We start from the raw sequence: 57,671 nt of genomic DNA on the forward strand, positions 1-57,671 counted from the left end.
CGTGCGTCTTCCACCACATTCCCGAAGACCTGCAGATCGGATTGCTCGCGGAGATCGGCAGGGTGCTGGCCGATGGCGGCAGCTTCTTTCTTTTCGAACACAATCCGTGGAACCCGCTGACCACCCACGCTGTGAGAAATTGCGCTTTCGACGAGAACGCGGTCTTGATCAACTCCCGCGAGATGCGCAAGCGGATGGCCGCGGCGGGTCTTTCCAACACCCGGATCATCTACCGGATCTTCTTTCCCCGGCTGCTTGCCAGGCTGAGGCCGTTCGAGCGCTTCCTCACCAAGATTCCTGTCGGAGCCCAGTATTTTGCGCATGCGGTCAAGCCTGCCGTTTGACGATCCGAGGATGCTGCGATTTGGCGCCGTCGGTTTGTTGAACACGGCGCTGGGATACGTGGTCATCCTGGCCGGGCTCGCGCTGGGCCTTGGCGACATCGTTTCCAATGCCACGAGCCATGCCGCTGGCCTTGTCCTCGGCTTCTTCCCCAACCGCCAATGGACCCTCAGCCTTTCGGCGCGTTTCGTGTTCGTCGGCGGTGGGAGCGCTCCCTATTCCTCGATCGGAGTGAACGCGAAGTGGCCTGGAGCCGCTATATGAGCCAGGCGGCAGCAATCGCGCCGGCAAGGCCCGCGCTCGAGGACGCACAGCGGGCCAGGTTGGTATTCTGCCTGTTGGTTGCCTGCGTCATAGCGGCGGTACTGGCTGCCTTTGCCAGCGCCCTCCTGCAGGATCCCGACAATTGGTGGCAAGTGAAGGTCGGACTGGATTTCCTGGCAAACCGGACATTTCCGACGGCCGACCCCTACTCCCACACCTTTGCCGGCCAGCCATGGATCGCCAAGGAATGGCTTGGGCAAGTCCTGCTGGCGCTTGCCTACCAGGCGGGAGGCTGGAACGGGGTGGTCACGCTGATCATCGCCACGGTCGGCCTGACGGTCTTCCTGATGGGATGGTTTCTCAGCGCCTGGCTGAAGCCTATATTGGCGATAGCGCTGGCGTTCGTCGTGGCCTTCCTGATCGACCCGATCTATACGGCGCGCCCCCACGTCTTCACCTTGCCGATCATCGTCATCTGGACGGCGACGCTGTTTCGTGCGGCGCAAGAAGAGCAAACCCCGCCCTGGTGGCTGCTTGTGCTTGTCGTGCTGTGGGCCAACCTGCACGCCACCTTCACCCTGGGCTTCGTCATCGCCGCCTTTGCCGGTCTGGATCTGCTGGTGCGCGTCGGCCTGTCGAAACCCTTCCTCCTGGCGAAATGGGTCGCGTTCGGCCTGCTCTGCCCACTGGTCAGTCTGATCCATCCCTATGGCGTGAAATCCATCCTGGCCACGCTCACCGTCGCCTATGGCAATGAGGCCGTGCCACTCATCCTCGAGTGGCGGCCATTCAATGCTCAGGAACAGCCTTTCCAGGAAGTCGCGATGCTGGCGGCGCTTTTCGGGCTTTTGGTATCGCGGTTGCGAATTGGCTGGCCCAAGGCCCTGTTCATCATCTTCACCCTGCATATGTTCCTCGGCCACATGCGCTTCGTGTATCTGTTCTTCCTACTGATTCCCTTGGTGATCGCGGTCGAGGTCGCGCGGCAATACCCCTCGCTTTCAGCTCCCGCATGGCTGGCTGAAAAGCGCGACGGGTTGGAAAAATTCTTCGCCAGGCGGTTCTACCCGATCTGCGTCGCGGCAACCGTTCTGGTGGTCGGTGCGGCCTTGGTGCTTGGCAGCTCGTATCAGGTCGCGCCGAGCCAGAAGACGTCGGCCAGCGGCGCGCTGGCATTCGCCGAAAGCCATCATCTGTCCGGCAACGTGCTGAATTCCTACAATTTCGGCGGCACGCTGATCTTCCACGGGATCAAGACCTATATCGACGGACGGACGGACCAGCTGTTCCTGGGCGGCTTCACGAAGACCGACGACGAGATGGGGCACAGCAACGGCAGGCCGCTGCTGGAAGCCCAGCTGAAGAAATACGCCATAGGCTGGGCGCTGTTGTCGGCCGGCGACAGCCGCATTCCCTTCTTCGACGAACTGGGCTGGAAGCGCGCCTATTCGGACGATTATGCGATGATCTACCTGCCGGACGCCTGATCTGGCCGCGCCGGCACGAGGCCCGCTTTGGCGATTGCCCCAAGGCATGCCGTCATGATAACGAGGGCTCACGCGGGTATGATGTAATGGTAGCCTGTCAGCTTCCCAAGCTGAACGCGCGGGTTCGATTCCCGCTACCCGCTCCAGGCATCCACACTCCGGAAGGTTCGAACAGGCTGTCTAAGCCTGGCTGATTCGCATCTGCTTTTTGAGCAGGAACCGAGCGAGATTGTCGATGTTGCGCGGCGCCACGTTTTCGGGGAGATGGGCCAATGGGCTCTTGGATTTGGCGTCATTTTGGAACCGCTCTACCCAGTCTTCGGTGTGTGTGTCCCGCTGCAACCGTAAATTCGTCTTGAACTCGCCTTGCGGCATTTCAACCGACAACTGCCGGGCCATCGATTCGACAAAAGGACGAGGGTCGTCCAACAGGTCTTCGTAGAAGAAATGGTCGTAAGGGAGATTGCCTATGCGCAAGTAGGCCTCCCAGAAGGCATAGCTCTGCTCGATCAGGAAGTAGGCCTGGCAGATGCCCGCGAAGTCGTATTGCGGAACCAAATCAGCGCCGTTCATCGTGCTTTTCCAATGGCCGGTTGCCTTCGCCCGGCAATGGGAAATTGCTTGACGAAGTCGGTCTCTCCGCTCCAGCAGGACCAATCCCATATCATGGCGCCTGACGCATTCGGCGAGGAAGTCGGCTCCATATTTCGCCTGCGACCAGTGAAGATGCCGTGGGAACAACTTTACCGCGAACCTGCCATTCGCGGTCCCGCCGCGGTCGATCACAGCGGAAAGAAGTTCATCGAATGATTTCGGCTTGAACCCCAGATTGATCGTATCGAGCCATTCAGCCGACTTGCCAAAAGTGCCGGTGCTGTTGGTGAGACTGCCGAGCCATTCGGAGCCACTACGAGCCTCGGTTAATATCGCCACGCCTTTCATGTGTCCCCATTGCTGGTTGTCCGGAGAGATTCATTAGCTAAGGAAAATATGGCGCTCTGAAGGAATGTGTAGTCCCTCGCTTTAGGGTGTAGAGGTCGGAACCGACTGGCTCAAGGGCGAAGCCACTGCCGGCAATGGCATTCGCCGTTGGCGATCGGACCTGGAGCCGCCGCGTCAGATCTGTCGCCCATGGACCGCCGCATCCGTGGGGATCATCCGGTCACCCGTTCGATGCTGAGGTTCGCTGGTGATCAACGTCGTGCGTCGGGCGGGATAACCTTGCCCGAACTTGCCGCTATCCCACCTCTCGCAGAATGAAGTCGTGCAGCATCTTGGCGGCCGGCGACAGCACGCGGTTTTTCACGGTGATCAGGCTGTAGGGCCTGACTTCGATGTCGAATTCGGTGTGGACGACGTCGATGGCGCCGGCCAGCCCTTCGGGATTCTGGATGAATTTCGCCACCTGGACCGAGACCGGCGCAATGGCGTCGGACTGCGCGACCATGACCAGGGTCAGGAGGAGCGAGCTGGTGTTGAGGATCCGGTCCGGCAGGGCGATGTTGCGGTTGAGGAAATTGCTCTCCATTGCCTGGCGCAAGGGCGAACCGCCCGACTGGAAGACCCAGTCATAGCTGGCGGTCTCCTCCAGCCGCACCACCTTGCCCCTGGTGAGCGGATGGCCCCGGCGCACGATCAGGCACGCCTTCTCGACGCCGATGACGCGCGACTCGAACAGGCGCGGATTGAGATCGTCGGGGATGCGCGCGATGATGAAGTCATGGCGCATGGCGATCAGTTCGCGCGCCAGCACGTTGGAGGTCTCGACCTGCATGGTGATCTCGATGCGCGGATAGAGGCGGCGGATCTCGCGAATCGCCGGCACTGCCAGCTCGATCGCCGGCGCCGTCACGGCACCCAGAAACACCGAACCGCCCTTGCCCGCCTTGAGCTCGGAAATCTCGCGGTCGACCTCGCGCATCTCCAGCAGGATCGAGCGCGCGCGCCTGGCCAGTGCCTTGCCGTACGGGGTCAACGTGATACCGCGCGGCAGCCTTTCGCACAGCTTGACCTCGAGCACAGCCTCCATCTCGCCGATCATGCGCGAGGCCGCCGGCTGCGAGATGTTCATGACCTGGGCCGCCGCGCTCACCCGGCCATGATCGTCGAGCGCGACGATCATGCGCATGTGACGCAGGCTGAGACCACTGCGCAGCAGGGTTTCGCCGTCGCCCGGCATTTCGCTGTAACCATTTGAAACCGCTGTCGGATTCCGTAGCGCCACCATGGCTTTTTCGCCGCTTCCGCTCGCCGCCGGCCGGTATTGTCGGCGGTCCCGTGACGTTCATAACACATACCAATAGTGATATAGCAACCATCAAAGATCGCATTTGACAGTTATGGCAAAGGGCCACACCCTTCGCGCGTTCCGAGACGCGACGGTCGCTGACGAGAAAAATCGTATCGATTGAAATCAGCGCCTCGGAGCCATGGGAGGATACCGGAGATCGATATGACGGCAGCAGTGCCTTGGCGCTTCTGCACGATTGCGCGGCCCGCGACCCCCGGGGTGCCGCGTCCATCAACCAGGGAGAGTTAAGTGAAAATCATCAAGACATTAGTCGCCGCCTTGGCGGTCAGCATCGCAGCCATGTCGGCCACCGCCTACGCGGCCGACAAAGGTCTGGTAGGCGTGCTGATGCCCACCAAGACCTCGCAGCGCTGGATCAACGACGGCGACGCCGTCAAGTCCCAGCTCGAGGCTCTCGGCTACACCGTCGACCTGCAATACGCGCAGGATGACATCCCCAACCAGCTCAGCCAGCTGGAAAACGAAATCACCAAGGGTCCGAAGGCACTGATCATCGCCTCCATCGACGGCACCACGCTGTCGGATGCGCTGCAGAAGGCCGCTGACGCCGGTGTCGTCGTCGTCGCCTATGACCGCCTGATCAAGAAGACCGCCAATGTCGACTACTACACCACCTTCGACAATTTCGGCGTTGGCGTGATCCAGGCCAATTCGCTGCTCAAGGGCCTTGGCTACCCGGACAAGAAGGGTCCGTTCAACATTGAACTGTTCGGCGGTTCGCCCGACGACAACAACGCCTTCTTCTTCTACAACGGCGCCATGTCCGTTCTTCAGCCGCTGATCGACAGCAAGGTGCTGGTCGTGAAGTCCGGCCAGATGGGCATGGACAAGGTCGGCACGCTGCGCTGGCTGGCGGCAACCGCCCAGGCGCGCATGGACAACCTGCTCTCCGCCAACTACTCGGACGGCAGCCGCGTCGATGGCGTTCTGTCGCCCTATGACGGCCTGTCGCGCGGTATCACCGCCTCGCTGCGCGCCGTGGGCTACGGTACGGCCGCTCAGCCCTGGCCTGTTGTGACCGGCCAGGACGCCGAGACCGCTTCGGTCAAGCTGATCATCTCGGGCGAGCAGTACTCGACCGTGTTCAAGGACACCCGCGAACTGGCCAAGGCCACTGTCGGTCTGGTCGACAAGGTGCTCTCGGGCGGCAAGCCGGAAGGCCTCGACACCAAGACCTACAACAACGACGTCAAGGTCGTTCCCTCGATCCTGCTGACGCCGCATGAGGTCGACAAGTCGAACTACCAGGCACTGGTGGTCGACTCCGGCTACATCAAGGCCGAAGACCTGAAGTAATCGCTTTTGCAAAGCCTGGGGTCCCGCGCGCAGCGGGGCCCCTTTTGCTAGCGCGGCGAATCCAAAATTCGCATACTAGCCCCCCGGCATTGTTCCGGACCTCGGAGGAGCGGTATTCCTGATGGCCTCGACGATTTTGGAGATGCGCGACATCACCAAGACGTTCCCCGGCGTGAAGGCGCTGTCGAATGTCAACCTCAGCGTCGAGGAAGGCGAGATCCATGCCGTGGTCGGCGAGAACGGCGCCGGCAAATCGACGCTGATGAAGGTGCTGTCAGGCGTTTATGCGTCCGGCACCTATGATGGCGCGATCATCTACCGTGGCGAGGAATGCCATTTCAAAGGCATTCACGACAGTGAACACAAGGGCATCGTCATCATCCACCAGGAGCTTGCGCTGGTGCCGATGCTGTCGATCGCCGAAAACATTTTCCTTGGCAACGAGCACGCCAGATTTGGCATCATCGACTGGAATGCCAACGAGACACGCACCAGCGCCTTGCTGAAGAAGGTGGGCCTCAAGGAGGACCCCAAGACGCTGATCACCAACATCGGCGTCGGCAAGCAGCAGCTGGTCGAGATCGCCAAGGCGCTTAGCAAGGAAGTGAAGCTGCTGATCCTCGACGAGCCGACGGCGAGCCTGTCGGAAAAAGACAGCCAGGCGCTGCTCGACCTGCTGCTCGAGTTCAAGCGGCAAGGCATCACCTCGATCCTGATCTCGCACAAGCTCAACGAGGTGAACCGGGTCGCCGACAAGGTCACCATCATCCGCGACGGGCGAACCATCGAGACGCTGGCCAAGAAAGACATCTCGGAAGACCGCATCATCACCTCGATGGTCGGCCGCTCGCTTGACGACCGTTATCCGCCGCGCGAGCCGAAGATCGGTGAGATCGTGCTCCAGGTGAAGAACTGGTCGGTCTATCACCCGATCCATGCCGAGCGGCAAGTGATCAAGGGCATCGATATCAATGTCCGCAAGGGCGAGGTGGTGGGTATCGCCGGGCTGATGGGCGCCGGGCGCACCGAATTCGCGATGAGCCTGTTTGGCCGTTCCTATGGCCGCCGCATCACTGGCGAGGTGCTGCTCAAGGGCAAGCCGATCGATGTCTCATCGGTGAGCAAGGCGGTGGAACACGGCATTGCCTACGTCACCGAAGACCGCAAGACCTACGGCCTCAATCTCATCGATCACATCAAGCACAACATCACGCTGGCCAACCTTCCTGGCGTCTCGCGCCACGCCGTGATCGACGACCTGCGCGAACTCGCCGTCGCCAACGACTACAAGGCCAAGACCAACATCCGCTCCTCCAGCGTCTATCAGATGACCGGCAATCTGTCGGGCGGCAACCAACAGAAGGTGGTGCTGTCGAAATGGCTGTTCGCCAATCCGGAAGTGCTGATCCTCGACGAGCCGACGCGCGGCATCGACGTCGGTGCCAAGTACGAAATCTACACCATCATCGCCCGCCTCGCCTCCGAGGGTAAGGCGATCATCGTCATCTCGTCGGAGATGCCGGAACTGCTCGGCATCACCGACCGCATCTACGTCATGAATGAAGGCCGCATGGTCGGCGAAATGGCGGCGAGTGATGCCAGCCAGGAAAAGATCATGCGCGCCATCGTTCGGGGAGAAGGAAAAGCATCATGAGCACCGAAAGCGCTCCCGCGCCGAAAAGCGGCGTCGCCGAAGATGTGCAGCAGGGACCGCGCGTTGCCGTCTCGGCGCTGATCACCAATTTGCGCGAATATGGCCTGATCCTGGCGCTGATCGCCATCATGGTGTTCTTCCAGTTCACGACGTCCGGCACGCTGTTCAAGCCGGTGAACCTGAGCAACCTGGTGCAGCAGAATTCCTTCATCATCGTGATGGCGCTGGGCATGCTTTTGGTGATCGTTTCGGGTCATATCGACCTCAGTGTCGGCTCTGTCGCCGGTTTCATCGGCGCGCTGGCGGCGATGATGATGGTCATCTGGCCGCTAGGCCCATTGAGCAATCCGCTGGTTGTGTCGATCATCTGTCTCGTCATTGGCGGCTGCATCGGCGCGGCCCAAGGCTACTGGATCGCCTATCACCGAATACCGAGCTTCATCGTCACGCTGGCGGGAATGTTGATCTTCCGCGGCATCTGCCAGGCGCTGCTGGGTGGCGGGTCTTCTGTTGGGCCGCTTCCAGACGGCTTCAAGGCACTCAGCTCCGGCTTCATTCCCGACGTTATCGGCCCCTTGATGCTGATCCCGCCGACCGTGAACGCCGCAGGCAAGACCATCATCGGCAGCGGCCTGACGCTGCATATGACGACGATCGTGATCGGCCTCGTCGCCGTGCTCGCCTATGCCTATTTCGGGCTCAGGGCACGACGCACCCGCGAGCAGCATGGCTATGAAGCCGAGCCCTTCACACTGTTCGTCGTGAAGACGCTGGTGACCAGCGCCCTGGCGCTGTTCCTGGTTTACCAATTCGCCACCTACAAGGGCCTGCCGATCGTTCTCATGGTGATGGGCGTGCTGATCGCGCTGTTCGTCTTCGTCACCAAACGCATGACGATCGGCCGCCGCATCTACGCCATGGGCGGCAATGCCAAGGCGGCGCAGCTGTCGGGCATCAAGACCGAGCGGCTGACCCTGATGGTGTTCGTCAACATGGGCGTGCTGTCGGCACTTGGCGGCCTGATCATCGCGGCGCGCCTTGGGCAGGCCGTGCCGGCGGCGGGCCTCGGCAGCGAGCTCGACGTCATCGCCGCCGTGTTCATCGGCGGCGCTTCGGCCATGGGCGGCGTCGGCCAGGTCATCGGCGCGGTGGTCGGCGGCTTCATCATGGGCGTCATGAACAACGGCATGTCGATCATGGGCGTCAACGTGGATTGGCAACAGGTGGTGAAGGGCCTGGTGCTGCTCGGCGCCGTGGTCTTCGACGTCTACAACAAGAACAAGGGCTGAGGAAACAGGAAGGCATACGGGTCACATCGCGGCACTGCCGGACGGCACGAAGAAGTCCCCCGAGGGACCGGGCCCGCGAGCGCAATCCGAACGGAGAATTTCACCCGTGGCATGGACGACGTCCCGGCCGCGCTTGGGAAGGTTTGCCGTGCCGGCAGCCATGCCAAGGCAAATGAGAGAGGATTCATCATGCTGATCTCCCAGATTCTCGATGACGCCGAGACCATCCGCGTCGTTGCCCGCAATGGCGGCAAGACCCGGATCATCAACGGCGCGCGCAGCGTCTATTCGCTGGCCATGGAGGCCGCCCGCACCGGCGTCGGCCTGGTCGCGTTGATCGAACGCAAGGGCTTCGGTGAAACCATCGACCTCGATGCCGCCTACAAGAAGGGGCGGCTGGTGTCGCCGATCAACCATCCAGACCCCGCGCATCTTCACCTCACCGGCACGGGCTTGACGCATCTCGGCTCAGCGGCGACGCGCGATTCCATGCACAAGAATCTCAGCGCCCACGGCGAGGAGCAACTCACCGATTCCATGAAGATGTTCCGCATGGGGCTGGAGGGCGGCAAACCCGCGAAAGGCCAGGTCGGCGTGCAGCCGGAGTGGTTCTACAAGGGCAACGGCACGATGGCGGTGGCGCCGGGTGCTGCCCTGATGTCGCCGGCTTTCGCCATGGATGCCGGCGAGGAGCCCGAGATCGCCGGCATCTATGTGATCGGCGACGATGGTGCGCCATTCCGCGTCGGCTTCACGCTGTCGAACGAGTTTTCCGATCACGTGACCGAGCGCGTGAACTATCTCTTCCTCGCCCATTCCAAGCTGCGCAACGCGTCGTTCGGACCGGAGATCCTGATCGGCGACCTGCCGTCCGACATCCGCGGCACGTCGCGCATCGTGCGTGACGGCAAGACGCTGTGGGAAAAGCCGTTCCTGTCGGGCGAAGCGAACATGTCGCACACCATCGCCAATCTCGAACATCACCATTTCAAATACTCAGCCTTCCGCCAGCCGGGCGACGTGCATGTGCACATGTTCGGTACGGCGACGCTGTCCTTCGCCGACGGCATCAGGACCGAGGCCGGCGACGTGTTCGAGATCGAAGCCAAGGATTTCGGCCTGCCGCTGCGCAATCCGCTCGAGATAGAGCAGCCGGTGAACGTGGCGGTGAAGGCGCTTTGACAGCGTGATCTCCCCCACGAGGGGGAGATTGGCAGCTTCACGCTCAATAGATATCGAAGTCGAAATACTTGGCCTGGATCTTCTTGTAGGTGCCGTCGGCGACGATGGCGTCGATTGCGGCGTTGAGCTTGTCGCGCAGTGCCGTGTCTTCCAGGCGAACGGCGATGCCGGCTTGCGTCTCCGTGCCCTTGACGTCGCCGACCAGCTTGCAGCAGCCGTCGCTTGCCTTCTTCAGCCAATCCACCAGCACGAACTTGTCCGAGATCACGGCATCAAGCCGGCCATTGGTCAGGTCGGTGATCGCCTCTTCCTGGGTGGGATAGAGCTTCGCCTCCGCGCCCGCCTTGCCATAGGTATTCTGGGCATAGTCGGCCTGCGTGGTCGAAGCCTGGGCGCCGACCGTCTTTCCCGCAAGTGCCGCCGGTTCGGTCGAGGTGAGATCGCTGTCCTTCGGCGCCACCAAGGCGAGCGGCGTCGTATAGTATTTGTTGGTGAAGGAGACCTGCTTCTTGCGCTCCTCTGTGATGCTCATCGACGCGATGATGGCATCGAACTTCTTGGCCTGCAGGGCGGGAATGATGCCATCCCAATCCTGGGTGACGATTTCGCACTCGACCTTCATCTGCGCGCACAGCGCATTGGCGATGTCGATATCGAAACCGACAACCTTGCCGTCCGAGGTAATGGTGTTGAACGGCGGATATGCGCCCTCGGTGCCGATTTTCAGTTTCTCCGCGGCCTGCGCCGACAGAGAGCCAGCCGCCATCGCCAGCATGGCAGCGCCCGCTGCCGATACGATCCATTTTGAAATCCGCATTTTCTTGGTTTCCCCTTGAACGCCGGCATCCTGACGGCCAGAAGGCAGCCAAGCATGGTGGGCCAGCACAGGCAAGTATTTTGCCTGACGGCAATGTGGTTCAGCGCGCGGGGCGGAAGTGCTTGGACAGCTTCAGGCCCTGCGCCTGGTAGTTGGAGCCGAGGTCGGTGCCGTAGAGCGCCTGCGGCCGCTTCAGCATATGCTCATAGACCAGCCGGCCGACGATCTGGCCGTGATCGAGGATGAACGGCACTTCGTGGCTGCGCACTTCGAGCACCGCGCGGCTGCCGGTGCCGCCTGACGCCGAGTGGCCGAAACCCGGATCGAAGAAACCGGCATAGTGGACGCGGAACTCGCCGACCAGCGGATCGAACGGCGTCATCTCGGCGGCATAGAGCGGTGGCACATGCACCGCCTCCTGGCTGACGAGGATGTAGAACTCGTCGGGATCGAGCACCAGTTCGCCGGCGCCACTCTTGTGGATCGGCTCCCAGAAATCGACGACCTCCTGCGCGGCGCGCTTGTCGACATCGACAAGACCGGTGTGATGCTTGCCGCGATAGCCGACCAGACCATTTTCATCGCCATTGAGGTCGATCGACAGTGCGATGCCGCCACCGGAAATATTCGGCGGCTCGGTGGCGACCAGCATCTCGGCGCGATGCAATTCATGCAGCTCGGCTTCCGACAGCAGCGCATTGCCGATACGGAAGCGGATCTGCGACAGCCGCGAGCCGGTGCGCGCAACGATCGGGAAGGTGCGCGGGCTGACTTCCAGGTACAGCGGCCCATGATAGCCGGCGGCGATCTTGTCGAACTCGTGGCCACGGTCGGTCATGACACGGGTGAAGATGTCGAGCCGCCCGGTCGAGCTCTTCGGATTGGCCGAAGCCGAAATCTCCGCCGGCAGCGCAAGGCTTTCGAGCAGCGGCACGATATAGACGCAGCCGGTTTCCAGCACCGCGCCGTCGGCAAGATCAATCTCGTGCAACTTCAGCCGGTCGAGCTTTTCCGAAACCTTGTGGCCGGGACCAGGCAGGAAGGAGGCCCGTACCCGCCATGCCTTGTCGCCGAGCCTCAGATCAAGGCTGGCGGGCTGGATCTGATCGGCATCGAGCGCGCGCGCCGACTTCAGCGCACCGGACTGGAACAGCGCCGAAATGTCCTGATCGGGAAGAATGCCTGTCTGCCGCAAGGCTCCACTCCTAGGCCAGACGTTTTTCTTGTCGCAGGTTCTTGCCGCAAAACCGTGGAACACTTTCGCGGAAGCTGCTTGGTACAAACCTCTTAATCAAGCCGGCAATTGACGCAAGCGTGGCGCGGGTCTAAAGGGTCGTTATCCCGTGGTGATTTGGCCGGTCGGCTTGCAGCCACGTTAAACAAGTCGCTAAAGGACCGTCGGGCCGCAAGGCCGTATGGACCGGTTGCGACTTTCGCGGCCGGTTTTTTTGTGTCTGGAACAAGAACGATGAGCACCAAGAAGCGCAACTGGAAACCTCAGACAGCCCTCGTACACGCCGGAACCCTGCGTTCTCAATTCGGCGAGACCTCCGAGGCGATGTACCTCACCCAGGGTTATGTCTATGAGACGGCGCAGGCCGCCGAAGCCCGCTTCAAGGGCGAGGAGCCGGGCTTCATCTATTCGCGCTACGCCAATCCGACAGTCGACATGTTCGAAAAGCGCATGTGTGCGCTGGAAGGCGCCGAGGATGCGCGCGCCACCGCGTCGGGCATGGCGGCGGTGACCGCTGCCCTTCTGTGCAGCGTCAAGGCCGGCGACCATATCGTGGCGGCGCGCGCGCTTTTCGGCTCCTGCCGCTGGGTGGTCGAGACCCTGGCGCCTCGATACGGCATCGAGGCAACGCTGGTCGACGGCACCGACATCGCCAACTGGGAAAAAGCGGTCAGGCCGAATACCAAGCTGTTCTTCCTGGAAAGCCCGACCAACCCGACGCTGGAAGTGGTCGACATCGCCGCTGTTGCCGCACTCGCCAATTCTATCGGCGCGCGGCTCGTCGTCGACAATGTCTTCGCCACCCCCTTGCAGCAGAAACCCTTGCAGCTTGGCGCGCATATCGTCGTCTATTCGGCGACCAAGCACATTGACGGCCAAGGACGATGCCTTGGCGGCGTCATCCTGTCGGACAAGAAGTGGATCGACGAGAACCTGCACGACTATTTCCGCCACACCGGCCCCAGCCTGTCGCCGTTCAATGCCTGGACGCTGCTGAAGGGCTTGGAGACGCTGCCGCTGCGCGTGCGCCAGCAAACGGAGAGCGCCGGCAAGATCGCCGACTTCCTCGCCGAACAGCCGCAGATCGCGCGCGTCATCTATCCCGGCCGGGCCGACCACCCACAGGCCGATATCGTCAAGAAGCAGATGTCGGGGGGCTCGACGCTGATCTGCCTCGACGTCAAGGGCGGCAAGCAGGTGGCCTTCGCCTTGCAGAACGCGCTCGACATCGTGCTGATCTCCAACAATCTCGGCGACGCCAAGAGCCTGATCACCCATCCGGCGACCACGACGCACAAGAATTTGAGCGACGAAGCCCGCGCGGAACTCGGCATCGGGCCTGGCACGCTCAGGCTTTCGGTCGGCCTGGAGGATACAGACGATCTGCTCGAGGATATCGCGCAGGCACTGAAGGCCAAGTAACAGAGGCCTTCAGGCGCTCGACGGCGTCTCTTCCAGTTCGGCCGCCTTGGTGCCAATGGTCATCGCGTTACCGCGCCAGTCGACGGCGCCGCCGAGCCAGCCGCGTGCCCACATCACCGGCAGGATCATGTCGCGCACCACCATCGCCGCGATCATGCGGGGCGACAGGTACCAGCCCTTGGCCGAGGCCAGGGCGCATTCCGGAAGATAGAAGGCTGCCAGCACGGCGATGCAGGTCAGCGGCAGGCTGAAGCCGGTGCTTGCCGCCGCAACCAGCGCAAGCACCAGCGGCACCGCCGCGCCAGTCAGGATCTCGGGCGCGAAGAACAGCGGGAAGGTGACACGGCGCAGGCGCGCCCAACGCGCCTGGCGCGACCAGATTTCGCCGAGCGTGCGCCGGCCGAGCGGCTGCTCGAAGGGCGAGGCGACGAGATTGACGCGCAGGCCGAGGCCGTTGACCAGCTTGGTCGCCGCAGCGTCCTCGGCGATTTCGGCGGCCAGGGCGCGGATGCCGCCACTGGCGTCGAGCATCGGCTTGTTCCACAACATGCTCTTGCCCTGGGCAAAACCAAGGCCCAGCGCCTCGCCGGCATATTGCCAGCGCGCCTGCAGCGTGTTGAGGAAGGCACATTCGACTTCGGCCCAGAAGCCGTCCGGCCGCGAGCCGATCGGCGTCGAGCAGACAAGGCCGGTGTCCGGCCGCCAGGCCGCCATCAGGTGCTGAACGTAATCTCCAGGCATCAACACGTTGGAATCGGCCAGGATGACCCAGTCGTGGCGCGCCGCTTCCCAACCCTTGACGCAATTGTTGAGCTTCGGATTGGCGCTGACGCGGTCGTCGCCGAACAACAGGCGGGCCGGCACCGCCGGAAAACGGGCGATGGCGGCGCGGATCAATCCGACCACCGGATCATCGGCCTGGGCGACGCAGAAGATCAGTTCGTAGCGCGGCCAGTCGAGCGAGAAGGCGCGCTCCAGGGTCTCGTGCGTGAACGGCTCGACGCCACGCGACGGCACGACGATCGACACCGGCTGTGACTTGCCAGCCGGCGCTGCGATGACGCGGCGTCGCTTCAGACGCGAAGCGGCGAACACGATGCTGGCGAGGTTTGAGACAATGAGAACAGTCGAAAGCAAGGCGGCTATGAGAGTGAGTTCCATCGAGATCCGGTCACTCCAGAAAAAGCCGGCCTCCATGGCGACCGCTTTCGACAGTTCGGCAGAGCGCCCGAGTCGCCAGGCACTGGTTGGCGCACACCATCATTGTCATGTGTCACTTAAATGACATTCTTTGTCGGCACCTGCCTATCAGGTCGGAATGACGGGGCACACCGTTGACCAGCCCGCGAGGAGCGCCGAAAATTGCCGGGACTGTTTTGGAGTCGCTTATGTACCGCGCCGTCACGCGCAACATCGAAGTGCAGGTCAGGCCGTTCTATCTGGAGGATCGCTCGGATCCGTCCGAGAACCGCTATGTCTGGGGCTATCAGATAACGATCGACAACCAGTCGGACGAGTTCGTGCAGCTGTTGTCGCGCTATTGGCACATCACCGACGGCACCGGCCGGGTCGAGGAAGTGCGCGGCGCCGGCGTCGTCGGCGACCAGCCCGAACTCAATCCCGGCGACAGCTATCAATACACGTCCGGCTGCCCACTTTCGACACCGTCAGGGATCATGGTCGGGCATTACACGATGCGCAACAAGCGGGGCGAGACGTTTGACATCGCCATCCCCGCCTTCTCGCTCGACCTGCCGGGTACGCGGCGCACGGTGAATTAGTCTCGGGCTTGGGCGCCAATGCCCTCACCGGCCGCGAAGCAGCCGGTGAGACGTGGTTCTTTCGCTATTGAGCCGCGAATTCCGCCGGGTCGAAGTCATATTGCTTCGAGCAGAATTCGCAGGCGACGTGGATGCCGCCATCCTCGGTGCTGTCCTTGATCTCCTGCGCGGAGAAGCCTTCGAGGATGCCGCGGATCTTGTCTCGCGAACACGAACACTGATCGGCGACCGGAACACCGCCGAAGACGCGCACGCCCTGCTCGTGGAACAGCCTGTAGAGCAGCCGCTCGGCGCCGATCGTCGGGTCGATCAGCTCGGTCGGCTCGATGGTGCCGAGCAACGCCAGCAGTTCCTGCCAGGAATTGTCGGCCGGATCGTTGATTTCGTCGCGCGGATCGCCATCGCCACCCGGCAGGTCCGGCACACGCATACGCTCGGGCGACTGCGGCAGGAACTGCGCCAGGATGCCGCCGGCGCGCCACTGTTCGCGTGCGCCACCGATGCCGGGCGTCAACAGCTTGGCCACCGAAAGCCTGAGATCGGTCGGAATCTGCTCCGACTGGCGGAAATAGGTACGTGCCGCGTCTTCGAGCGTTTCGCCGTCGAGCTGGACAATGCCCTGATAGCGCTGCGTGTGAGCACCCTGGTCGATGGTCAGCGCCAGCACACCGCTGCCGAGCAGCGTCTGCTGCGACGTTTCGCCAGCGGCGATGAGCGCCTCGAGCCGGTCGGCATCGAAACGCGCATAGGCCCGCAGTGCCGTAGGCGTGGAAAAATCCGCGACCAGCATGTCAACCGGACCATCGGTGCGGGTCTGCAGGATGAACTTGCCCTCGAACTTGAGCGATGTGCCGAGCAGCACCGTCAGCACACAGGCTTCCGCCAGCAGGCGGGCGACCGGCTCGGGATAGTCGTGGCGGCTCAGAATGGCGTCGAGCATTGGCCCGAGCTGAACGGTACGGCCGCGCACGTCGAGCGTGCCGACCTCGAAGGGAACGACGTGATCGTCGCCGGCGTAGCCGAATTCGCCGAGTTTGGGGTGATGTTCAGTCACTTGATGGGTTTCCAACATGACAAAGCTCCAGGGCGCGGCCATGCCGCCCTGTGGGGCGCATGCGTCGAAACGCGCTTGATTTGCGTGATGCGGCGCAAATAGGGATCGCGCCGCCGCAGATCAAGCGCCAAGACACCAGGCAAGGACAGCCTTCTGGGCATGGAGCCGGTTCTCGGCCTCGTCGAAGACCACCGAGTGTGGTCCATCGATGACTTCGTCGGTCACTTCCTCGCCGCGATGCGCCGGCAGGCAATGCATGAACAGTGCGTCCGGCTTGGCCCGGGCCATCAGCTTGGCATTGACCTGATAAGGCGAGAACACGTTGTGGCCGCGGGCGCGATGCTCCTGGCCCATCGACACCCAGCAATCGGTGACGACGCAATCGACCTGGTCGACGGCTTCCTCGGCCGAGCGGGTGAAGTGCAGCTTGCCGCCATGCGCTTGCGACCAGTCGATATGCTTCTGTGCCGGCTCGCTGCCCTCGGGAACGGCGACGTTGAGGTTGAAGCGGAACCGCGCCGAGGCCTCGAGCAGCGAATGCAGCACATTGTTGCCGTCGCCGGTCCAGGCAAAAGTCTTGCCGGCAACCGGACCGCGATGCTCCTCGAAGGTCATGATGTCGGCCATCAGCTGGCAGGGATGGGTGTCGTCGGTCAGCCCGTTGATCACCGGCACGGTGGCGTTCTCGGTCAGCTCCAGCAGCCGCTCATGCGAGGTGGTGCGGATCATGATCGCGTCGACATAGCGCGACAGCACCTTGGCGGTGTCGGCGATGGTCTCGGAGCGGCCGAGCTGCATTTCGGTGCCGGTCAGCATGATGGTCTCGCCGCCGAGCTGGCGCATGCCGACGTCGAAGGAGACGCGCGTGCGCGTCGACGGCTTGTCGAAGATCATCGCCAGCACCTTGCCCTCGAGCGGCTTTGTCCGCTCGCCAGCCTTGAGGCGAGCCTTTCGTACCACCGCATCGTCGAGCATGAAGCGCAGGTCGCCTTCGGAAACGGCGGAAAGATCGGTGAAATGACGGGGGCTCATCAGGATCTTTCGAATTACTTCGCGGCAGCGGAGCCGATCGCCTCCGCCAGGCCCTTGGCGCCGGCGCGGATGCGGTTGAGCGCTTCGTGGATTTCGGCGTCGGTGACGGTGAGCGGCGGCAGCAGCCGAATGACATTGTCACCGGCCGGAACCGCCAGCAGGTGCTGGTCGCGCAGCGCCATGTTCACCTTGGTGTTGGGCATGGCGCATTTGAGGCCGAGCATCAGCCCAACGCCCCTGATGTCCTCGATGACTTCGGGAAACTCGTCGGCGACCGACGCCAGCCCCTGCTTCATCAGCAACGCCTTGCGCTGGACATCTTCGAGGAAACCGTCTTCCAGCACCACGTCGAGCACGGCGTTGCCGACGGCCATGGCCAGCGGGTTGCCGCCGAAAGTGGTGCCGTGAACGCCAGCGGTCATGCCGACAACCGCTTCATCGGTGGCGAGGCAGGCGCCCATCGGGAAACCGCCGCCAATGCCCTTGGCGATCGCCATGATGTCGGGCGTGACGCCGGACCATTCGTGCGCGAACAGCTTGCCGGTGCGACCGATGCCGCACTGGACCTCATCATAGATCAGCAACAGGCCGTGCTGGTCGCAGAGCTGCCGCAGCCGCTTCAGCGATTGCGGCGGCACCGGGCGGATGCCGCCCTCGCCCTGCACCGGTTCGATCAGGATCGCGGCGGTTTCCGGCGTGATCGCCTTTTCGGCGGCGTCGATGTCGTCGAAGCCGACCTGGTCGAAGCCTTCGACCTTGGGCCCGAACCCTTCAAGATATTTGTACTGGCCGCCGGCCGCGATGGTCGCCAGCGTGCGGCCATGGAAAGCGCCTTCGAAGGTAATGACGCGGAAGCGCTCGGGATGTCCCTTGACGAAGTGGTAGCGCCGCGCCGTCTTGATCGCGCATTCCAGCGCCTCGGCGCCGGAATTGGTGAAGAACACCTTGTCGGCGAAGGTGGCATCGGCCAGCCGTTCGCCAAGCCGGCTCTGCCCGGGGATCTCGTAGAGATTGGAGACGTGCCAAAGCTTTGCGGCCTGCTCGGTGAGCGCGGCGACCAGATGCGGATGGCTGTGGCCCAGCGAATTGACGGCAATGCCGCCGGCGAAATCGAGATATCGCTCGCCCTTGTCGGTAACCAGCCAGGTGCCCTCCCCATGGTCGAAAGCCAGGGGTGCGCGAGAAAAGGTCTCGAAAAGCGCCGAACCGCTCATTATATGCGTCTCCGGTACCGGAAAATCAAAAAAGCCGCCAATGCGGCGGCCTGTGCGGCTTATCGTGTTTTTCGGCCATGAAGTCAACGAAAACGTCGCGCATAGGCACGCGGCAAGCCCCCTAACGAGACGCCGGCTCATAAGCGACCGGGCAAGTTGGGGAAAACCGAAAAAACCGATTCGTGTTGCACTTGGGACTCTTGTCACCGAGTCAGCGCATAGAGTAGTTGTAGTCGAGAAATAACTAGATTTCGTGCGGCGGACCTAATCACCAGATATATGTGGTGTCTGCCCTAGCAATTTTGCTGGGTCGGGAATGGATTCCGATTGCCGCACGCTTAGCAGGAGCGCGGTCTCATGAACTGGACTGACGAGCGGGTTGAACTTCTCAGGAAACTGTGGTCGGAGGGTCTGAGCGCAAGCCAGATTGCTGCCCAGCTGGGCGGGGTCAGCCGCAATGCGGTCATCGGCAAGGTGCATCGGCTGAAGCTGTCGGGCCGCGGACGCGCAACGGCGACGCCGGCACGCCAGAAGAAGACGGCGCAAGGATCGACCGTTCAGAAATCGGTGTCGCGCGCCGCGAGCGCCACACGCCACGTCACGACATCGCTCGGCGCGACGGCCCTGCAGACGCAGTTCGACGCCGAGCCGGTGGCACGCCACTATATCCGCCCGGTCGAAAATGTCGTGCTGCCGATCTCACGGCATCTGCAGCTCGTCGAGCTGACAGAGCGGACCTGCAAATGGCCGAATGGCGATCCGCTTTCGGAGGACTTCCATTTCTGCGGCAACGACGCCGCCGAAACCGGTCCCTATTGCAAGTACCACGCCCGCGTGGCGTTCCAGCCCGCATCGGAGCGGCGTCGCAGTCGTTGAGCGAATAGCTAATAGCGACAGCTTTGTATCAGTGATCGAGCAAGCCTTTTACGCTACTCGCTCTCTTTCACAGCCAGCCATTCTTGCGGAAACGCCAGTACAGGAACGAGCAGATCAAGGCGATCACCGCCAAGACCATGGGATAGCCGTATTCCATCTTCAGTTCCGGCATATCGCTGAAATTCATGCCGTATATGCCGGCGAATGCCGTCGGCACCGCCAGAATGGCGGCCCACGAAGCGAGCTTCTTGGAGATTGCCGTTTCCTGGCTCTGGCCAACCAGCAGGCTCGCCTCGAAAGCGAACGCCAGCACTTCGCGCAGACTGTCGATCTTTTCCTGCACGGTGCGGATGTGATCAGTCACGTCGCGGAACAACGGGTGCATGGCCGTATGGATCTGCGGCAGGTCGGCACTGGTCAGCCGGCGACAGACTTCGACCAGCGGCAGCGCCGCATTGCGCAGGCGCAAAAGGTCGCGTCGCAGCATATAGAGCCGCTCGATGTCGCGGCCGGTCATCGGCTTCAGCAGGACCTTGTCCTCGATCGCCTCGACCTCGTCCTCGATCTGCTCGAGCACGGGCATGTAGTTGTCGACGATGAAATCGAGAATGGCATAGAGGACGAAATCCTCGCCCTTGGCGAGCGAATGCGGGCAGCTTTCCCAGTGCTGGCGTACGGCGGCATAGGATGTCGAGGGACCGTGCCTGACGCTGACGATGTAGCCGCTGCCAACGAACAGATGCGTCTCGCCGAAGGTGACGCGGCCATCGATGAGCTGGGCGGTGCGGGCAACGATGAACAGCGCATCGCCATATTGCTCGATCTTCGGCCGCTGGTGCGGGTGCTCGGCATCCTCGATGGCCAGTTCATGCAGATGGAATTGCGCCTTGACGCGCAGCAGCAGGTTGCGGTCGGGCTCGAGCAGGCCAATCCAGACGACATGACCGGACTTCTTTGCCCATTCGCCGGCCTCCTCGATTGGAATGTCGGCAACGCGACGGCCGGCCGTGTAGACGCTGGAGGCGACAATGCCGGAGGTTGGCGGCGGCGCCGGCGTCAGGTTCCGAACATTTTCCATCACGACCTCCTGAAGGGCGGACCCAGGTCCATGACCAGGAAAGTACGCGGAGCTTAACGCAATTCCCGAAAGCCTTCGAGTGGCGGCCGTTCACTTAACCGGTAGCGTGCCGGAAAGGCCTATCTTGTCCGTCTTGTCGCCCTTCGGCCGTTCGGCCGGCATCTGATCGCCGGTGACGATATAGTAGATGGTCTCGGCGATGTTGGTGGCGTGATCGCCGATACGCTCGATATTCTTGGCGCAGAACAGCAGATGCGTGCAAGGCGTGATGTTGCGCGGATCTTCCATCATGTAGGTCAGCAATTCGCGAAACAGCGATGTGTACATGGCGTCGATCTGGTCGTCGCGGTCGCGCACGAAGCCGATCTTGTCCACCGAGCGCGATGCGTAGACGTCGAGCACTTCCTTGAGCTGGGTCAGCGCCAGATTGGCCAGAGCCTCGAGGCCGCGGAACAGGCTGGTCGGCTGGCGTCCGTCGATAACGGCGACCACCCGCTTGGCAACGTTCTTGCCGAGATCGCCGACCCGTTCAAGGTCGGCGGAGATGCGGATGGCGCCGATGATCTCGCGCAGATCCGTCGCCATCGGCTGTCGCTTGGCGATGATGATGATCGCCTTGTCGTCGATCTCGCGCTGGCCTTCATCCAGCACGGCGTCGTCGCGGATGACCTTCTGGGCCAGCCCCGGATCGGCATTGACCAGTGCGGCGATCGCCTGCTCGACCATGCGCTCGGCATGGCCACCCATCGCGGCGATGCGCTTTGACAGGTAATTCAGCTCCTCGTCATAGGCGCTGACGATGTGCACGGACTGCATGGACCAAATGCCTTCCCAAGGGATGTGTTGACTTGAGTCGTTCCTCGAATCCCCACCGATACGCTAGCCGGATGACAGAAAAAAGAAACGGTCTTCTGGGAAACTAGGGCGGTATCAGTGCGTCGGCAAATGAACCGAGAAGGCCGCTCCCTTACCGACTTCGGACTTGATGGAAAGCCGGGCATTGTGGCGGGTCAGGATATGCTTGACGATCGACAGGCCAAGGCCGGTGCCTTTCTGGGTCCGGCTGGTCTCGACATCGATGCGATAGAAGCGCTCGGTGATGCGCGGAATGTGTTCCTCGGGAATGCCGGGGCCGAAATCCCTGATGGTTACGTCGATGCCCGGTTCGGAATCGGCATCGCCGCGTGCGATCGACACCACGACGCGCCCGCCCGACTGCCCGTATTTGCAGGCGTTTTCCAGCAGATTCTCGAAAACCTGGAAAAGCTCGTCGCGGTCGCCTGGCACATCAAGCGGCCCCTCGGCGAAATCCCGCTCGATGACAACGCCGTTTTCCCTGGCCAGCGGACCGAGCGAGATCGATGACGCTGTCGACGGTCTGGCGCAGATCGACCTCGGTTCCCGGCTTCAGATAGGGCTTCATCTCGAGCCGCGACAGCGACAACAGGTCGTCGATCAGACGCGCCATGCGGCCGGTCTGGCTCTGCATGATCTGCAGGAACTGATCGCGTGCCGCCGGGTCGTTGCGCGCCGGGCCGCGCAGTGTTTCGATGAAGCCGGCGATCGAGGCGAGCGGCGTGCGCAGCTCGTGGCTGGCATTGGCGATGAAGTCGGCGCGCATGCGGTCGATCCTGCGCGCTTCGCTCTGGTCCTTGAACACCAGCACATAGAGATCGGTGCCGTGGCCGACCGAGGACGCGCTCACCCGGTAGGCCCGTTCGACCGGCAGCTTCTCGGTGTAGTCGACGACATCCGAGGCGACATCACCCGACAGCACACCGTCCAGCAGAGCCTGCATTTCCGGCGCCCGGAATTTCAGCGACAGCGACATGCCCGGCGCGATCCCGCCGAAGGCGGCGAAGGCGGCGGCGTTGGCATGGACGATGGTGGCGGTACGGTCGAAAATGATCAGCGGATCGGCGACGGCCGCCGCCAGATACTCGCCGGAGAGCCGCTGCAACCCGATCGCCTCGATGGCCGCGCCATTCTCGCCAGACTCGCGCGTGGCACCGGCCGGCAACAGCGCCGCCCCTAGCAGCATGGCCAGCGCCGGCAGCAGCACATATGCTGAGATACCGGCAAGGGCATAGACCGCGAGAACAGCGAGGAGGCTCGCCGCGAGCAGCCAGCGGCTGTTCCACAGCCGGGTGGCAATGGTTTGCGCCACGCCCCTGTCATCCGCGCCCCGGTCAGCCATACGCGCGCCCCGCATTCTTGCGCTTCGCCGGCCGGTCCCCTGGCAACTTCGCGCTGGACCGGCTTCGCGCATGACACCGAAAATCGGGATCGATTTTCGGAAAGGATCATGCGCAAATTAAAAAGTGCTACAGCGTCCTTTGCGCGTCCAAATGGACGCGCGGCGCTGTAGTGGCTCCCAATAGCATGAGTCCGGCAGCTGGAAAGGTTCGTCTCCATGAAAAAAGCCAAGGAAAACTCCGCCGCTCCGACATCGGGACCGCTGAAGATCAGGGTCGACGGCAAGGAGCGGGAGTTTGACATCGAGAATCCGACGCTTCCAAGCTGGGTCGAAGAGCGCAAGCTGACCGCCGGCGGCTACCCCTACGACAAGAAGATGAACAGCGACGAGTATGACGCGATGCTCGAGCAACTGCAGATCGAGCTGGTCAAGGCGCAGGCGTGGCTGCAATCGACCGGCAAACGGGTGATGGCGCTGTTCGAGGGCCGTGACGCTGCCGGCAAGGGCGGCACGATCTTCGTCCTGCACCAGTACATGAACCCTCGAACCGCACGCAACGTGGCGCTGACCAAGCCGACCGAACCGGAGCGCGGTCAGTGGTATTTCCAGCGCTATGTGGAGCACTTCCCGACATCCGGCGAATTCGTCACCTTCGACCGCTCCTGGTACAACCGCGCCGGCGTCGAGCCGGTGATGGGTTTCTGCACGCCGAAGCAGCACGAGCAGTTTCTGGACGAAACGCCGCATTTCGAGCGGATGATCTGCAACGAAGGCATCCACTTCTTCAAATTCTGGCTGAACATCGGCCAGGAAACGCAGCTCGAGCGCTTCCACGATCGCCGCTACAGCCCGCTGAAGAGCTGGAAGTTTTCGCCCATCGACATAGCCGGCATCACCAAGTGGGACGACTATACCAAAGCGCGCGACACCATGTTCAAGCGTACCCACAAGCAGTTCGCGCCATGGATCATCGTGCGGGCCAATGACAAGCGGCGCGCGCGGCTGGCGGTGATGCGGCGCATCCTTTTGTCGCTGCCCTATGATGGCCGCGATCTCGGCATCATCGGCAAGGAAGACAAGAAGATCATCGGCGAAGGACCGTCGTTTTTGAAAGAATAGGCCGGCCCACTGGCCGTGCCTGGGAAACCAAGGACTGACGCCTTTTTGCGCCGCGCAGCCAGCAGGCCGCGCGGCGCGTCATTATCGAGACCTTTCGGCGGAACCGCTCAGGCAGCCAGCCGGGCGATCCGCTGCAAGCGCCGCAGCGTGGTGTCATCCTGCAGCGCCTGCTGGAAAAGCGAAATCTCCTGATCGATGCGCTCGCACAACTCGCCGGTGTTGCCCTTGAGCAGGCCGCGCGTCTGCAGCAAGGCGGCGACCGGCTTCTTGACGAGCTGTCTCGCCCGGCCGAGAGCCGCTTCCTCGACGCTGCCGCCCGGCACGATCTCGGCAACGAGGCCGAGCGCCCTGGCGTCCTCGGCGCGAAGTGTGTCGCCGAGGCAGAAGAAGCGGAAGGCACCGGCATAGCCGAGCTTCTGCGGCGCCAGGATGCTGGTCGCCGCATCCGGGACCAGGCCGAAATCGACGAACGGCACCCTGAAAGTGCTTTGGCTCGACGCAATCACCATGTCGCAATGGAACAGGATGGTGCAGCCGACGCCGACGGCATCGCCATCAACGCAGGCAAGGATGGGCTTCGGAAACGTGGCCAACGTGCGAAACAGATCGGTGACGGCGGCGATCAGCTTCTGGTGCTTGGTGGCGTCGAGGAATTCGGAGAAGTCGCCGCCGAGACAGAAGCAGCCTGCCAGGCCGCGCAGCACGACGACGCGGACCTCCTCATTGTTGGCAGCTTCATGGAAAGTCTTGGCCAGGCTTTCATAGGCTCTTCTGTCCAGCACCGGCCGGCCGTCATTCGACGATACGGTAACGACCAGCGTGTGGTTGCGGAGTTCGGGTTGTGGATGTGTGTTCATGACTGTCTCCGATCTCACGACGCACGCCTTTGTCCGAGCATGTCGGGGTATCCCCTGGCCAGAACGGGGGCGAAATGATTGCGGCGCGAACGCACCACATCGAGCGTGTGCTCATTGAAGGAAAGCAAGGTTGCGACGACCTGCTGGTTGCCATAGGTGCGCTGATAGCCAAGCGGTGTCGCCAGGAAATGCAGCTGCAATGCACGCAGGACCCACATCGGCTCGAACTCGATGATCATCTGGTTCACATTGCGCTTCAGCCCCCACTCGACGAAGCCAGCAATCAGTTCGGTACCGACAGTCGACACGCCGCGACGGCCGTCTCGAAAGCCGGGAGCAACCGCATAGCGGGTCAACTCGTAGATGTTCGGACCGGAGGGTGGCGTTCCTTCGAAGAGGTCGGTCAGCACCTCGGTCAGGAGATGCCCGCGCGTCGTCGGCAATAGCCTCTGGTAGCCCGCGACTTCGTCGCCCCTGATGACGATCTGGTGGATGGCCTCGTCATGATCGAACTGATCGCGTTCGAATCCGTCGGGGCGCCTGAGATCCTCCCATCCCATCTCTTCGACAAATATCTTGTAGCGTAGCCGATGGACGGCCTCCCAAAGGTCAGGACGTTCCATCAATTCTTGGGTTGTAAGGGAAAAAAGCATTCTGCCGTCTCCTGGGTTCAGAGGAAGATACGGCCGTGCTTCGACGAGAAAATTGCGTGATCACGTAGGCAAGAATTTCTAGGCCGGCACGGCCGACCTAACTAATGTAGCCGCGCCTTATCGCCTCCGCGACGGCTTGCACCCGGTTGACGGCACCGAGTTTACCTTTGGCGTTAAGAAGGTGTTTCTCCGAGGTGTGTTCGGAGATGCCCAGGATTTGCGAAATCTCCCATTCGGACTTGCCGACGGCGGCCCATTGCAGGCATTCGCGCTCGCGCGGCGTCAATTCGATATGATCGATGGTCTTGTTCGCCATGGTGTGGAGCTGCATGGCGCGACCAACCGCATAGGTCGACACCAGCGACACCTGGCCGAACTCTGCCGCCGACAACTCCACAGCCTCACCGCCCAGCGACACCATGACGATCTGGCCGTCGAGCGTAACCAGCGGGAAGGCCAGCCCGTCGCGCAACTTGAACACGCCGGCATCGCCCATCACTTCGCCGCTGCTCTTGTCGATGCTGATGGCCTGAGAGGCCTCGCGCCACTGGAAGGGTGCCTGCAGCTGTTTCATATGGCTGACGACCGGGTCGTGATCGACATAGTTGCGCGCGACATAGCGCTCCAGCCATTCAACGGGCCAGTCGCAGAGAAGCACGTGCTGTTTTTGCAGGCCGGCCGGCGTGCCTGGCTGCGGCACGGTTCCCGCCATCAGCGCGGTGAGACCGAAATCCGACGTTATGCCCAGAAGCTTTTCGCAGACCGCGGCCGCCGTTCCGGCGTGCTGCAGTTGATCTATGAATTCCAGCGTGCGATCGAACTGACTCATCGCAACATCAATCCCATGTTGCCTCATGCATTTCGATCAATGGTCCGTGCCTGATTTGCACTCGCCACTGACCCTGGATTGCAAAGCACTCGCTCCCGGTTGTGGTTCTCGACCTTGATTTCCCAACCAAGGCAATCACCGCTGTTTGCAAACTCGCTAAATCATATCCTGAAATCGACGGGTTGAAATCAAAAACCATTGTACCTGTACCATTTTCATACCAAAACCCTGCGAACACGACTGCGGCGGAGTTTTATCGTGGCGTTCCAGTGGAGGTCCTTCGTTCTTGCGTCGATGCTGGTCGCGGCGCTGTTGGTCGCCAATGGCGCGCGCGCCGCGGACCCGCAGGTTCCGGTGCTGTGGGATACCAAGGAGCGATTGCCCAAGCCGGACCTTTCGGCGCTGCCGCGACTGAGATTCCTGACGACCACGGACTTCCCGCCCTTCAATTTCCTCGACGGCGCGGGAAAACTGTCCGGGTTCCACATCGATCTGGCGCGCGCCATATGCGCCGAGCTCAGCATCGTCGAAAAATGCCAGATCCAGGCATTGCCCTGGGCCGAGTTGGAAGGCGCGCTGCAGAAAGGCGAAGGCGAGGCGATCATCGCCGGCATCGCCGCAACGGCGCAATCGCGCTCGACATACGCCTTCTCGCGCTCTTACCTGCAGTTTCCGGCGCGCTTCGTGATGGCGAAGGGTACGGCGCTGACCGATCCGGTCTTCGACAAATTGCGCGGCAAGCGTGTCGGCGTGATCGCCGGCTCGGCCCATGAGCGCATGCTGCGCGACTATTTCAACACCGTTCAGGTCGTCCCCTTCGACAAGCCGGAAGACCTCTACAGCGATCTCAAGACTGGCAAGATCGACGCCGCCTTCGGCGACGGCATGCGCCTGGCCTTCTGGCTGGGCGGCTCGGATGCAGCGGGATGTTGCCGCTTTGCCGGCGGTCCCTACCTGGCGCCCGAATATCTGGGCTCGGGCATGGCCATCGCCACCAAGGCGGACAATCCGGCGCTGGCCGCCGCGCTCGACTACGCGCTGCAGGAAATTTCGATGAAAGGGACGTTTGCGGAATTCTACCTGCGCTATTTCCCGGTCAGTTTTTACTGATCCGGCGATCCGGCCGGTCAGCTTTTTCCAGGCCACAATCCCGAAAAGCTGAACCGGTTTTCGGAAAAGACATGACCATACCGGAACCCGGGGGGATCAGTTCAAGGTTCGCAGCCTCGCCTTGGCCGCGCGCGCGATTGCCGCGACGGTCAGCGTGTCGAGATCGAGCTGCCGGCGGATCAGCTGCAGCACCCGCACCTCTTCCAGCCGCATTTCGAGATCGACGGCGGCCACTTCGAAGGCGGCGGCATAGGCGGTGTCGCGCAAGCGCTCCGGCAGGGCCTCGGCGACGCGCGCCAGAACCCCCTCAAGCCCATCCTTTTCGTGCAGCATCTTCTGGCAGGACTGGGCGACCGAAACCAGCCGGCTGTGATTGAAATCCTCGAACACCGGCCAGGAGCGGACGACGTCGCCGATCCGCGCCAGTTCGACATCGGTCATGTCGCGATCGGATGCCGAAGTGATGACCATCAGGTAGATCAGGGCTTCGTGCGGCGTCGGCAGAGGCATTTCTTACTCCTTGAACAGGTCCCGAAGGTAGGAGCGCGGTACCCGTGCCGCAAGGAAAAAGCGCCGCACTCGTTGACGCTCCGGCCATGCGCGCCTAGAGACCGATTGAAAAAACAGCCCCGGCGATGCCGGCGAATGATTTGGAAAACAGTACCATGGCGGGATCAAACATCATCGATCTCAATCCCGAGCTGCTGGCGGCCGCCGCCGAGAGCAAGGCATGGCCGTTCGAAGAAGCCAAAAAGATCGTCGAGCGCTACAAAGGCGCCGACTTTCCCGACACGATCCTGTTCGAGACCGGCTACGGCCCGTCCGGCCTGCCGCATATCGGCACGTTCGGCGAAGTGGCGCGCACGTCGATGGTGCGGCATGCCTTTCGCGTGCTGACGCAGGACAAGGTCGCGACCAAGCTGCTTTGCTTTTCCGACGACATGGACGGCATGCGCAAGATACCCGATAGCGTGCCGGATCGCTCGGCACTGGAGCCGCACCTGCACAAGCCGCTGTCGTCGGTTCCCAATCCCTTCGGCGACGACTATGCGAGCTTTGCCGATCACAACAACGCGATGCTTTGCCGCTTCCTGGACACGTTTGGCTTCGACTACGAGTTCGCCAGCGCGACGCAATATTACAAGTCGGGCCGTTTCGACGCGATGCTGCTGCGCGCCGCCGAACGCTATGACCAGATCATGGCGGTGATGCTGCCGACGCTCGGCTCCGAGCGGCAGGCGACCTACAGCCCGTTCCTGCCGATTTCGCCGAAGAGCGGCCGCGTGCTTTACGTTCCCATGAAGCATGTCGACGCCAAGGCCGGTACCATCACCTTCGACGACGAGGGTACAGAGACGACGCTTTCGATCACCGGCGGCAAGGTGAAGCTGCAATGGAAGCCGGATTTCGGCATGCGCTGGGCGGCACTTGGCGTCGATTTCGAAATGTTCGGCAAGGACCACCAGACCAATGCGGTGGTCTATGACCGCATCTGCAACATTCTGGGCGGGCGGGCGCCGGAGCATTTCGTCTATGAACTGTTCCTCGACGAGAACGGCCAGAAAATCTCGAAATCCAAGGGCAACGGCCTGACCATCGACGAGTGGCTGACCTATGCGCCGACCGAGAGCCTCGGGCTCTACATGTACCAGCGGCCGCGGCAGGCCAAGAAGCTGTATTTCGACGTCATCCCGAGAGCGGTGGACGAATATTATGCATTCCTCGCCGCCTATCCCCGGCAGGATTGGAAGGAGCGGCTGGGCAACCCGGTCTGGCATATGCATGATGGCAATCCGCCGGTCATCGACATGCCGGTGCCGTTCTCGCTGCTGCTCAACCTGGTCAGCGCCTCCAACGCGCAAAACAAGGATGTGCTTTGGGGCTTCATCTCGCGCCATACGCAGGGCGTAACGCCGCAGACGCATCCCGAGCTCGACCAGCTGGTCGGCCATGCGATCCGCTATTTCGACGACTTCGTGAAGCCGACGAAAACCTTCCGCCCAGCCGACGAGGTCGAGCGCGCGGCGCTGGAAGAGCTCGACAAGGCGCTTGGCGCCCTGCCGGCGGGCGCCAACGGCGAAGCAATCCAGAATGCTTCGCTCAACGTCGCACGCAAGATCGAGCGCTATCAGGACCATTCCAAGCAAAGCCCCGAGGGCGGCCCTGGCGTTTCGGGTGCTTTCTTCCAGATGATCTATCAGGTGCTGATCGGCCAGGAGCGCGGCCCGCGCTTCGGTTCGTTTGCCGCGCTCTACGGCATTGCCGAGACGCGGGCGCTCATTGAGCGGGCGCTGGCTGGTCAGCTGGCTTGAGAACGCCGTCGACCTCTTCCAGGATCGAGCTTGGCGCGTCAGGCGCCGGGCTCGGTGCCGCCGGCATCGACGGCATACCGGAAAGGTTCGGCGCCGATCCGAAAATGCCTTTCTTTTCGGTGCGTGCCTTTTCGCCGGCTTCGACATAGGGCCCGCCCTTGGCGGCGCGCGCCCAGCCGTTTTCGACCAGCCATTGACCGACATCCAGCTTGCCAATCCGGCATTCGGCGGCGATCAGGTCGCGGCCACCCTCGGGCGGCACGGTGCAGGCCACCGCGCGGCCGCGCAGGAACGCGCGGAACGCCGTCCGCGCCCGGACGCCGCACGGCCAGGATTTGCCGTCATCGCTACAGGTCTCATCCTGCCTGACGACGTCGATGCCGGAAACCGCGACCGAATAGCCCTTCGCTTCGATCAGGCCGGCGGCCGACGCTACGGGCTGGAACAGTTTCGTCCCGTTCCAGTCGTCGGGCATTTTCGGCTTGGGCGGCACGGCCAGCGCCAGCTTGCTCAGCGGCGCGCGCGGCTCGACACGTTCAAGCCCCTCGGCGGGAAGCTCCGGTGGCGCGATGACCTGGGGATCGATCGCCCTCGAATGCGGTGCCGGCTTCGGCGGCTGGGGGGCGGCCAGGGAAGAAGTGGCCGGTTCTTCGGGCCCCGTGCCGGCGCCCTGTTGCGGGATCGTGTCGGCGCCCGGATCGACCTGGTCCACAGTCACGACGCTGTCGCTTCGCTTCAGCGTGCGACCGCCGGCGACGACCAGGGCCGCCATCACCGGGACGAGCAGAACCGCCAGGGCAAGATGAGGGAGCCGCACCAGCGTGGCCTACTGGCTTGCCCAGACAATCCGCGCCACCCATTCGACATCACGCATGGGAATGTCGCGGTCGGGATGATCGGGATTGAGCGAGACCAGCGCAATCGACTTGACGGTCTGGCGGTCCAGCACCTTGGCCATCACCTCGCCGGCGGTTGTCTTGACGACGACGCGATCGCCCTTGCGGGTGATGGCACCCGGCTCGACGATGAGGACGTCGCCATTGCGGTAGAGCGGGAGCATGGAATCGCCCTGCACCTGCAACGCGTAGGAACTTTCCGTCGATTGCGCCGGCAACTCGACCAGATCCCAGCCCTGCCCGACCGGAAAGCCGGCATCGTCGAAGAAGCCACCGGCACCGGCCTGGGCAAAGCCGAGCAATGGCACGGAGCGCCTGCGCGCGACCGATGCGCCATGCGACGATCCGTCCCGGCCTTCGATCAACCCTGTGAATTCGTCGAGCGAAGCGCCGGTCGCCTCGATGATCTTGGCCAGCGATTCGGTCGAGGGCCAACGCGGCCGGCCATCCGACGACAGACGTTTCGACTTGTTGAAGGCGGTCGAATCGAGGCCCGCGCGCCTTGCCAGACCCGAGGCCGAAAGCGAATAGCGCTCGGCAAGAGCATCGATGGCAGCCCAGACGCGGTCATGCGAGAGCAATCTCGCTCTCCTTCAGGACAGGAAAAAATACCTTTCCTTTCTATCGCGCGGACATCTCAATGTCCACCGGGGCGGCCGGCGGATCGCGCACAAAGCTGAGGCCCTTCCGGGCCGGACGTGAGCCTATGCGGCCATGCCTGCCATTGCCTTGGGCAGCCCCTTCTTGAGCTCTTCGGCATTCATCACCGGGACGAAGTCGACAGCGGCATTGAAGGCGAAGAAGAACCGCTCACCGAGGTACGGCATGTCGGAATTCTCTTTCATATCCACGAACAGATAGGCCGTTCGCTGACCCTTCTCGGCGGTGAAATAGGCCGCCTCCGGCTTCAGTTCCGACAGCGCGTGCTCGATGAACTTCCCCATGCTGCCGTCCTTGATCGCCTTGTTGCCCTCAACGGTCGGAACAGAAACTTTCAGCATCATGCGCATGACGATTCCTCCCTCCTCCAACGGCTTGTTAGCGATGTCTAATTTACCACTCGCGCTTCGCTTGGGAAGGCCGATGGGGCCCTGCTCCCGAAAGCTTGATCAGCCGGATGACTTGGCCAGGCCGCGCAGCCCCTGATGGGAGATCATGAACGCCCGTTCGGTTTCTGTAAGCGGGCGGGGGCGAACGGCGCGGCCAAGTGCTTTGACGACCTCGTCAATGTCGAGAAAGCGGCGAGCCCCGCGGTCGTAAACGCCGGCCGTCGTCATGATCAATGCGGCCGTTTCGCCATTGTCGAGGACGAAGCGGTGCTTGCCGACAACCTGGGTGCCTTCCCAGGTCTCGATCGACGACACGACCTCAAAACGCCGCCATAGCTTGATCTCGCGTGCGTAGACCGACTGCAGCCCGCCCATCATCGGCGCCCAGCCATTCTTCCTCGCCAGCCTGATGAGGCCGGCGCGCATAAACAGGTCGATGCGGCCGAGGTCCGCCAGCATCATGTAGCGCGCATTGTTGAGATGAATGTTGAAATCGATGTCGGTCGGCAGGCATCGAAAGGCCAGCCGGCTCTCGCCGCCCATCACATAAGGGCCACGGCTTCGTGCCGTGGCCATCATGCGCGCCATGCGCGCCCAGACATACATTACAGCGCCGCGCGTCCTCTTGGACGCGCAAGGGACGCCGTAGGACTCTTGATGCTATCCATGCGTCAGGCTGCCTGCTTCACGTCGCCCTTGGCGTAGGGATCGAAGCGCTGGTAGAAGGTCTCACCCTTTTCGGCCATGTCGAGCAGCAGCTTGGGCACCTTGAACTCGGCGCCGTATTTCTTTTGCAGGCTCTTGGCGATCTTGACGAACGCCTTGGCGCCGATGCCGTCGATATAGGACAGCGCGCCGCCGGTGTAGGGGGCGAAGCCAAAAGCCAGGATCGAGCCGACATCGGCCTCGCGCGGATCGGTGACGATGCCCTCTTCCATCACCCGCGCTGCTTCCAGCGCGATGGTGACCAGCAGCCGCTGCTGCAGTTCCTCATAGTCGACCTTCTCCGGCGCCAGCTGCGGATAGAGGTCCTTGAGGCCTGGCCACAGCTTCTTCTTGGCCGGCTTGGCGGGATAGTCGTAGAAACCCTTGCCGTTCTTGCGGCCGAAGCGGCCGTGCGTGTCGACCATGGTAGTGATCAGCGCCATCTGCTTCGGGTCGACGGCCTTGTCGCCGAGGTCCCTGATGGTCTGCTTCATGATCTTCTGGGCGAGGTCGATGGCCGTCTCGTCGGTCAGCGCCAACGGGCCGACCGGCATGCCGGCGGCCTTCGCCGCATTCTCGATCATCGGGGCAGGCACGCCTTCGATCAGCATCTTGTAGGCTTCCGACATGTAGCGCAGCACGCAGCGATTGACGTAGAAGCCGCGCGTGTCGTTGACGACGATCGGCGTCTTCTTGATGGCGCGCACGAAGTCGATTGCCGTGGCAAGTGCCTTGTCGCCGGTCTTCTTGCCCAGAATGATCTCGACCAGCATCATCTTGTCGACCGGCGAGAAGAAGTGGATGCCGATGAAGTTCTTCGGCCGCGCCGAATTCTTCGCCAGACCGGTGATCGGAATGGTCGAGGTGTTGGAGGCGAAGACCGCCGACGATTTCAGCACGGCTTCCGCCTGTTCGGTGGCGCTTTTCTTGACGGCCGAATCCTCAAACACCGCCTCGACGACCAGGTCGCAACCGGCGAGGTCGGCATAGTCGGCCGTCGGCGTGATCAGCGACAGAAGCTTGTCCCTCTCCTCGGGCTTGGCGCGCCCCTTCTTCACCTGATCCGAGACCAGGCTGTCGGAATGTGCCTTGCCCTTGGCGGCCGATTCCATGTCGCGGTCGAGCAGCACCACCGGGATGCCGGCCTTGGCCGTGACATAGGCGATGCCGGCGCCCATGAAGCCGGCGCCAAGCACGCCGATCTTCTTGAACCTGGTTTCCGGCACGCCGGCCGGACGGCGGGCGCCCTTGTTCAGCTCCTGCAGCGAGACGAACAGCGAGCGGATCATCGCCGCCGCTTCCCGGGTCTGCATGATCTCGGTGAAATAGCGCTGCTCGATGCGCAGGCCGGTGTCGAACGGCACCAGCAGGCCTTCATAGACGCATTTGAGGATCGCGGCGGCGGCCGGATAATTGCCATAGGTCTCGCGACGCAGGATGGCGATGGCTGGTGGCCACAGATTGGCGCCCGCCGCCGAATAGATCGGGCCACCGGGCAGCTTGAAGCCCTTCTCGTCCCACGGCGCCACCGGCTTCAAGCCGTTCTTGATCATCGCCTTGGCGGCTTCGACCAGCTTGGCCGGTTCGGCGATCTCATGGATCAGCCCCATCGACTTGGCCTTCTGCGGCGACAGCGCCTGGCCGGAGGTAAGCATCTGCAGCGCCTGCTGCTGATCGGTCAGCCGCGGCACGCGCTGGGTGCCGCCGGCACCCGGGAAGATGCCGATCTTCACTTCGGGAAGCGCCATCCTGACCTTGTCCGAGTCGGCTGCGACACGGCCGTGGCATGCAAGCGACAATTCGAAGGCGCCGCCCATGCAGGTGCCGTTGATCGCCGAAACCCACGGCTTTCCGCAAGTCTCCAGCTTGCGGAACAGGCCGGTCATGGTGCCGGCATTGTCGAACAGTGCCTTGGTCGCCTTTTCGACGTCCTTGGCCTTTTCCGCGGCGAAGGTCGTCAGCATCTTCTGCAGCAGGGTGATGTCGGCACCGCCGGAGAACGTATCCTTGCCGGAGGTGATCACCGCGCCCTTGATGGCCGCATCGCCAGCCACCTTGTCGACGATGGCGTTCAGCTCCCGCATCGCCTCTTCAGTGAAGACGTTCATCGAGCGGCCCGGCATGTCCCAGGTGACCAGCGCAATGCCGTCGGCGTCGATATCGAGGGTGAAATTGGTGTAGCTCATCGTTTCTCTCCCCGTCAGACGCGTTCGATGATCGTTGCGGTGCCCATGCCGGCGCCGATGCACAGCGTCACCAGCGCGGTGTTCAGGTCCCGGCGTTCGAGCTCGTCCAGCACCGTGCCCAGGATCATCGCGCCGGTGGCGCCGAGCGGGTGGCCCATGGCGATGGCGCCGCCATTGACGTTGATCTTGTCGTGCGGAATGTCGAAAGCCTGCATGTAGCGCAGCACCACCGAGGCGAAAGCCTCGTTGAGCTCGAACAGGTCGATGTCGGACAGCTTCATCTTGGCGCGCTTCAACAGTTTCTCGGTGACGTCGACCGGACCGGTCAGCATCAGCACCGGTTCGGAGCCGATGTTGGCGAAGGCGCGGATGCGGGCGCGCGGCTTCAGGCCCATGGCCTTGCCGGCCCTCTTCGAGCCGAGCAGCACGGCGGCGGCGCCATCGACGATGCCGGACGAGTTGCCGGCGTGGTGGACGTGGTTGACCTCTTCAACCTCGGGATGCTTCTGCACCGCAACGGCATCGAAGCCGCCCATTTCGCCAGGCATGACGAAGGACGGGTTGAGCGCGGCCAGCGACTGCATGTCGGTCGAGGGCCGCATGTGCTCGTCATGGTCGAGGATGGTCAGGCCGTTCTGGTCCTTGATCGGGATGACGGACTTCTTGAAACGACCATCGGCCCAGGACTTGGCGGCGCGCTTCTGGCTCTCGACCGCGTAGGCGTCGACGTCGTCGCGGGAGAAGCCGTATTTGGTGGCGATCAGATCGGCCGAGATGCCTTGCGGCACGAACCAGCCGGGCAGGCCGACCGAGGGATCCATGAACCAGGCACCGCCGGAGGCACCCATGCCGACGCGCGACATCGATTCAACGCCGCCGGCAATGACGATCTCGTCAGCGCCCTGGGCGATCTTGGCGGCGCCGAAATTGATGGCATCGAGACCGGAAGCGCAAAAGCGCGAGATCTGCATGCCGGGCGCCTTGGTGTCGTAGCCGGCCTCGAAGGCGGCGGCGCGCGGTATGACCGAGCCCGCCTCGCCGACTGGATCGACGCAGCCGAAGATGATGTCGTCGACATTGCCGGTGTCGAGTCCATTGCGATCGCGCAACGCCTCGAGCGTCTTGGCGGCAAGCCGCACCGCCGGCACTTCGTGCAGCGATCCGTCTTTCTTGCCCTTGCCGCGCGGCGTGCGCACGGCGTCGTAGACATAAGCGTCAGCCATTTCCTTGCTCCTTGGGTTTGCCTGATGTCGCTCTCAGAGAGAGCGGCCGATCAGCAATTTCATGATCTCGTTGGTGCCGCCGTAGATGCGCTGGACGCGGGCGTCGCGGAACATGCGGGCGATCGGATATTCATTCATGTAGCCATAGCCGCCATGCAATTGAAGGCACTCATCGACGACTTTTCCCTGCAGGTCGCTGAGCCAGTATTTCGCCATCGACGCCGTCACCGGATCGAGGCCGCCGGCGATGTGGCGGGTGACGCAATCATTGTAGAAGACGCGGCCGATGGTGGCTTCGGTCTTCAACTCGGCCAGCTTGAACTGGGTGTTCTGGAAATCGATGATCGCCTTGCCGAAGGCCTTGCGGTCCTTGACGTAGTCGATGGTCAGCGCCAACGCCCGCTCGATCATGGCGATGGCACCGGTGCCGATCTGCAGCCGCTCCTGCGGCAATTGCTGCATCAGTTGGACGAAGCCTTGTCCCTCCTCGTGGCCGAGCAGGTTGGAGGTCGGCACACGCACATCATTGAAGAACAGCTCCGATGTGTCGTTGGCCTTCAGCCCGATCTTGTCGAGGTTGCGGCCGCGCTCAAAGCCTTCCACCTCATCGGTCTCGACGACGATCAGCGAGGTGCCCTTGGCGCCCTTCTCCGGATCGGTCTTGGTGACGACGATGATGAAGTTGGCCAACTGGCCGTTGGTGATGAAGGTCTTGGAGCCGTTGATCTTGTACTGGTTGCCATCCTTCTGCGCCCGCGTCTTTACGCCCTGCAGGTCGGAGCCGGCGCCGGGCTCGGTCATGGCGATGGCGCCGATCAGTTCGCCGGTGGCCAGCTTCGGCAACCATTTCTTCTTCTGCTCTTCCGAACCATAATGAAGAACGTAGGGCGTAACGATCGAGTTGTGCAGGCCGATGCCGAAACCATCGACACCGACATGGCCGATCGCCTCGATGATGGCGCTCTCATGGGCGAAGGTGCCGCCCGAGCCGCCATATTCCTCCGGCATCGAAGCGCAGAGCAGACCGGCCGCACCAGCCTTCAACCAGCTCTCGCGGTCGACCATCTCGTTCTTCTCGAATTCGTCGTAGCGCGGCGCGATCTCTTCCGACATGAAGCGATGCGCCATGTCGTAGAGCATACCGACTTCATCCGCTGCCCAGGCGGGCTTCGGCAAAGAGAGCACTTCGGCGGGATTTGTCGCCACGATTTCCTCCGCGTATCGACAGACAGGGCCGGCGGCGCCGGCGGGCGAGCTTAGAACGCTTCCGCCGGCAGAGCCATCAACGTATCGGCGCCGCTCGAAATGCGGGCGAGGTGCGCCGAGGTCTCCGGCATGATCCGCTCCATGAAGAAGCGGGCCGTTACGACCTTGTTGTCGTAGAAGGACTGGGAACCGTTGGCGCCCGTCTTGCCAAGTGCCGCCTTGGCCATCTGCGCCCACATGTAGCCCAGCGCGACAAGGCCGAAGAGATGCATGTAGTCGGTCGAGGCGGCACCTGCATTGTCGGGCTTGGCCATGCCGTTCTGCAACAGCCACATGGTTGCCGCCTGCAGGTCGTTGAGGCCCTTCTTCAATGCCTTGGTGAAGGACGCCATCTTCTCGTCGGAGCGGTTTTCCTCGCAGAACTCACCGACCTCCTTGAAGAAGGCCTGCACGGCGCGACCGCCATTCAAACCGAGCTTGCGGCCGACAAGGTCGAGCGCCTGGATGCCATTGGCGCCTTCATAGATCATGGCAATGCGGGCATCGCGCACGAACTGGCTCATGCCATGCTCTTCGATGTAACCGTGACCGCCGAACACCTGCTGCGCCATCACGGCGTGGTCGAAACCCTTGTCGGTGAGCACGCCCTTGACCACCGGCGTCATCAGGCCGGTGTAGTCGTCGGCGGCCTGGCGATCCTTGTCGTCGCCGGAGCGATGGGCGATGTCGGACTTGATGGCGGTCCACAGCGCCAGCGCACGGCCAGCCTCGTTGAAGGCCTTCATGGTCATCAGGCTGCGGCGGATATCGGGATGGACGATGATCGGGTCGGCCTTCTTGTCCGGCGCCTTGGCCCCCGACAGCGATCGACCTTGCAAACGGTCCTTGGCGTAGGCGACGGCATTCTGGTAGGCGACCTCCGACAGCGACAGCCCCTGCAGGCCGACACCGAGACGCGCCTCGTTCATCATCGTGAACATCGCCTTCAGGCCGCCATTGGCCTCGCCGAGCAGCGTGCCTTCGGCCTCGTCATAGTTCATGACGCAAGTCGAATTGCCGTGAATGCCCATCTTCTCCTCGATCGAGCCGCAAGAGACGGTGTTTCTCTTGCCCGGATTGCCCGATGCGTCGAGCATGAGCTTCGGCACGATGAACAACGAAATGCCCTTGACGCCTTCCGGCGCGCCCTCGATGCGGGCCAGCACCAGATGGACGATGTTATCGGACATGTCGTGCTCGCCGGCCGAGATGAAGATCTTCTGGCCTGAAATCTTGTAGGTGCCATCGCCGTTCGGCACCGCCTTGGTGCGCAGCAGGCCGAGATCGGTGCCGCAATGCGGCTCGGTCAGGTTCATGGTGCCGGTCCAGGCACCCTCGACCATCCTCGGCAACCACTTGGCCTTCTGCTCGTCGGTGCCGTGGGTGATGATCGCCGCGATCGCGCCCTGCGTCAGGCCCGGATACATCATCAGCGACATGTTGGCCGAGACCATGTATTCGGCAACCGCCGTATGCACGGCATAGGGCAGGCCCTGGCCACCGAACTCAACAGGTGCCGCCAGCCCCATCCAGCCACCTTCGCGATACTGGTCGAAGGCCTCCTTGAAGCCTTTCGGCGTCGTCACCGAACCATCGTCGTGACGGACGCAGCCTTCCATGTCTCCGACCCGGTTGAGCGGATGCATGACGTTTTCGGCGAGCTTGGCGCCTTCGGCGAGGATCGCCTCCAGCACGTCGGGCGTGGCGTCGGAAAATCCGGGAAGGTTCGAATAGCGCTGGTAGCCCAGCACCTCGTTGAGCACGAACAGCGTATCCTGGACCGGAGCCCTGTATGTCGGCATGCTTTTCCTCCACCCTGCAAACCTGATCCGACCCCCCGAAATCAAGCCAGGGCGGCATGCGGACCTGTGTTGGGGCCGGGATAGCAAAAATTGACGTTTGCGTAAACGTCAATTTTTTCGATGCGACAAGATTTCCCGCCCCTGCGCGCAAGGAGCCTAGCGGCGCAGCATCGCGCAAGCCAGCGCGAAACAACCCGAAGGGCCGCACATCGGGCAGGCGCGGACGACGAAAAGCCACGCGGCTTGATGGTCAGGAGTCCGACGGCGTCGGAATCAGCAGATGGCTTAGCTTGCCGCGCTCGCCTGCGGCACCGAACGCTCGGCCAGCATCTGGCGTACCGCCGACATCGAGCCGCTCAGCTCGTTGATGGCGTCGTCGATCAGCGCCCGCTGCTTCTGCAGGCGGGCAAGCTGCTTTTCCGACTTGTCCAGCGCAAGCCGCAGTTGCTTGGTGTTGGAACCGGTCGGATCGTAGAGGTCCATCATCTGCTTGACGTCGCGCAGCGAGAACCCGACCTTGCGGCCAAGCAGGATTAGCTTCAGCCGCGCCTTGTCGCGGCGCGTGTAGAGACGGGTCGACCCGTCGCGCTGCGGATTGAGCAGGCCCTTGTCTTCGTAGAAACGCAGCGTGCGCAGCGTTACTCCGTATTTCTTGGCCATCTCGCCGATGCGGACAAGGTCCTCGCCGGCTTCAACAGACATATTGGTATTGGCCGCGGTCTCGCCGGCCGAGATAAGCTTCATGGTCACTGGCTTTCCCCGTCTGATGGCGTCGCGGCCCTGGACCGTGCGTCGCCTGACTGGAAGCGGGGGCGTGCTCCCAGTCGTGGTTTCAACAAACAAATCGCAAACAGCACGCTCAATGCGCCTTTTACGTTTACGTCAATTCTATACCGATAGCCGCCTCATGACGCAAGGGCGTTCTGCGAGCGGAGCTTTATGCCGCACCGTCAGGCCGGCAGCCAACATCCTTGCAATTTCTTAAGTTTGGTTAACGCGTTGTTTACCACGTTGGGCGAAATGTGGGCGCGTCGGCTACCCGTGTTTATCCTGTATCGAATTTTTCACGGTTTTTCGGAGCGCGGGTGAGAACCCGGGAAGCTTGTCTTCCACCGCGGCAAAGCGCCCGGTCGCCTCGTTCCGACAGGGACTGGGGGAGTTGGCTACAAGCCAGCCATTCTGAAAGACGGACGCACAGATGAACAGCAAGCGGTCCTATCTCGATACACTCAACGCCGGCAGGCAGCGCAGGCCTCAGACAACGCTCGAGCAGTTGAACCGCTCGCTGGAGACGCTGGAACAGCGGCTGGAGCGAACCCGCGAGGATCCGATGGGTCGTCCCGATCCGCGCCAATATGGCGACGACGCCCGCCATCCCGCCGCCCGGCCCGGCAGCCAGCAGCGCTGGTACGAGGACCCGCAGCCGGCGCCGCGCCCGCAGAGCCCGATGCAGCCCGCCGCCACTTTCGAGCAGAATTACCAGGCCATTGCGCGAGACATCGATCGCGTGCGCGGACAGGAAGACGGCGTTGCCATGGTCGGCAAGATCGCCGGCGAATTGCGCGGCATGCGCGAGGAACTGCGCCACCAGATGACCGCCGGGCTGCAGCGTGAATTCGAAGCGCTGCGCAAGGACATAGAACGGGCCTTCCAGTCGAACGCGACGCCGGGCGGCGCGTCGGATGCCCTGGCCAAGGGCAGCGCCGAACTCGGCCTTGAGTTCGAGAGGCTTTCCGGCGCCATCCAGACGCTGGCCGAGAAGAGCGACGACAGAAGCGTCAACATGCTGCGGCTCGAACTCGAGCAGGTCAAGGCGGCGCTCGACACGCTGGCGCGCGAGGAGAGCGTGCAGAAAGTCGATCGCCGCTGGGACGATTTCGATCGCCGCTGGACGGCCTTCGAGGATCGCGTCGATGCCGACCAGCGCAAGCGCTCGGACGACCCCGGCCTGTCGATGCTGACCGACCGGCTGGAGCAGATCAGCAACGCCGTCAACAATCTGCCGGAATCGCTGTCTCTGCGCTCGCTAGAGGACAAGGTGCGCACGCTTGCCGGCGCCGTCGATCACTTCGCCAGCCAGCAGGACAATCGCGGCAGCGACACGCTTGGCATGATCGATGAGCGGCTGGACGAGATTTCCCGCGCCATCGTTGCATCGACCGTCGCGGCGCAGGCCAATTCATTCGACCATGAGGCTTTCGAGCGCATCGAGAAGCGGATCGACTCGCTTGCCGTACAGATCGAGGAAGTGGCGCAGGATCGCCCCGGCAACGCGGTCATGGACCGCCTGAACACGCTGTCGAGCCGTGTCGACGAGCTCGCCGGTCGCGCCAACCTGCCCGAGCAGGCGATGGAGCGCCTGGCCAAGCAGATCGCACTCATCGCAGACAAGATCGACCAGGCGCCTGCCATGCCTGACGCCGACTATATCTTCCATGGGCTGGAGCAGCGCTTCGACGTGCTGTCCGGCATGATGGAACGTCGCCAGGGTGACGCCATCGAACAGGGCAACATGCTGTTCCGCGATCTTGAGCGCCGGCTGGACGAAGTTGCCGACAGGCTGGACGAGCGCATGCCGCAAGTCGACAGCGCCGGCATCATGGACGCCATCGACGCCCGCTTCACCGCCCTGGCCCAGCGCATCGAAACGCGTGTTCCCGATCCTGCCGGTGAAGCAGCGATCCGCGGCCTGGAAAGCCGGCTCGAAGACATTTCAAGCCGGCTGGACGCGTCCGCCGCGCAAGTGGCCGGCATCGATCCAGCGTTGATCCGAAGCCTGGAGGCGCAGGTCGCCGGCCTGTCCGCCCATCTTTCCAAGCCCAGCACGCCGCTGCCGGAATTCGAGGACATCAGCCCGCGCCTCGACGAAATCGAAAAGTCGCTGGCCGGAACCCGCGATTCCATTCTCGACGCGGCGCGCGAAGCGGCTGAGAACGCGGTGCAATCGCTGGCCGGTTCGAGCGCTAACACGACGGCCGTTTCCGGCCTCGCTCAGGACCTGAAGACGCTCGAAGCGCTGACGCGGCGCTCGGACGAGCGCAATTCGAGAACGTTCGAGGCGATCCACGACACGCTGCTCAAGATCGTCGACAGGCTTGGCTCGCTGGAACCCGGCGAGCCGGTCGAGGCGGTGAGCGAACTCCTCGACGCGCGACCGGACGAGCCGGCCGGCAGGCGTCGCGCGCGGCAGTCCAAGATCGCCGTCGATGCACCGTCGATGGACATTGACGAGCCAATGCCGTTGACCGGAGACATGGCCGATCTCGATGGCCGCGTCGCCGCCATCATGCGCAACGAACCGGTTTCGCGCGACGACCTGGGTAGGCGTAGCGACCTGGGTCCGCGTGGCGACCTGGTCACGCGCACGCCGGCCGAGGCCGCCGCTGCAGCGGCCATGGCAGCCCTTGGTTCCGACACGATCGCCGACAGTGGCGAGCCGGCTGGTCGCCGCAAATCGATGTTCGGCGGGCTGGCGCGCGCATTCAGGGGCAGGAAGGAGGCGGACATTCCGCCGCTGGCCGGCTCGGCGCCGAGCGCTCCGATCCCAAGTGTCGACCTCGACGAGCCCCTCGATCCGAAGATGGCCAACCGGCCGCTGGAGCCCGGCTCTGGCGCACCGGACCTCAATGCCATCATGAAGCGCGTGCGTGACGAGCGCGGCCAACCGGCCAAGCCCAGCGACACCGATGCCGCCAAATCGGATTTCATCGCCGCGGCGCGGCGCGCGGCGCAGGCCGCCGCCGCCGAGGCCGATGCCCTGAAACGTCAGTCGACGATGACCGGACCGGTCAAGGCGCTGCGGATCGGTGACCTGCTCAAGACGCGGCGCAAGCCGATCCTGATGGGGTCAACCGCGATCCTGCTGGCGCTTGCCGGCCTGCAACTGGGCAAGGCTTTCTTCGCCGATGCCGCGCAAGTGGCGAGCAACGACGCCGCACCGATCGCGGCTTCCCAACCGGTGCAAACCGCCTCACTCGACACCGCAAGCCAGCCGACGACGGATGCGCGGCCCCCGGCACTGGAAACCGCGCCGGCCCATGTCGTCCGGCAGGCCGCGCCGTCCGAACCGGCAACCAAGGACGACATGGCGACGCAAGCCACGATGGCAACGCCGCCAGGCGTCGAGCCGTCGATGGATGCGGCACCGACAGCCGAGCCCGTTCCCGCGCCTGTTGCTCCGGCTATGCCCGCCGATGCCGGCGCGGCGGCGTCCGGCACGGCAGCCTCGGCTGCTTCGGCCCCGGTCGCCGCGCCGACCGCGGAGGCAACCGATGCCGACACCGGCACCCAGCCGATCGCGACTGCGCCAGCCACGGACACCACAGGCGCGGTTCCGCCAGCGGACGCTTCGCCGGCGACGGCCGCGGCCAAGATCGACATTCCCGCCAACGCCGGCCCGGCCGCCTTGCGTGACGCAGCCGCCAATGGCGATGCCAAGGCGCTGTTCGAGATCGGCTCGCGCTATGCCGAGTCGCGTGGCGTCAAGGAAGACATGACGGCGGCCGCCAAGTGGTATGAGAAGGCGGCGGAACTCGGCTTCGCGCCGGCCGAATACCGCATCGGCAATTTCTACGAAAAGGGCATCGGCGTCGCCCGCGACATCAAGAAAGCCAAGACCTGGTACCAGCTTGCCGCCGAGCAAGGCAACGCCAGCGCCATGCACAATCTGGCCGTGCTGTTCGCCATGGCGGCGGACGGCGTGACCGACAATGAGTCGGCCGCGCATTGGTTCCAGGCGGCCGCCGACGTTGGCGTCAAGGACAGCCAGTTCAATCTCGGCATCCTCGCCGCCAAGGGCGTCGGCATGAAGCAGAACCTCGAGGAATCCTACAAATGGTTCGCTCTCGTCGCCAAGACAGGCGACAAGGATGCGGCGGCCAAGCGCGACGAGATCGCCAACGCGCTGCGGCCCGAGCAACTCGAACGCGCCCGCGCCGCGGCTGAACTGTGGAAGGCCAAGCCGTTGGATCCGGCGTCCAATTCGGCGGACATTCCTGAATCCTGGCAGAAGGACACGCCGCAGACGACCGCCAGCATCGACATGACGAAGGCCATCCAGAACATCCAGCGCATTCTCAACAAGAATGGCTACGATGCCGGCGGCGCCGACGGCAAGATGGGCCAGAAGACGAAGACCGCGATCATGGCTTTCCAGACCGACAACAAGATGCCGGCGACCGGCACGATCGATGAAAAACTGGTCAAGGCCCTGCTGGCGCGCAAATAACGGCGGATGCGTCGCTTCCACGACGCCCCTGCCACACATTTGCCTGTTAACTGATTGAGATGTTTTTTGTTTCGGCGGTGCGGCGTGGTTTGACTTCGTAGCACCTCCGGCGCAAGAACAAATTGGCTTGTCGGGGCAAGATGCCCGCAACGGTTGCATTCGCCGGCAGGCAGAACTGATCGAGACAGACGGGTGGGCATCTATCTCCCGATCGCGGAAATTTCCGTCAACGTCTTCGTGCTGCTGGCCATGGGTGCGGCAGTGGGTTTCCTGTCGGGCATGTTCGGCGTCGGCGGCGGCTTCCTCATCACGCCGCTGCTGATCTTCTACAACATCCCCCCGGCGATCGCGGTCGCCACCGGCGCCAACCAGGTCATCGCCTCCTCGTTCTCCGGCGTACTTTCGCACATGAAGCGAGGGACGCTCGACTTCAAGCTCGGCGGCGTGTTGCTGGCCGGCGGCATCGTCGGCTCAACCGGCGGTATCTACGTCTTCGCCTTCCTGCGCAGGCTCGGCCAGCTCGATCTGTTCATCTCGCTGCTTTACGTCGTGCTGCTTGGCACCGTCGGCGGGCTGATGCTGGTCGAAAGCGTCAATGCGCTGCGCGCCACGCGCAGTGGCGCGGCACCGGTGCTGAAGAAATCCGGCCAGCACAACTGGATCCACCGCCTGCCGCTGAAGATGCGGTTCAGGGCCTCTAAACTGTTCGTCAGCGTCATCCCGGTGCTTGGTCTGGGAGCCGGCATCGGCTTCCTGTCATCGATCATGGGCGTCGGCGGCGGCTTCATCATGGTGCCGGCGCTGATCTATCTGCTGAAAGTGCCGACCAACGTCGTCATCGGCACCTCGCTGTTCCAGATCATCTTCACCTCCGCCTACACGACGCTGGTCCACGCCACCACCAACCAGACGGTTGATGTCGTGCTGGCTTTCCTGTTGATGGCGGGCGGCGTGGCCGGTGCGCAATATGGCGCCAAGGCCGGCCAGAGGCTGCGCGGCGAGCAGCTCAGGGCGTTGCTGGCGCTGCTTGTGCTGGCGGTGGCGATCCGGCTTGCAATCGATCTCTTCGTCACCCCGCCCAATCTCTATTCGCTATCCGGCGTAGGCCTCAACTGATGCCTGCACCGAAAGCGATCGCAACCGCCATACTCCTGTCGTTGCTTGCCGCCGCCGTGCCGGCGAAGGCGCAGACGCCTTTGCCACCGGAAGGCATCCAGATCGGGCTCTCCACCGACAATGTGTCGATCACCGCCGGTTTTTCCGGCGCCGACCTGACGATCTTCGGTTCACTGGAAAACGCCGACCCGCTCGTTGCCCGCCAGGGCCGCTACGATGTCATCGTCGTGCTCGAAGGCCCGCCGCGAACGGTGGTGGTGCGCCGCAAGGACCGGGTGCTCGGCGTCTGGGTCAATCTGGACTCCGAGACTTTCGAGAACGTGCCGATGTCCTATTCGGTGGCGACGACGCGGCCGCTGCAGGACATTACCGAACCGAACAGCTACAAGCAGCTGTCGCTCGGCGCCTCCAACCTCTACATGCAGCCCGCCGATGCCGGCGGCAGCCCGGCGACCATCGGGGAATTCACGGCGGCACTACGCGAACGCAAATCCGCGACCGGCCTCTACAGCGAGAATGTCGGCGGCGTGCAATTCCTGTCGCAGAACCTGTTTCGCGCCACTGTCAGGCTGGCGCCGAATGTTCCGGTCGGCACCCACAAGGCGCGTGCCTTCCTGTTCAAGAGCGGCCTGTTCATCAAGGAAAGCTCGGCTCAACTCGAAATCCGCAAATCCGGTTTCGAACAATCGATCTTCCGCGTCGCCCACGACTATTCCTTCCTCTATGGCGTCTTCGCTGTATCGCTGGCCATGATAACGGGCTGGCTCGGAAGGCTGGTCTTCCGAAAAGACTAGATCCTCGCCGCCGAAAGGGGTTTCCCTTTCCCGGGCCATGCGATAGACCGCCGCCTCCCGGCGCGGCGAACGCGCACGATTTCAGTTCGGCAGGATGGTTCAGTCACCCCGGACAACGGCGCGCATGCGAAGACGCCGATCCGCTGCCCCAAGGACAATGACAGGACGTTGCGATGCGACCAGCATTCGGCGGTATCGACTTCGGCACTTCGAATTCCACCGTGGGGGTGGTCCGCAACGGGCAGCCTCGCCTTGTCGCTCTGGAAGATGGCCAGGTCACGCTGCCAAGTGCCGTCTTCTTCAACTTCGAGGACAACCGCACCTGTTTTGGCCGCAACGCCATCGCCAACTACACCGACAGCGTCGAAGGCCGCTTGATGCGCTCGTTGAAGAGCGTGCTCGGCAGTTCGCTCGCGCACGAAAAGACGCGCATCAAGGCGCGCTCGATCGGCTTCATGGAGATCATCGGCCTGTTCCTCGGCCATCTCAGGAAGAAGCTGGAGGAAGACGCCGGCGATGTGGTCGAGACCGTGGTGCTCGGCCGCCCGGTACAGTTCGTCGACGACGATGCCGAAGCCGACGCGAATGCCCAGGGCGAACTTGAGAAGGCGGCGCACGCCCAGGGCTTCAAGCATATCGCTTTCCAGTTCGAGCCGATCGCGGCGGCGCTCGACTATGAGCAAAAAGTGACGCGCGAGGAACTGGCGCTGATCATCGACATGGGCGGCGGCACCTCGGACTTCTCGATCGTGCGCGTTTCACCGGAACGCTCCCGCTCGCCCGACCGCAAGGACGACATCCTGGCCAGCCGGGGCATCCATATCGGCGGCACCGATTTCGACCGGCTGCTGAGCATCGCCCATGTGATGCCGCAGCTCGGCTACCTGACCCCGACCAAGGACGGCAAGCGCAATCTGCCGGCCAGCTACTTCATCGATCTCGCGACCTGGCAGCGCATCAACCTGGTCTACACCGCCAAGGCGATGACGCATCTGCGCCAGATCCGCTACGAGGCCGAGCGGGCCGACTTGGTCGACCGCTTCATCCACATCGTCGAGCACCGCTACGGACACGCGCTGGCGGCATTGGTCGAAAAAGCCAAGATAGAACTGACCGACAGATCATCCGCCGAGGTCGCGGTGAAGCTGCCGGGCGTAGAGTTCGCCGCCGACATCACGCGCGCAGGGCTGGAAGCCACGATTGCCAGGGATATCGAGCGGGTCACCGCGACGGTCGGGCAGACCATCCGCGATGCCGAGATCAAGCCGTCCGACATCACCGCGGTGTTCCTGACCGGCGGATCGACCGCGATCCCGCTGGCAAGAGGGGAGATCCTGTCGCTGGTGCCGCGGGCTTCCGTCATCGAAGGCGACATGTTCGGCTCGGTCGGGCTTGGCCTGGCTCTGGATGCCCAGCGGAAGTTCGGCTGACCCCGTTCGTCAGGTTGTTCCGACGGTTTCGGCGCCGAGATGCGCCTTGAGCGCCATCTGCGCCAGGCTTGCCTGGCGATCGCGGTGGGTGATCATGGCGAAGTCGCGTTTCGGCAAATCGAGCGGCACGGCTCTGAGACTGCCCTCGGCGACGGCGCGCGCGACGACGAGTTCCGAAATGATGGTGGCGCCGGCGCCCGCCTCGACCGCCTGGCGAACCGCCTCGTTGCTCGGCAGCACCAGGAATATCCTGAGATCGGTGAGCGAAATCCCCTCGCGGCGCGCCAGATCCTCCAGCACCTCGCGCGTGCCTGAACCACCCTCACGGATGATCCAGCGCAGTCCCCTGATATCAGGACGACCGGGCGACAGTTCGGCGATCTCCGGATGCGAGCTGGCGACGACCAGCATCAGCCTGTCGACGTCGACCTTGGTGCGGCGCAGGATGTCGGATTCCGTGCGCCCCTCGACCAGGCCGAGATCCGCGGCGCCATCGAGGACATTCGCCTCGACCTGTCTGGTGTTGCCGATGGTGACGCTCAGCCGGACGGCGGGATAGGCTTCGTGGAAGGACGCCAGCCGGCGCGGCAGCCAGTAGCTGGCAATGGTCTGGCTGGCGGCGATCGAAAGGCTGCCGGTGACCGTCTGCGAAACATGTTCCAGCACGTTGCGCGCGGCGGCGGCTCGTTCGAGCACTGCCTTGGCTTCTGGCAGGAACCGGTGTCCGGTCTGGGCAAGCTCGATGTTGCGGCCGACGCGGTTGAACAGGTGGACGCCGTGTTGTTCCTCAAGCGCGCGTATCGCCGCCGACGCCGCCGACTGGGAAATGCCCAGCAGCTCCGCCGCCTTGGTCATGTGGCCGCGCTCGGCGACGGCGACGAAGATGCGTAACTGGTCCAGGGTCATGGGTGTATTAAGAACCAATATCGATTGAATTTACAAGAACAACTGATTAGACGGATCGATAGCTTTATTCTACGTTTTCGAGTGAAGTTAGAAAAAATTCGCCAGCGGATCGCAGAGAATAAAATGATCGGGCGGTTCAGATCCTTGTTTGCGCATTGGACCCGGGGCATCCGGCGACGGCTGGCCGGCGATCGCTATCACCCGGAAGAGCATTACATGCGTGGCCCCGGGCCGAAGACGCGGGCCAAGTCCGCCGGCCGCGCGGGCACTGCTGGATCATGATGCAAGGACCGTCGCGCGGCGCTAATTCGGCACCATCGCAGCGCCCGCTTGCCGACACGCGCGCGCCCGACGAAGGCGACGGCGTCGACACCTCGCCAGATATCTCGGACCACATCGCCAAGACGACCTGCTACATGTGCGCCTGCCGCTGCGGCATCGACGTGCACATCAAGGACGGCAAGGTCCGCTACATCAACGGCAACAAGGACCATCCGGTCAATCGCGGCGTGATCTGCGGCAAGGGCAGCTCCGGTATCATGCAGCATTACAGCCCGGCCAGGCTGAAGAAGCCGCTGCTACGCACCGGGCCGCGCGGCTCGGGCGAGTTCCGCGAGATCGAGTGGGAGGAAGCGTTTTCGATAGCGACGGAACGACTCTCCGCCATCCGCCGGACCGACCCGAAGAAGCTCGCCTTCTTCACCGGGCGCGACCAGTCGCAATCCTTGACCGGCTGGTGGGCGAGCCAGTTCGGCACACCGAACTTCGCCGCCCATGGCGGCTTCTGTTCAGTGAACATGGCGGCAGGCGGCCTCTATACGATCGGCGGTTCGTTCTGGGAGTTCGGCGAGCCCGACTGGGACAACACCCGTTATTTCATGCTGTTCGGCGTCGCCGAGGATCATGATTCCAACCCGATCAAGATCGGCTTGGGCAAGCTCAAGGCGCGCGGCGCCAAGGTGGTGTCGATCAACCCGTGCCGCACCGGCTACAACGCCATTGCCGACGACTGGATCGGCATCCGCCCCGGCACCGACGGCCTGTTCGTGTTCGCGCTCATCCATGAACTGCTGAAGGCCGGGCGCGTCGATCTCGATTATTTGCTCCGCTACACCAACGCCCATGTCCTCGTCGTGCAGGAGCCGGGTGCGGCCGATGACGGGTTGTTCGTGCGAGACGCCGATGGCAATCCGCTGACCTGGGACAGGGTGGCGAAGACGCCTGTCGGCGCCACCGATGCCAGCGCCAAGCCGGCGCTGACCGGCAGTTTCATCGTCGATGGCCGCCGTTGCACGCCAGTGTTCCAGCTCATTGCAGACCGTTACCTCGATGAGAGCCATGCACCTGATGCGGTCGCCGAGCGTTGCGGTATTCCCGCCGATACGATCCGCAGGATCGCCGCCGAACTTGCCCATGTCGCCTTCGAACAGACGATTGAACTGCCGGTGGCGTGGACCGACTGGGCCGGGCGCCGGCACGAGACGATCAGGGGACGGCCTGTTTCGATGCACGCCATGCGCGGCATCTCCGCTCACTCAAACGGTTTTCATACTTGCCGCGCCATCCATCTGCTTCAGGTGCTTCTCGGCACGGTGGATGTCCCCGGCGGCTTCCGCTTCAAGCCGCCCTACCCCAGATCGGTGCCGCCGGGTCCGAAGCCTTCGGGCAAGACCGTCAAGCCGATGACGCCGCTCGACGGCATGCCGCTCGGTTTCGTCTGCGGGCCGCAAGACCTGCTGGTCGATGAGGCCGGCACGCCGACCCGTATCGACAAGGCCTATTCGTGGGACGCGCCGCTGGCGGCACATGGGCTGATGCACACCGTCATCCGCAATGCCTGGGCCGGCGATCCCTACAGGATCGACACGCTCATGATGTACATGTCGAACATGGCGTGGAATTCCTCGATGAACACCGTCGAGACCATCGCGATGCTGACCGACAGCGATGACGCCGGCAACTACAAGATCCCCTTCATCATCTATTCCGACGCCTATTATTCCGAGACCGTACCATTTGCCGACCTGGTGCTGCCGGACACAACCTATCTCGAGCGCCACGACTGCATCAGTCTGCTCGACCGGCCGATCAGCCATGCCGACGGACCTGGCGACGCCATCCGCCATCCCGTCGTCGAGCCGGACCGCGACGTCCGGCCGTTCCAGTCGGTGCTGATCGAGCTCGGCGCCCGGCTCGGCCTGCCCGGTTTCGTCGATGAGGACGGCTCGGCCAAATATCGCGACTATGCCGACTACATCGTCAACCATGAGCGGACGCCCGGCATCGGCCCGCTTGCCGGCTGGCGCGGCAAGGATGGGGCCGCTATCGGCAAGGGCGAGGCCAATCCGGACCAGTTGCAGCGCTACATCGACAATGGCGGCTTCTGGCATCACGATTTCGCGGATGACCAGCGCTACTACAAGATGGCCAACCGCTCCTATCTCGACTTCGCCGAGAGCATGGGCTTCATCCCCAAGGCGGAGCCGATCATCTTCCAGCTCTATTCCGAGCCGTTGCAGCGCTTCCGCCTGGCCGCACGCGGCCATGGCCACGTGCTGCCGCCACAGGGCGATCGCCAGCGCATCGAGACCTACATGGACCCGCTGCCGTTCTGGTACACGCCCTTCGAGGAAGCGGTCATCGATCTCGAGAAATATCCCCTGCATGCGCTGACGCAGCGGCCGATGCACATGTATCACTCCTGGGGCTCGCAGAATGCGTGGCTGCGGCAGATCACCAGCCAGAACCGGCTGTTCGTGCATCACCGGACCGCTGCCGGTCTCGGCCTGGTCGATGACGACTGGGTGTGGATCGAAAGCATCAACGGCAGAGTGAAGGGGCAGATCAAGCTGGTCGACGGGGTGAACGAAAGCACGGTCTGGACCTGGAATGCGATCGGCAAAAGACGCGGCAGCTGGGGGCTGAGGGACGATGCGGCCGAATCCAATCGCGGCTTCCTGCTCAATCACATCATCGGCGACCAGACCACGGCCGACGCCAACGGCAAGCGCTATTCGAATTCCGATCCTGTGACCGGCCAGGCGGCATGGTTCGACCTGCGGGTGCGCATCGTCAAATGCGCGGCGGAAGAGGCTGGCTTCACGGAGCCGCAATTCGAGCGCTTCCAGCAACCGCCGCATTTCGAGCCTTCGCCGGACAAGCTCCGTTTCGGCGCCGAGTTCCGCAAGGCAAGGGAGGCAGCCGAATGACCTGTCTGCCAAGTCAAAGCGGCAAGAAACTCGGCCTCGTCATCGACCTCGACACCTGCGTTGGCTGCCAGGCCTGCGTCACCGCTTGCAAGGAATGGAACACCGGCGGCCACATGGCGCCGCTCACCGACATCGACCCCTATGGCGGCCATGTCGACGGCGTCTGGTTCAACCGCGTGCACGCTTATGAGCACACCACCGAGATGGGCGGGCGCACGGTCAATTTCCCGCGTTCCTGCCTGCATTGCGAGACGCCGGCCTGCGTCACGGTCTGCCCGACCGGCGCCTCCTACAAGCGGGCCTCGGACGGCATCGTGCTGATCGACGAGGACAAGTGCATCGGCTGCAAATTGTGCAGCTGGGCCTGCCCCTATGGGGCACGCGAATTCGACACCGATGTCGGGGTGATGAAGAAGTGCACGCTGTGCGTCGACCGCATCTACAATGACAATCTGGCCGAGGAAGACCGCGTGCCGGCCTGCGTCGCCGCCTGCCCGACCAGCGCAAGGCATTTCGGCGATCTCGGCGATCCCCTGTCGGCCGTCTCGCAACTGGTGGCGGAGCGCGGTGGCGTCGACCTGATGCCGGAGCTCGGCTATCAACCGACCAACAAATATTTGCCGCCGCGCGCCCGTACCACGCGCGCCGCATCGGTGCCCGCTCCGGCGCTGGAGTCGGTGCGGGCCGAAGGCGGCTTCCTCGGCTGGGTCGACCGCATGCTTTCGAACTGAAACCCATGCATCCAGCCTTCTCCGTCGTCTTCTTCACCACCGCCACCGGCGCCGGCTACGGCCTGCTGGCGCTGCTGGGCGTGCTCGGCGGGTTCCAGATTATCCCTGCCGATTTCTGGCTGGGCTTCATCGGCATGGGGTTGGCGCTCGGTCTGATCGCGGCCGGGCTGCTGTCATCCACCGGCCATCTCGGCCGGCCAGAGCGCGCCTGGCGGGCGTTTTCGCAGTGGCGCAGTTCATGGCTGTCGCGCGAAGGCGTCGCCTCGGTCGCCACCTTCGTGCCGGCAGGACTGTTCGGCATGGGCTGGGTGCTGCTCGGCCACACGGGCGGCTGGGTGACCATTGCCGGCTCGCTGGCAGCCGTTGGTGCGGTCGTCACAGTCTGCACCACCGGCATGATCTACGCGTCGCTGAGGCCGATCGCCCAGTGGCACAGCCGCTTCACTCTGCCGGCCTATCTCATCTTCTCGGCAATGACCGGCAGCCTGCTCCTGAACGCGCTGCTGCAAGGTTTTGCTCTCGGTTCGAAAATGCTTCTGGCGGCTTCGATGCTGCTCACCTTGCTCGGCTGGGGCTGGAAACTGGCGACATGGCGATACAACGACGCGCTGGAGATCCCAACCACCGCCAACACCGCGACCGGACTGGTGGGCGGCACGGTGCGCTCGCTGGAATGGCCGCATACCGAGGAAAACTACCTGCTCAAGGAAATGGGTTTTCGCATCGCGCGCAAGCACAGCGCGCGGCTGCGCCAGATCACGCAGGTTCTGGCCTTCGCCTTGCCCGTCCTGCTGCTCGCCGCCACATTGGTCTTGCCGTGGCCCTTCGCGGCGGTCCTTTCGGTTCTTGCCGCGATCGCTCAGCTCGCCGGCATGCTGGTCGAACGCTGGCTGTTCTTCGCCGAAGCGAAGCACACGGTCACACTATATTATGGGCGGTAGGGACTATAGCGCGCGTCAGCCGGGCCGCAGCATCGAGCGGGAGATGGCAAAGATGCGGTCGGTGCCGAGCATATAGGCCATCAGCGTGTCCAGGCGGAACAGCCCGGCATAGGCGCGGTCGAGCACGTTGAGCGAACCGGTATAGGCCCCGAAGGCCGGCATGATCATGCGGCCGCCGTCACCGGCAAAGCAGCGCCGCCGCACCGAACGGCCACGCTGCACGATGCGGGCGCAGGGGTGCAGATGGCCCGATATTTCGCCCTCTACGCGCACCTTCGATGGCTCGTGCCGGAACAGCAGCGAGCCGATGGCGAGTTCGCGCACCGTCTCACCAGGCAGGTCGGCGGGCGCTTCCGGATCGTGATTGCCGGTGACCCAGAACCAGTCGCGGCCAGCCATCAGCGCTTCCAGCCATTCGCGGAAGCTTGAATGCATGCGCTCGGCGCCACCGCCATCGTGAAAGCTGTCGCCCAGGCTGATGACGATCGATGGCTGGTAGTCGGCGATAACGGCCTGCAATCTGAGCAAGGTCGCGCCGGTGTCGTAGGGCGGGATCAGCGCACCGCGTCGTGCCAGCGACGAGCCCTTTTCCAGATGCAGATCCGATACCGCCAGCAGCCTGTACTCGGGAAAATAGAGCACGCCGCGCGGGTCGCAGACCGCGCGTTCGCCGGCGATGCCGACAAGGTCGGCCTCGGCAATCAGCGATGCGCGCGCCAGCGAAAAATTCATTCCTCGATCATCCCCGGTCCCATGGCTTCCTCGACCAGCGTCGCCGCATCCATCAGCAGCGTTTCATCGGCTTCGCCGTTCACCGGCATCTTGCCGATCTCGAGCATGATCGGCACGGCAAGTGGCGATATCTGTTCGAGATTCTTATGCATGATTCGACCCTGGATGCGCGAGAGCATGTCGCCCAGTCTGCTGACATCGAGCAGACCGGTCGCCGCATCGGCGCGTGTCGCCTGAAGCAGGATGTGGTCCGGCTCATGGCTGCGCAGCACATCGTAGATCAGGTCGGTCGACACAGTGACCTGACGGCCGCTTTTCTCTTGGCCCGGGTGACGTTTTTCGATCAGGCCCGAGATCAGCGCACAATTGCGGAAGGTGCGCTTGAGAAGCCAACTGTCCGCCAGCCAGGCTTCGAGGTCATCGCCCAGCATATCCTGGTCGAAAAGCGCGCTGAGCGAAGGTTTCCCGGCTTTGAACATCGCGCCCATGTCGCCCAGTGACCATATGGCCAGTGCATAGTCGGTGGCGACAAAGCCGAGCGGCCTGGCTCCCGCCCGGTCGAGACGGCGTGTGAGCAACATGCCGAGCGTCTGATGGGCCAGCCTCCCCTCGAACGGATAGGCCACCAGATAATGGCGGTTGCCGCGCGGAAAGGTCTCGATCAGCAGGTCATCGCGCTTGGGCAGCACCGATTTGTCGGCCTGAAACCGCAGCCAATCGGCCACCTGTTCCGGCAGCTTCTTCCAGCGCTGCGGGTCGTCCAGCATGATACGGACCTGCTCGGCGAGGTAGGTCGAAAGCGGGAATTTGCCACCACCGTAGTAAGGCACCTTGGCGTCGCTGCCGGGCGCGTTCGACACGAAGCACTCGTTCTCGCGAATGCCCTCGAAACGCAGGATCTTGCCGGCGAACATGAAAGTGTCGCCATGCGTCAAGGTTTCCAGGAAGGCCTCCTCGATCTTGCCGAGGACCCGGCCCCCGCGTGAAGCCGCGCCCTTGCTGCCGGCCTGGACGTAACGCACGTTGAGCGCCGGCACCTCGATGATGGTGCCGACATTCAGTCTGTATTGCTGGGCAACGCGCGGGTTGGACACCCGCCACAACCCGTCCTTGTTCAACCGGATACGGGCATAGCGCTCGTAGTTCTTCAGCGCATAGCCCCCGGTGGCGACGAAATCGATGACGCGGTCGAAGGTCGGCCGATCAAGACTGGCATAGGGTGCCGCCGTTCGCACTTCCTCGAACAGATCATCGGCGCGGAACGGCGCTCCGCAGGCGCAGCCCAGGACATGTTGCGCCAGCACATCGAGGCCGCCGTTGACGAGTGGCGGCGTATCCTGTGCGCCCAGATAATTGGCATCGAGCGCTGCCCGGCATTCCAGCACCTCGAAACGGTTGGCCGGGATGAGGATCGCCTTGGACGGTTCATCCATGCGGTGGTTGGCGCGGCCGATACGCTGCGCCAACCGGCTCGCCCCCTTCGGTGCGCCGACATGGACGACGAGATCGACATCCCCCCAGTCGATGCCGAGGTCGAGCGTCGAGGTGGCGACGATGGCGCGCAACGCGTTCTCGCCCATCGCCTTTTCGACCCGCCGACGCTGAGCGACGTCGAGCGAGCCATGATGCAGCGCGATCGGCAAGGGGTCCTCGTTGACCCGCCACAACTCCTGGAACAGCAATTCCGCCTGGCTGCGGGTGTTGACGAACAGCAGGGTCGTCTTGTGGCGCTTGATTTCGCGGTAGATTTCCGGCGTGGCGTAGCGGGCCGAATGTCCTGCCCACGGCACACGCTCTTCCGAATCGAGGATGGAGATTTCGGGCTTCGCACCGCCCGTGACGACGATCAGTTCGGCCATGTCGCCCGGTGGATTCTGGCCGACCAGCCAGCGCCGCAACTCGTCCGGTTCTGCCACCGTCGCCGACAGTCCGATCGTCTGCAGGCCGGGGACAAAGCTGCGCAGCCGCGCCAGCCCAAGCGCCAGCAGATGCCCGCGTTTCGACGTCACCAGCGAATGCAATTCGTCGAGCACGACATAGCGCAGGTCTTCGAAGAAGCGCCCGGCATCGCCTGCCGCAATCAGCAGCGCCAATTGCTCGGGCGTGGTGAGCAGGATGTCGGGCGGCACCAGCTTCTGCCGCTGGCGCTTGTGGGAAGGCGTGTCGCCGGTGCGCGTCTCGACAGTGACGGGCAGGCCGATCTCTTCCACCGGCTTGCCGAGATTGCGCTCGATGTCGACGGCCAGCGCCTTGAGCGGTGAGATATAGAGCGTGTGGATGCCGCGATGCGCCTGGCCCGGTTTTCGCCTTGGCCGATTGGCCAGTTCGGTCAGCGAAGGCAGGAAGCCGGCCAGCGTCTTGCCGGCGCCCGTCGGCGCGATCAGCAACACCGATTGCCCGCCTTGAGCCCTCGCCAGCAACTCGATCTGGTGGGCTCGCGGCGACCAGCCCTTTTCACCGAACCATTTGATGAATGGTTCGGGCAGGGTCACGGTGGCACTCTGTTGGGCAAGGCGCGGCTGCTCTGTCACGTGCCAGAGGTAGCGCGACGGCGGTCAATCGCCAAGAAGAATCGGAACAAAAGGGGATCGTTCTTTCCCTTCCCCCTTGTGGGGGAAGGTGGATTGGCGCGTTAGCGCCAAGACGGATGAGGGGTGTTGGAAGAAATGAGGCGTGTAAAAATGCAAGGATTCCCATCGCTTACATCTTCGGGGCAGCGATCTGTCCAGCACCCCTCATCCGAACGAGCTTCGCTCGGCCACCTTCCCCCACAGGGGGAGAAGGACAGGCTCGCGCCCTACGGCCGCCGAAACCCGGTCGGGCCGCCATAGAGGTAGCCGATGCGGGCGACGGCGTCCTTCAGCCCCTCGCGTGACACCAGCATGGTGTGGCCGTTGGCGTGGATCATGGTGTCGGCGTCGGTCATGACGGCAACATGGCCTTTCCAGAACACCAGGTCGCCGCGGCGCAGCCCCGAGAAATCAGGGCCCGGCTCGAACGGCTCGCCGAGTGTCGCCGCCTGCATGTCGGAATCGCGCAGCACGTTTTTACCGGCCATCCGCATCGCCAGTTGCACGAGGCCCGAACAATCGATGCCGAAGCCGGACGTGCCACCCCAGAGATAGGGTGTGCCGGAAAACATCTCGGCCACCGAAACATAGTCGGCGGCCACATCACCGAGCGGCCTCGAATGGCCCGCGATGATCGCCTCACCGGAGGGCAGAACGGCATAGTGCGTGCCGCGTGTTTCGGCAGACCCCGTCACCGTTACAGTCGATCCCATCGATAGCTGTCCCGCGATCGGGAAGCGCAGGTCCGGACCTGGATAGAGGAAGGTGCGCGGCGCCGACACGATGTGAGTGGGTGCATGGTCCCGTCCGCCCAGCATGGTGTCGGCGACATAGCCGACATAGCCATCGCCCTCGGCCTGAACCCAGGCCCAGCCCTCGGAGACCTCGAAGACGAGGACATCGTCGCCGAACAGGAGTTGCGTGTTGACGCCGGCATCCGGTCGCGGCGCCTTGCGCATATCGGCCACGGATGCGGTGATCCGCGCCGGGCGACCGGCGACAAAGCGGTCGGCGACGACCTCGCCCTTCAGCCGTGCATCGGCAAGATCGGAACGGAAGGCGTGAAGGCGTGCATCCCTGGCGGTCAAATCGGCAACTCTGCTTTGTTTTGTTCGCGCATGATCTTGTCCGAAAACCGGTTCCCACTTTTCGGGATCATGCTTTAAATCGGCAGTTCGTGGGCTTTGGCGATGATACCATCGCCGAAGCGCTCGACAAAGAGCGCGCCCTCGACCGTGCGCCTGATCAGAACATTGCGCTTGTCGAGCTCGTCGCGATGGCGCGACACCAGTTTCAATGCACCCATCGTATCAAGCGCGCGGGTGATCACCGGCTTGGTGACATTGAGGCGAGCGGCGAGCCCGCGCACCGTGTGTGGCGGCGGATCGAGATAGATGGTGAACAGGATCGCCGTCTGACGCATGGTCAGATCGGGCGCGTCCTCGCGCACCTGCGACAGCATCACTTGCTGCCACAGTCGCAAGGCCTGGCTCGGGCGC

Annotated in this window: 48 protein-coding genes, 1 tRNA gene, 1 pseudogene and 1 riboswitch (2 of these 51 cut by a window edge); of the genes and pseudogenes, 21 read left to right on the top strand and 29 right to left on the bottom strand. The window is 63.2% G+C overall.

What is annotated here, in order from left to right; all coding sequences use genetic code 11:
* The 4 genes from AC56QP_RS13975 to AC56QP_RS13990 all read left to right on the top strand — a co-directional run.
* A protein-coding gene (locus tag AC56QP_RS13975) for a class I SAM-dependent methyltransferase (RefSeq protein WP_489859406.1) crosses the window boundary here: on the top strand, positions 1-344 show its final stretch. The gene continues 358 nt to the left of window position 1, outside the view; the window shows 344 of its 702 coding nt (coding positions 359-702); the start codon falls outside the window, past its left edge; the stop codon is at positions 342-344.
* Between the two features lie 10 nt (positions 345-354).
* Positions 355-606, top strand: a complete 252-nt coding sequence (locus AC56QP_RS13980; protein WP_489859405.1) for a GtrA family protein — start codon at positions 355-357, stop codon at positions 604-606.
* A complete protein-coding gene (locus tag AC56QP_RS13985; protein WP_489859404.1) occupies positions 603-2,093 on the top strand; it encodes a hypothetical protein in 1,491 nt (496 codons plus the stop codon). Before AC56QP_RS13980 ends, AC56QP_RS13985 begins: the two co-directional genes overlap by 4 nt.
* Before the next feature lie 72 nt (positions 2,094-2,165).
* A tRNA-Gly gene (locus tag AC56QP_RS13990) sits at positions 2,166-2,239 on the top strand.
* A 34-nt stretch (positions 2,240-2,273) separates the two neighbouring features.
* Here AC56QP_RS13990 and AC56QP_RS13995 read toward each other — a convergent pair.
* Both AC56QP_RS13995 and AC56QP_RS14000 read right to left on the bottom strand, forming a co-directional pair.
* The gene (locus tag AC56QP_RS13995) at positions 2,274-3,035 is read right to left on the bottom strand and encodes a Stf0 family sulfotransferase (RefSeq protein ID WP_489859349.1); all 762 of its coding nucleotides are present in this window, start codon (positions 3,033-3,035) and stop codon (positions 2,274-2,276) included.
* A gap of 295 nt (positions 3,036-3,330) precedes the next feature.
* Positions 3,331-4,320: a LysR family transcriptional regulator gene (locus tag AC56QP_RS14000; protein ID WP_489859348.1), complete on the bottom strand. Its 990-nt coding sequence runs from the start codon at positions 4,318-4,320 to the stop codon at positions 3,331-3,333.
* 312 nt (positions 4,321-4,632) lie between these two features.
* Here AC56QP_RS14000 and chvE point away from each other — a divergent pair, with 312 nt between their 5' ends.
* The 4 genes from chvE (at position 4,633) to araD1 (ending at position 9,825) form a co-directional block, all read left to right on the top strand.
* On the top strand, positions 4,633-5,700 hold the full coding sequence (gene chvE / locus AC56QP_RS14005) for a multiple monosaccharide ABC transporter substrate-binding protein (protein ID WP_091579787.1): 1,068 nt from the start codon (positions 4,633-4,635) through the stop codon (positions 5,698-5,700).
* 121 nt (positions 5,701-5,821) lie between these two features.
* Positions 5,822-7,354, top strand: a complete 1,533-nt coding sequence (gene mmsA, locus AC56QP_RS14010) for a multiple monosaccharide ABC transporter ATP-binding protein (protein WP_091579784.1) — start codon at positions 5,822-5,824, stop codon at positions 7,352-7,354.
* A complete protein-coding gene (gene mmsB, locus AC56QP_RS14015; RefSeq protein WP_489859347.1) occupies positions 7,351-8,643 on the top strand; it encodes a multiple monosaccharide ABC transporter permease in 1,293 nt (430 codons plus the stop codon). Before mmsA ends, mmsB begins: the two co-directional genes overlap by 4 nt.
* A gap of 189 nt (positions 8,644-8,832) precedes the next feature.
* A complete protein-coding gene (gene araD1 / locus AC56QP_RS14020) occupies positions 8,833-9,825 on the top strand; it encodes an AraD1 family protein (protein ID WP_497100444.1) in 993 nt (330 codons plus the stop codon).
* Between the two features lie 43 nt (positions 9,826-9,868).
* Here araD1 and AC56QP_RS14025 read toward each other — a convergent pair whose 3' ends face one another.
* Positions 9,869-10,642 (bottom strand): ABC transporter substrate-binding protein, encoded by a 774-nt coding sequence (locus AC56QP_RS14025; protein WP_256748871.1) that lies wholly within the window; start codon positions 10,640-10,642, stop codon positions 9,869-9,871.
* A 100-nt stretch (positions 10,643-10,742) separates the two neighbouring features.
* Positions 10,743-11,837: a 2'-deoxycytidine 5'-triphosphate deaminase gene (locus tag AC56QP_RS14030; RefSeq protein ID WP_489859346.1), complete on the bottom strand. Its 1,095-nt coding sequence runs from the start codon at positions 11,835-11,837 to the stop codon at positions 10,743-10,745.
* Positions 11,838-11,975: 138 nt separating this feature from the next.
* Positions 11,976-12,053, top strand: a riboswitch (SAM riboswitch).
* Positions 12,054-12,110: 57 nt separating this feature from the next.
* Between AC56QP_RS14030 and AC56QP_RS14035 the strand changes: the two genes are divergently transcribed.
* Complete coding sequence (locus AC56QP_RS14035; RefSeq protein WP_497100443.1) at positions 12,111-13,298, top strand: O-succinylhomoserine sulfhydrylase; 1,188 nt, start codon at positions 12,111-12,113, stop codon at positions 13,296-13,298.
* A gap of 9 nt (positions 13,299-13,307) precedes the next feature.
* On the opposite strand, the gene AC56QP_RS14040 is transcribed toward AC56QP_RS14035, so the two are convergent.
* Positions 13,308-14,459, bottom strand: coding sequence for a ceramide glucosyltransferase (locus tag AC56QP_RS14040; protein WP_489859345.1), 1,152 nt, complete (start codon positions 14,457-14,459; stop codon positions 13,308-13,310).
* A 227-nt stretch (positions 14,460-14,686) separates the two neighbouring features.
* Here AC56QP_RS14040 and apaG point away from each other — a divergent pair, with 227 nt between their 5' ends.
* Complete coding sequence (apaG, locus tag AC56QP_RS14045) at positions 14,687-15,079, top strand: Co2+/Mg2+ efflux facilitator ApaG/CorD (RefSeq protein WP_091579771.1); 393 nt, start codon at positions 14,687-14,689, stop codon at positions 15,077-15,079.
* A 64-nt stretch (positions 15,080-15,143) separates the two neighbouring features.
* Here apaG and AC56QP_RS14050 read toward each other — a convergent pair whose 3' ends face one another.
* The 3 genes from AC56QP_RS14050 to AC56QP_RS14060 all read right to left on the bottom strand — a co-directional run bounded on the left by AC56QP_RS14050 (position 15,144) and on the right by AC56QP_RS14060 (position 18,379).
* Complete coding sequence (locus tag AC56QP_RS14050; protein ID WP_489859344.1) at positions 15,144-16,175, bottom strand: Hsp33 family molecular chaperone; 1,032 nt, start codon at positions 16,173-16,175, stop codon at positions 15,144-15,146.
* A 78-nt stretch (positions 16,176-16,253) separates the two neighbouring features.
* Positions 16,254-17,165, bottom strand: a complete 912-nt coding sequence (gene argF / locus AC56QP_RS14055; RefSeq protein WP_489859343.1) for an ornithine carbamoyltransferase — start codon at positions 17,163-17,165, stop codon at positions 16,254-16,256.
* A gap of 14 nt (positions 17,166-17,179) precedes the next feature.
* Complete coding sequence (locus tag AC56QP_RS14060; protein WP_489859342.1) at positions 17,180-18,379, bottom strand: aspartate aminotransferase family protein; 1,200 nt, start codon at positions 18,377-18,379, stop codon at positions 17,180-17,182.
* A 357-nt stretch (positions 18,380-18,736) separates the two neighbouring features.
* On the opposite strand from AC56QP_RS14060, the gene AC56QP_RS14065 reads away from it, so the two are divergent.
* Positions 18,737-19,255, top strand: a complete 519-nt coding sequence (locus AC56QP_RS14065) for a GcrA family cell cycle regulator (RefSeq protein ID WP_489859341.1) — start codon at positions 18,737-18,739, stop codon at positions 19,253-19,255.
* A gap of 67 nt (positions 19,256-19,322) precedes the next feature.
* Here the strand turns inward: AC56QP_RS14065 and AC56QP_RS14070 are convergent, their stop codons facing one another.
* From AC56QP_RS14070 to AC56QP_RS14080, 3 genes and pseudogenes are all read right to left on the bottom strand, one after another.
* Positions 19,323-20,333: a magnesium and cobalt transport protein CorA gene (locus AC56QP_RS14070; protein WP_489859340.1), complete on the bottom strand. Its 1,011-nt coding sequence runs from the start codon at positions 20,331-20,333 to the stop codon at positions 19,323-19,325.
* A gap of 90 nt (positions 20,334-20,423) precedes the next feature.
* Positions 20,424-21,149 (bottom strand): phosphate signaling complex protein PhoU, encoded by a 726-nt coding sequence (phoU, locus tag AC56QP_RS14075; RefSeq protein WP_256748881.1) that lies wholly within the window; start codon positions 21,147-21,149, stop codon positions 20,424-20,426.
* A gap of 114 nt (positions 21,150-21,263) precedes the next feature.
* Positions 21,264-22,530: pseudogene (locus tag AC56QP_RS14080) on the bottom strand (ATP-binding protein).
* Positions 22,531-22,746: 216 nt separating this feature from the next.
* On the opposite strand from AC56QP_RS14080, the gene ppk2 reads away from it, so the two are divergent.
* On the top strand, positions 22,747-23,649 hold the full coding sequence (gene ppk2 / locus AC56QP_RS14085) for a polyphosphate kinase 2 (protein ID WP_489859338.1): 903 nt from the start codon (positions 22,747-22,749) through the stop codon (positions 23,647-23,649).
* Positions 23,650-23,756: 107 nt separating this feature from the next.
* Here the strand turns inward: ppk2 and AC56QP_RS14090 are convergent, their stop codons facing one another.
* The 3 genes from AC56QP_RS14090 to AC56QP_RS14100 all read right to left on the bottom strand — a co-directional run bounded on the left by AC56QP_RS14090 (position 23,757) and on the right by AC56QP_RS14100 (position 25,988).
* Complete coding sequence (locus tag AC56QP_RS14090; protein ID WP_489859337.1) at positions 23,757-24,506, bottom strand: enoyl-CoA hydratase-related protein; 750 nt, start codon at positions 24,504-24,506, stop codon at positions 23,757-23,759.
* Positions 24,507-24,520: 14 nt separating this feature from the next.
* Positions 24,521-25,159 (bottom strand): acyl-homoserine-lactone synthase, encoded by a 639-nt coding sequence (locus AC56QP_RS14095; protein WP_091579742.1) that lies wholly within the window; start codon positions 25,157-25,159, stop codon positions 24,521-24,523.
* 97 nt (positions 25,160-25,256) lie between these two features.
* Positions 25,257-25,988 carry a helix-turn-helix transcriptional regulator gene (locus AC56QP_RS14100; protein WP_489859336.1) on the bottom strand — a complete coding sequence of 244 codons (732 nt, stop codon included), beginning with the start codon at positions 25,986-25,988 and terminating at the stop codon, positions 25,257-25,259.
* A 258-nt stretch (positions 25,989-26,246) separates the two neighbouring features.
* Here AC56QP_RS14100 and AC56QP_RS14105 point away from each other — a divergent pair, with 258 nt between their 5' ends.
* Complete coding sequence (locus AC56QP_RS14105) at positions 26,247-27,098, top strand: transporter substrate-binding domain-containing protein (RefSeq protein WP_489859335.1); 852 nt, start codon at positions 26,247-26,249, stop codon at positions 27,096-27,098.
* Positions 27,099-27,194: 96 nt separating this feature from the next.
* Here AC56QP_RS14105 and AC56QP_RS14110 read toward each other — a convergent pair whose 3' ends face one another.
* Entirely contained in the window at positions 27,195-27,608 is a 414-nt protein-coding gene (locus AC56QP_RS14110; protein WP_489859334.1) for a tellurite resistance TerB family protein, read from the bottom strand.
* A 155-nt stretch (positions 27,609-27,763) separates the two neighbouring features.
* Here AC56QP_RS14110 and AC56QP_RS14115 point away from each other — a divergent pair, with 155 nt between their 5' ends.
* Complete coding sequence (locus AC56QP_RS14115; RefSeq protein ID WP_489859333.1) at positions 27,764-29,410, top strand: lysine--tRNA ligase; 1,647 nt, start codon at positions 27,764-27,766, stop codon at positions 29,408-29,410.
* Here AC56QP_RS14115 and AC56QP_RS14120 read toward each other — a convergent pair.
* From AC56QP_RS14120 to AC56QP_RS14160, 9 genes are all read right to left on the bottom strand, one after another.
* Positions 29,376-30,227, bottom strand: coding sequence for a thermonuclease family protein (locus AC56QP_RS14120; protein ID WP_489859332.1), 852 nt, complete (start codon positions 30,225-30,227; stop codon positions 29,376-29,378). The two genes, AC56QP_RS14115 and AC56QP_RS14120, sit on opposite strands and share 35 nt — an antisense overlap.
* A gap of 9 nt (positions 30,228-30,236) precedes the next feature.
* Positions 30,237-30,887 (bottom strand): S24 family peptidase, encoded by a 651-nt coding sequence (locus AC56QP_RS14125; protein WP_489859331.1) that lies wholly within the window; start codon positions 30,885-30,887, stop codon positions 30,237-30,239.
* A gap of 123 nt (positions 30,888-31,010) precedes the next feature.
* On the bottom strand, positions 31,011-31,310 hold the full coding sequence (locus AC56QP_RS14130; RefSeq protein WP_497100442.1) for a hypothetical protein: 300 nt from the start codon (positions 31,308-31,310) through the stop codon (positions 31,011-31,013).
* Positions 31,311-31,415: 105 nt separating this feature from the next.
* On the bottom strand, positions 31,416-31,961 hold the full coding sequence (locus AC56QP_RS14135; RefSeq protein WP_489859330.1) for a thioesterase family protein: 546 nt from the start codon (positions 31,959-31,961) through the stop codon (positions 31,416-31,418).
* Positions 31,962-32,026: 65 nt separating this feature from the next.
* The gene (locus AC56QP_RS14140) at positions 32,027-34,246 is read right to left on the bottom strand and encodes a 3-hydroxyacyl-CoA dehydrogenase NAD-binding domain-containing protein (RefSeq protein ID WP_489859329.1); all 2,220 of its coding nucleotides are present in this window, start codon (positions 34,244-34,246) and stop codon (positions 32,027-32,029) included.
* A 14-nt stretch (positions 34,247-34,260) separates the two neighbouring features.
* Complete coding sequence (locus tag AC56QP_RS14145) at positions 34,261-35,469, bottom strand: acetyl-CoA C-acetyltransferase (protein WP_489859328.1); 1,209 nt, start codon at positions 35,467-35,469, stop codon at positions 34,261-34,263.
* 33 nt (positions 35,470-35,502) lie between these two features.
* Complete coding sequence (locus AC56QP_RS14150) at positions 35,503-36,675, bottom strand: acyl-CoA dehydrogenase family protein (protein ID WP_489859327.1); 1,173 nt, start codon at positions 36,673-36,675, stop codon at positions 35,503-35,505.
* 50 nt (positions 36,676-36,725) lie between these two features.
* A complete protein-coding gene (locus tag AC56QP_RS14155) occupies positions 36,726-38,516 on the bottom strand; it encodes an acyl-CoA dehydrogenase (RefSeq protein WP_489859326.1) in 1,791 nt (596 codons plus the stop codon).
* 285 nt (positions 38,517-38,801) lie between these two features.
* On the bottom strand, positions 38,802-39,260 hold the full coding sequence (locus AC56QP_RS14160; protein ID WP_256749318.1) for a MerR family transcriptional regulator: 459 nt from the start codon (positions 39,258-39,260) through the stop codon (positions 38,802-38,804).
* 454 nt (positions 39,261-39,714) lie between these two features.
* Between AC56QP_RS14160 and AC56QP_RS14165 the strand changes: the two genes are divergently transcribed.
* The 4 genes from AC56QP_RS14165 (at position 39,715) to AC56QP_RS14180 (ending at position 47,083) form a co-directional block, all read left to right on the top strand.
* Positions 39,715-43,743, top strand: coding sequence for a peptidoglycan-binding protein (locus tag AC56QP_RS14165; protein ID WP_489859325.1), 4,029 nt, complete (start codon positions 39,715-39,717; stop codon positions 43,741-43,743).
* A 192-nt stretch (positions 43,744-43,935) separates the two neighbouring features.
* Positions 43,936-44,859 (top strand): sulfite exporter TauE/SafE family protein, encoded by a 924-nt coding sequence (locus AC56QP_RS14170; protein ID WP_256748895.1) that lies wholly within the window; start codon positions 43,936-43,938, stop codon positions 44,857-44,859.
* Positions 44,859-45,653 carry a TIGR02186 family protein gene (locus AC56QP_RS14175; protein WP_489859324.1) on the top strand — a complete coding sequence of 265 codons (795 nt, stop codon included), beginning with the start codon at positions 44,859-44,861 and terminating at the stop codon, positions 45,651-45,653. The genes AC56QP_RS14170 and AC56QP_RS14175 overlap by 1 nt, the downstream gene beginning before the upstream one ends.
* A gap of 173 nt (positions 45,654-45,826) precedes the next feature.
* The gene (locus AC56QP_RS14180; RefSeq protein WP_489859323.1) at positions 45,827-47,083 is read left to right on the top strand and encodes an Hsp70 family protein; all 1,257 of its coding nucleotides are present in this window, start codon (positions 45,827-45,829) and stop codon (positions 47,081-47,083) included.
* 9 nt (positions 47,084-47,092) lie between these two features.
* Here AC56QP_RS14180 and AC56QP_RS14185 read toward each other — a convergent pair whose 3' ends face one another.
* Positions 47,093-47,989 (bottom strand): LysR substrate-binding domain-containing protein, encoded by an 897-nt coding sequence (locus tag AC56QP_RS14185; protein ID WP_489859322.1) that lies wholly within the window; start codon positions 47,987-47,989, stop codon positions 47,093-47,095.
* 278 nt (positions 47,990-48,267) lie between these two features.
* Between AC56QP_RS14185 and AC56QP_RS14190 the strand changes: the two genes are divergently transcribed.
* The 3 genes from AC56QP_RS14190 to AC56QP_RS14200 are packed head-to-tail and all read left to right on the top strand — an operon-like array spanning position 48,268 to position 52,870.
* The gene (locus AC56QP_RS14190) at positions 48,268-51,198 is read left to right on the top strand and encodes a molybdopterin oxidoreductase family protein (RefSeq protein WP_489859321.1); all 2,931 of its coding nucleotides are present in this window, start codon (positions 48,268-48,270) and stop codon (positions 51,196-51,198) included.
* Entirely contained in the window at positions 51,195-51,929 is a 735-nt protein-coding gene (locus AC56QP_RS14195) for a 4Fe-4S dicluster domain-containing protein (protein ID WP_489859320.1), read from the top strand. Before AC56QP_RS14190 ends, AC56QP_RS14195 begins: the two co-directional genes overlap by 4 nt.
* Before the next feature lie 5 nt (positions 51,930-51,934).
* A complete protein-coding gene (locus AC56QP_RS14200) occupies positions 51,935-52,870 on the top strand; it encodes a dimethyl sulfoxide reductase anchor subunit family protein (protein WP_489859319.1) in 936 nt (311 codons plus the stop codon).
* Positions 52,871-52,885: 15 nt separating this feature from the next.
* Here AC56QP_RS14200 and pdeM read toward each other — a convergent pair whose 3' ends face one another.
* The 4 genes from pdeM to AC56QP_RS14220 all read right to left on the bottom strand — a co-directional run.
* On the bottom strand, positions 52,886-53,602 hold the full coding sequence (pdeM, locus tag AC56QP_RS14205; protein WP_489859318.1) for a ligase-associated DNA damage response endonuclease PdeM: 717 nt from the start codon (positions 53,600-53,602) through the stop codon (positions 52,886-52,888).
* Complete coding sequence (locus AC56QP_RS14210; RefSeq protein WP_489859317.1) at positions 53,599-56,133, bottom strand: ligase-associated DNA damage response DEXH box helicase; 2,535 nt, start codon at positions 56,131-56,133, stop codon at positions 53,599-53,601. Before AC56QP_RS14210 ends, pdeM begins: the two co-directional genes overlap by 4 nt.
* 266 nt (positions 56,134-56,399) lie before the next feature.
* The gene (locus tag AC56QP_RS14215; RefSeq protein ID WP_489859316.1) at positions 56,400-57,260 is read right to left on the bottom strand and encodes a C40 family peptidase; all 861 of its coding nucleotides are present in this window, start codon (positions 57,258-57,260) and stop codon (positions 56,400-56,402) included.
* 74 nt (positions 57,261-57,334) lie between these two features.
* Positions 57,335-57,671, bottom strand: partial view of a MarR family winged helix-turn-helix transcriptional regulator gene (locus AC56QP_RS14220; RefSeq protein ID WP_057143123.1) — the 3' portion only. Its footprint extends 14 nt past the window's final position; only the last 337 of its 351 coding nucleotides appear in the window; its start codon lies beyond the right edge, outside the window; the stop codon is at positions 57,335-57,337.

It is taken from the genome of Mesorhizobium sp. RCAM 05104, assembly GCF_059683645.1.

What these genes read in the sequence shown, in the direction of transcription:
- AC56QP_RS13980 (WP_489859405.1), top strand. Translation starts at nt 355, where the DNA reads ATGCTGCGATTTGGCGCCGTCGGTTTGTTGAACACGGCGCTGGGATAC.
- AC56QP_RS13985 (WP_489859404.1), top strand. Translation starts at nt 603, where the DNA reads ATGAGCCAGGCGGCAGCAATCGCGCCGGCAAGGCCCGCGCTCGAGGAC.
- AC56QP_RS13995 (WP_489859349.1), bottom strand. Translation starts at nt 3,035, where the DNA reads ATGAAAGGCGTGGCGATATTAACCGAGGCTCGTAGTGGCTCCGAATGG.
- AC56QP_RS14000 (WP_489859348.1), bottom strand. Translation starts at nt 4,320, where the DNA reads ATGGTGGCGCTACGGAATCCGACAGCGGTTTCAAATGGTTACAGCGAA.
- mmsA (WP_091579784.1), top strand. Translation starts at nt 5,822, where the DNA reads ATGGCCTCGACGATTTTGGAGATGCGCGACATCACCAAGACGTTCCCC.
- mmsB (WP_489859347.1), top strand. Translation starts at nt 7,351, where the DNA reads ATGAGCACCGAAAGCGCTCCCGCGCCGAAAAGCGGCGTCGCCGAAGAT.
- araD1 (WP_497100444.1), top strand. Translation starts at nt 8,833, where the DNA reads ATGCTGATCTCCCAGATTCTCGATGACGCCGAGACCATCCGCGTCGTT.
- AC56QP_RS14025 (WP_256748871.1), bottom strand. Translation starts at nt 10,642, where the DNA reads ATGCGGATTTCAAAATGGATCGTATCGGCAGCGGGCGCTGCCATGCTG.
- AC56QP_RS14035 (WP_497100443.1), top strand. Translation starts at nt 12,111, where the DNA reads ATGAGCACCAAGAAGCGCAACTGGAAACCTCAGACAGCCCTCGTACAC.
- AC56QP_RS14040 (WP_489859345.1), bottom strand. Translation starts at nt 14,459, where the DNA reads ATGGAACTCACTCTCATAGCCGCCTTGCTTTCGACTGTTCTCATTGTC.
- apaG (WP_091579771.1), top strand. Translation starts at nt 14,687, where the DNA reads ATGTACCGCGCCGTCACGCGCAACATCGAAGTGCAGGTCAGGCCGTTC.
- AC56QP_RS14050 (WP_489859344.1), bottom strand. Translation starts at nt 16,175, where the DNA reads ATGGCCGCGCCCTGGAGCTTTGTCATGTTGGAAACCCATCAAGTGACT.
- argF (WP_489859343.1), bottom strand. Translation starts at nt 17,165, where the DNA reads ATGAGCCCCCGTCATTTCACCGATCTTTCCGCCGTTTCCGAAGGCGAC.
- AC56QP_RS14060 (WP_489859342.1), bottom strand. Translation starts at nt 18,379, where the DNA reads ATGAGCGGTTCGGCGCTTTTCGAGACCTTTTCTCGCGCACCCCTGGCT.
- AC56QP_RS14065 (WP_489859341.1), top strand. Translation starts at nt 18,737, where the DNA reads ATGAACTGGACTGACGAGCGGGTTGAACTTCTCAGGAAACTGTGGTCG.
- AC56QP_RS14070 (WP_489859340.1), bottom strand. Translation starts at nt 20,333, where the DNA reads ATGGAAAATGTTCGGAACCTGACGCCGGCGCCGCCGCCAACCTCCGGC.
- phoU (WP_256748881.1), bottom strand. Translation starts at nt 21,149, where the DNA reads ATGCAGTCCGTGCACATCGTCAGCGCCTATGACGAGGAGCTGAATTAC.
- ppk2 (WP_489859338.1), top strand. Translation starts at nt 22,747, where the DNA reads ATGAAAAAAGCCAAGGAAAACTCCGCCGCTCCGACATCGGGACCGCTG.
- AC56QP_RS14090 (WP_489859337.1), bottom strand. Translation starts at nt 24,506, where the DNA reads ATGAACACACATCCACAACCCGAACTCCGCAACCACACGCTGGTCGTT.
- AC56QP_RS14095 (WP_091579742.1), bottom strand. Translation starts at nt 25,159, where the DNA reads ATGCTTTTTTCCCTTACAACCCAAGAATTGATGGAACGTCCTGACCTT.
- AC56QP_RS14100 (WP_489859336.1), bottom strand. Translation starts at nt 25,988, where the DNA reads ATGAGTCAGTTCGATCGCACGCTGGAATTCATAGATCAACTGCAGCAC.
- AC56QP_RS14110 (WP_489859334.1), bottom strand. Translation starts at nt 27,608, where the DNA reads ATGCCTCTGCCGACGCCGCACGAAGCCCTGATCTACCTGATGGTCATC.
- AC56QP_RS14115 (WP_489859333.1), top strand. Translation starts at nt 27,764, where the DNA reads ATGGCGGGATCAAACATCATCGATCTCAATCCCGAGCTGCTGGCGGCC.
- AC56QP_RS14130 (WP_497100442.1), bottom strand. Translation starts at nt 31,310, where the DNA reads ATGATGCTGAAAGTTTCTGTTCCGACCGTTGAGGGCAACAAGGCGATC.
- AC56QP_RS14135 (WP_489859330.1), bottom strand. Translation starts at nt 31,961, where the DNA reads ATGTATGTCTGGGCGCGCATGGCGCGCATGATGGCCACGGCACGAAGC.
- AC56QP_RS14140 (WP_489859329.1), bottom strand. Translation starts at nt 34,246, where the DNA reads ATGAGCTACACCAATTTCACCCTCGATATCGACGCCGACGGCATTGCG.
- AC56QP_RS14145 (WP_489859328.1), bottom strand. Translation starts at nt 35,469, where the DNA reads ATGGCTGACGCTTATGTCTACGACGCCGTGCGCACGCCGCGCGGCAAG.
- AC56QP_RS14155 (WP_489859326.1), bottom strand. Translation starts at nt 38,516, where the DNA reads ATGCCGACATACAGGGCTCCGGTCCAGGATACGCTGTTCGTGCTCAAC.
- AC56QP_RS14160 (WP_256749318.1), bottom strand. Translation starts at nt 39,260, where the DNA reads ATGAAGCTTATCTCGGCCGGCGAGACCGCGGCCAATACCAATATGTCT.
- AC56QP_RS14165 (WP_489859325.1), top strand. Translation starts at nt 39,715, where the DNA reads ATGAACAGCAAGCGGTCCTATCTCGATACACTCAACGCCGGCAGGCAG.
- AC56QP_RS14175 (WP_489859324.1), top strand. Translation starts at nt 44,859, where the DNA reads ATGCCTGCACCGAAAGCGATCGCAACCGCCATACTCCTGTCGTTGCTT.
- AC56QP_RS14180 (WP_489859323.1), top strand. Translation starts at nt 45,827, where the DNA reads ATGCGACCAGCATTCGGCGGTATCGACTTCGGCACTTCGAATTCCACC.
- AC56QP_RS14185 (WP_489859322.1), bottom strand. Translation starts at nt 47,989, where the DNA reads ATGACCCTGGACCAGTTACGCATCTTCGTCGCCGTCGCCGAGCGCGGC.
- AC56QP_RS14190 (WP_489859321.1), top strand. Translation starts at nt 48,268, where the DNA reads ATGATGCAAGGACCGTCGCGCGGCGCTAATTCGGCACCATCGCAGCGC.
- AC56QP_RS14195 (WP_489859320.1), top strand. Translation starts at nt 51,195, where the DNA reads ATGACCTGTCTGCCAAGTCAAAGCGGCAAGAAACTCGGCCTCGTCATC.
- AC56QP_RS14200 (WP_489859319.1), top strand. Translation starts at nt 51,935, where the DNA reads ATGCATCCAGCCTTCTCCGTCGTCTTCTTCACCACCGCCACCGGCGCC.
- pdeM (WP_489859318.1), bottom strand. Translation starts at nt 53,602, where the DNA reads ATGAATTTTTCGCTGGCGCGCGCATCGCTGATTGCCGAGGCCGACCTT.